Origin of the sequence: Rothia sp. HMSC069C01 (genome assembly GCF_001814655.1) — a bacterium.
Lineage (GTDB): Bacteria > Actinomycetota > Actinomycetes > Actinomycetales > Micrococcaceae > Rothia > Rothia dentocariosa.
Map to the genome: position 1 here is coordinate 133,553 of NZ_KV817381.1, position 57,671 is coordinate 191,223.

At 55.3% G+C, this 57,671-nt stretch carries 48 protein-coding genes, 1 tRNA gene and 1 pseudogene (2 of these 50 running past the window's edge); 34 read left to right on the forward strand and 16 right to left on the reverse strand.

What is annotated here, in order from left to right; translation table 11 throughout:
* On the forward strand, positions 1-470 hold the end of the coding sequence (gene glpX / locus HMPREF2981_RS02655; RefSeq protein WP_004006091.1) for a class II fructose-bisphosphatase. It extends 523 nt beyond the left edge of the window; 470 of the gene's 993 nt are visible here — the last part of the coding sequence; its start codon lies off the left edge, out of view; the stop codon is at positions 468-470.
* Positions 471-575: 105 nt separating this feature from the next.
* On the opposite strand, the gene HMPREF2981_RS02660 is transcribed toward glpX, so the two are convergent.
* The 3 genes from HMPREF2981_RS02660 to HMPREF2981_RS02670 all read right to left on the reverse strand — a co-directional run bounded on the left by HMPREF2981_RS02660 (position 576) and on the right by HMPREF2981_RS02670 (position 3,614).
* A complete protein-coding gene (locus tag HMPREF2981_RS02660; RefSeq protein ID WP_070536236.1) occupies positions 576-1,598 on the reverse strand; it encodes a lipid II:glycine glycyltransferase FemX in 1,023 nt (340 codons plus the stop codon).
* A 121-nt stretch (positions 1,599-1,719) separates the two neighbouring features.
* Entirely contained in the window at positions 1,720-2,364 is a 645-nt protein-coding gene (gene purE, locus HMPREF2981_RS02665; RefSeq protein ID WP_070660603.1) for a 5-(carboxyamino)imidazole ribonucleotide mutase, read from the reverse strand.
* A gap of 59 nt (positions 2,365-2,423) precedes the next feature.
* Positions 2,424-3,614: a 5-(carboxyamino)imidazole ribonucleotide synthase gene (locus HMPREF2981_RS02670; RefSeq protein ID WP_070660605.1), complete on the reverse strand. Its 1,191-nt coding sequence runs from the start codon at positions 3,612-3,614 to the stop codon at positions 2,424-2,426.
* A 198-nt stretch (positions 3,615-3,812) separates the two neighbouring features.
* Between HMPREF2981_RS02670 and HMPREF2981_RS02675 the strand changes: the two genes are divergently transcribed.
* Entirely contained in the window at positions 3,813-4,448 is a 636-nt protein-coding gene (locus tag HMPREF2981_RS02675; protein WP_048751380.1) for a GtrA family protein, read from the forward strand.
* Between the two features lie 87 nt (positions 4,449-4,535).
* Here HMPREF2981_RS02675 and HMPREF2981_RS02680 read toward each other — a convergent pair whose 3' ends face one another.
* Entirely contained in the window at positions 4,536-5,345 is an 810-nt protein-coding gene (locus HMPREF2981_RS02680) for a TIGR03089 family protein (protein ID WP_070660607.1), read from the reverse strand.
* 655 nt (positions 5,346-6,000) lie between these two features.
* On the opposite strand from HMPREF2981_RS02680, the gene HMPREF2981_RS11015 reads away from it, so the two are divergent.
* From HMPREF2981_RS11015 to HMPREF2981_RS02690, 3 genes are all read left to right on the forward strand, one after another.
* On the forward strand, positions 6,001-6,486 hold the full coding sequence (locus HMPREF2981_RS11015; RefSeq protein ID WP_013398598.1) for a WhiB family transcriptional regulator: 486 nt from the start codon (positions 6,001-6,003) through the stop codon (positions 6,484-6,486).
* 26 nt (positions 6,487-6,512) lie between these two features.
* Positions 6,513-6,731, forward strand: coding sequence for a DUF3499 family protein (locus tag HMPREF2981_RS10540; protein WP_080974329.1), 219 nt, complete (start codon positions 6,513-6,515; stop codon positions 6,729-6,731).
* Between the two features lie 118 nt (positions 6,732-6,849).
* Entirely contained in the window at positions 6,850-8,223 is a 1,374-nt protein-coding gene (locus tag HMPREF2981_RS02690) for a TIGR01906 family membrane protein (protein ID WP_070660609.1), read from the forward strand.
* Between the two features lie 137 nt (positions 8,224-8,360).
* On the opposite strand, the gene HMPREF2981_RS02695 is transcribed toward HMPREF2981_RS02690, so the two are convergent.
* On the reverse strand, positions 8,361-9,965 hold the full coding sequence (locus HMPREF2981_RS02695) for a dolichyl-phosphate-mannose--protein mannosyltransferase (protein WP_048754415.1): 1,605 nt from the start codon (positions 9,963-9,965) through the stop codon (positions 8,361-8,363).
* A gap of 179 nt (positions 9,966-10,144) precedes the next feature.
* Between HMPREF2981_RS02695 and rsmI the strand changes: the two genes are divergently transcribed.
* The 6 genes from rsmI (at position 10,145) to HMPREF2981_RS02725 (ending at position 16,196) form a co-directional block, all read left to right on the forward strand.
* Complete coding sequence (gene rsmI, locus HMPREF2981_RS02700; protein ID WP_083313841.1) at positions 10,145-11,077, forward strand: 16S rRNA (cytidine(1402)-2'-O)-methyltransferase; 933 nt, start codon at positions 10,145-10,147, stop codon at positions 11,075-11,077.
* Positions 11,078-11,109: 32 nt separating this feature from the next.
* The gene (locus tag HMPREF2981_RS02705; protein WP_070660614.1) at positions 11,110-12,216 is read left to right on the forward strand and encodes a TatD family hydrolase; all 1,107 of its coding nucleotides are present in this window, start codon (positions 11,110-11,112) and stop codon (positions 12,214-12,216) included.
* 238 nt (positions 12,217-12,454) lie between these two features.
* A complete protein-coding gene (locus HMPREF2981_RS02710) occupies positions 12,455-13,357 on the forward strand; it encodes a capsular polysaccharide synthesis protein (RefSeq protein WP_048751341.1) in 903 nt (300 codons plus the stop codon).
* Positions 13,358-13,388: 31 nt separating this feature from the next.
* On the forward strand, positions 13,389-14,213 hold the full coding sequence (locus HMPREF2981_RS02715) for a glycosyltransferase family 25 protein (protein ID WP_048751342.1): 825 nt from the start codon (positions 13,389-13,391) through the stop codon (positions 14,211-14,213).
* A gap of 63 nt (positions 14,214-14,276) precedes the next feature.
* On the forward strand, positions 14,277-15,164 hold the full coding sequence (gene rsmA, locus HMPREF2981_RS02720; protein ID WP_246824122.1) for a 16S rRNA (adenine(1518)-N(6)/adenine(1519)-N(6))-dimethyltransferase RsmA: 888 nt from the start codon (positions 14,277-14,279) through the stop codon (positions 15,162-15,164).
* Positions 15,165-15,191: 27 nt separating this feature from the next.
* Positions 15,192-16,196, forward strand: a complete 1,005-nt coding sequence (locus HMPREF2981_RS02725) for a GHMP family kinase ATP-binding protein (protein WP_070660615.1) — start codon at positions 15,192-15,194, stop codon at positions 16,194-16,196.
* 18 nt (positions 16,197-16,214) lie between these two features.
* On the opposite strand, the gene HMPREF2981_RS02730 is transcribed toward HMPREF2981_RS02725, so the two are convergent.
* Together HMPREF2981_RS02730 and HMPREF2981_RS02735 are read right to left on the reverse strand one after the other, a co-directional pair.
* The gene (locus HMPREF2981_RS02730; protein WP_070660618.1) at positions 16,215-17,174 is read right to left on the reverse strand and encodes a glycosyltransferase family 2 protein; all 960 of its coding nucleotides are present in this window, start codon (positions 17,172-17,174) and stop codon (positions 16,215-16,217) included.
* Positions 17,171-17,701, reverse strand: coding sequence for an acyltransferase (locus tag HMPREF2981_RS02735; protein WP_048754410.1), 531 nt, complete (start codon positions 17,699-17,701; stop codon positions 17,171-17,173). The genes HMPREF2981_RS02730 and HMPREF2981_RS02735 overlap by 4 nt, the downstream gene beginning before the upstream one ends.
* Positions 17,702-18,098: 397 nt before the next feature.
* Here HMPREF2981_RS02735 and HMPREF2981_RS02745 point away from each other — a divergent pair, with 397 nt between their 5' ends.
* Entirely contained in the window at positions 18,099-19,127 is a 1,029-nt protein-coding gene (locus HMPREF2981_RS02745; RefSeq protein WP_070536221.1) for a glycosyltransferase, read from the forward strand.
* Between the two features lie 77 nt (positions 19,128-19,204).
* Here HMPREF2981_RS02745 and HMPREF2981_RS02750 read toward each other — a convergent pair whose 3' ends face one another.
* Positions 19,205-21,073: an ABC-F family ATP-binding cassette domain-containing protein gene (locus HMPREF2981_RS02750; protein WP_070660623.1), complete on the reverse strand. Its 1,869-nt coding sequence runs from the start codon at positions 21,071-21,073 to the stop codon at positions 19,205-19,207.
* Between the two features lie 238 nt (positions 21,074-21,311).
* Between HMPREF2981_RS02750 and HMPREF2981_RS02755 the strand changes: the two genes are divergently transcribed.
* The 3 genes from HMPREF2981_RS02755 to HMPREF2981_RS02765 all read left to right on the forward strand — a co-directional run bounded on the left by HMPREF2981_RS02755 (position 21,312) and on the right by HMPREF2981_RS02765 (position 23,909).
* Positions 21,312-21,382 (forward strand) — tRNA-Gln (locus HMPREF2981_RS02755).
* 58 nt (positions 21,383-21,440) lie between these two features.
* Positions 21,441-22,883 carry a bifunctional UDP-N-acetylglucosamine diphosphorylase/glucosamine-1-phosphate N-acetyltransferase GlmU gene (gene glmU / locus HMPREF2981_RS02760; protein WP_048751349.1) on the forward strand — a complete coding sequence of 481 codons (1,443 nt, stop codon included), beginning with the start codon at positions 21,441-21,443 and terminating at the stop codon, positions 22,881-22,883.
* Positions 22,884-22,922: 39 nt separating this feature from the next.
* Complete coding sequence (locus tag HMPREF2981_RS02765; RefSeq protein ID WP_048778555.1) at positions 22,923-23,909, forward strand: ribose-phosphate diphosphokinase; 987 nt, start codon at positions 22,923-22,925, stop codon at positions 23,907-23,909.
* A 154-nt stretch (positions 23,910-24,063) separates the two neighbouring features.
* Here the strand turns inward: HMPREF2981_RS02765 and HMPREF2981_RS02770 are convergent, their stop codons facing one another.
* Positions 24,064-26,811 (reverse strand): arsenate reductase/protein-tyrosine-phosphatase family protein, encoded by a 2,748-nt coding sequence (locus HMPREF2981_RS02770; protein ID WP_070660626.1) that lies wholly within the window; start codon positions 26,809-26,811, stop codon positions 24,064-24,066.
* 343 nt (positions 26,812-27,154) lie between these two features.
* Here HMPREF2981_RS02770 and HMPREF2981_RS02775 point away from each other — a divergent pair, with 343 nt between their 5' ends.
* The 3 genes from HMPREF2981_RS02775 to HMPREF2981_RS02785 are packed head-to-tail and all read left to right on the forward strand — an operon-like array spanning position 27,155 to position 31,101.
* A complete protein-coding gene (locus HMPREF2981_RS02775) occupies positions 27,155-28,153 on the forward strand; it encodes a glycosyltransferase family 2 protein (protein WP_070660630.1) in 999 nt (332 codons plus the stop codon).
* A complete protein-coding gene (locus tag HMPREF2981_RS02780) occupies positions 28,150-29,277 on the forward strand; it encodes an acyltransferase family protein (protein WP_083313842.1) in 1,128 nt (375 codons plus the stop codon). The genes HMPREF2981_RS02775 and HMPREF2981_RS02780 overlap by 4 nt, the downstream gene beginning before the upstream one ends.
* Before the next feature lie 6 nt (positions 29,278-29,283).
* A complete protein-coding gene (locus tag HMPREF2981_RS02785) occupies positions 29,284-31,101 on the forward strand; it encodes an ABC transporter ATP-binding protein (RefSeq protein WP_070660635.1) in 1,818 nt (605 codons plus the stop codon).
* 85 nt (positions 31,102-31,186) lie between these two features.
* On the opposite strand, the gene HMPREF2981_RS02790 is transcribed toward HMPREF2981_RS02785, so the two are convergent.
* Positions 31,187-32,266, reverse strand: a complete 1,080-nt coding sequence (locus HMPREF2981_RS02790) for a glycosyltransferase family 2 protein (RefSeq protein ID WP_070660636.1) — start codon at positions 32,264-32,266, stop codon at positions 31,187-31,189.
* Between the two features lie 56 nt (positions 32,267-32,322).
* Positions 32,323-33,303: an alpha-1,2-fucosyltransferase gene (locus tag HMPREF2981_RS02795; protein WP_246825226.1), complete on the reverse strand. Its 981-nt coding sequence runs from the start codon at positions 33,301-33,303 to the stop codon at positions 32,323-32,325.
* Between the two features lie 236 nt (positions 33,304-33,539).
* Between HMPREF2981_RS02795 and HMPREF2981_RS02800 the strand changes: the two genes are divergently transcribed.
* The 11 genes from HMPREF2981_RS02800 (at position 33,540) to HMPREF2981_RS02850 (ending at position 46,596) form a co-directional block, all read left to right on the forward strand.
* Positions 33,540-34,463 carry a glycosyltransferase family 2 protein gene (locus HMPREF2981_RS02800; protein ID WP_070660638.1) on the forward strand — a complete coding sequence of 308 codons (924 nt, stop codon included), beginning with the start codon at positions 33,540-33,542 and terminating at the stop codon, positions 34,461-34,463.
* Between the two features lie 76 nt (positions 34,464-34,539).
* Complete coding sequence (locus tag HMPREF2981_RS02805; RefSeq protein WP_070660640.1) at positions 34,540-35,538, forward strand: CgeB family protein; 999 nt, start codon at positions 34,540-34,542, stop codon at positions 35,536-35,538.
* Positions 35,529-36,617 carry an RNA-binding protein gene (locus HMPREF2981_RS02810; RefSeq protein WP_070660643.1) on the forward strand — a complete coding sequence of 363 codons (1,089 nt, stop codon included), beginning with the start codon at positions 35,529-35,531 and terminating at the stop codon, positions 36,615-36,617. The genes HMPREF2981_RS02805 and HMPREF2981_RS02810 overlap by 10 nt, the downstream gene beginning before the upstream one ends.
* Entirely contained in the window at positions 36,617-37,357 is a 741-nt protein-coding gene (locus tag HMPREF2981_RS02815; RefSeq protein ID WP_070660646.1) for an acylneuraminate cytidylyltransferase family protein, read from the forward strand. The genes HMPREF2981_RS02810 and HMPREF2981_RS02815 overlap by 1 nt, the downstream gene beginning before the upstream one ends.
* Positions 37,358-37,428: 71 nt before the next feature.
* Complete coding sequence (locus HMPREF2981_RS02820) at positions 37,429-39,672, forward strand: N-acetylneuraminate synthase family protein (protein WP_070660649.1); 2,244 nt, start codon at positions 37,429-37,431, stop codon at positions 39,670-39,672.
* A gap of 9 nt (positions 39,673-39,681) precedes the next feature.
* Positions 39,682-40,773 carry an acyltransferase family protein gene (locus HMPREF2981_RS02825; protein WP_070660652.1) on the forward strand — a complete coding sequence of 364 codons (1,092 nt, stop codon included), beginning with the start codon at positions 39,682-39,684 and terminating at the stop codon, positions 40,771-40,773.
* Complete coding sequence (locus HMPREF2981_RS02830) at positions 40,770-41,903, forward strand: glycosyltransferase (protein WP_070660655.1); 1,134 nt, start codon at positions 40,770-40,772, stop codon at positions 41,901-41,903. Before HMPREF2981_RS02825 ends, HMPREF2981_RS02830 begins: the two co-directional genes overlap by 4 nt.
* Complete coding sequence (locus HMPREF2981_RS02835; protein WP_070660657.1) at positions 41,900-43,225, forward strand: O-antigen ligase family protein; 1,326 nt, start codon at positions 41,900-41,902, stop codon at positions 43,223-43,225. The genes HMPREF2981_RS02830 and HMPREF2981_RS02835 overlap by 4 nt, the downstream gene beginning before the upstream one ends.
* Before the next feature lie 78 nt (positions 43,226-43,303).
* The gene (locus tag HMPREF2981_RS02840; RefSeq protein WP_004006125.1) at positions 43,304-44,347 is read left to right on the forward strand and encodes a glycosyltransferase family 4 protein; all 1,044 of its coding nucleotides are present in this window, start codon (positions 43,304-43,306) and stop codon (positions 44,345-44,347) included.
* A 63-nt stretch (positions 44,348-44,410) separates the two neighbouring features.
* Positions 44,411-45,349 (forward strand): glycosyltransferase family 2 protein, encoded by a 939-nt coding sequence (locus HMPREF2981_RS02845; RefSeq protein ID WP_070660660.1) that lies wholly within the window; start codon positions 44,411-44,413, stop codon positions 45,347-45,349.
* Positions 45,349-46,596 carry a glycosyltransferase gene (locus HMPREF2981_RS02850; RefSeq protein WP_070660663.1) on the forward strand — a complete coding sequence of 416 codons (1,248 nt, stop codon included), beginning with the start codon at positions 45,349-45,351 and terminating at the stop codon, positions 46,594-46,596. The genes HMPREF2981_RS02845 and HMPREF2981_RS02850 overlap by 1 nt, the downstream gene beginning before the upstream one ends.
* Before the next feature lie 85 nt (positions 46,597-46,681).
* Here HMPREF2981_RS02850 and HMPREF2981_RS02855 read toward each other — a convergent pair whose 3' ends face one another.
* The 4 genes from HMPREF2981_RS02855 to rfbA form a co-directional block, all read right to left on the reverse strand.
* The gene (locus tag HMPREF2981_RS02855) at positions 46,682-46,984 is read right to left on the reverse strand and encodes a PqqD family protein (RefSeq protein ID WP_004006128.1); all 303 of its coding nucleotides are present in this window, start codon (positions 46,982-46,984) and stop codon (positions 46,682-46,684) included.
* Positions 46,981-47,826, reverse strand: a complete 846-nt coding sequence (locus HMPREF2981_RS02860) for a nucleotidyltransferase family protein (protein ID WP_246825227.1) — start codon at positions 47,824-47,826, stop codon at positions 46,981-46,983. The genes HMPREF2981_RS02855 and HMPREF2981_RS02860 overlap by 4 nt, the downstream gene beginning before the upstream one ends.
* 102 nt (positions 47,827-47,928) lie before the next feature.
* Positions 47,929-49,437 carry a tyrosine-protein kinase domain-containing protein gene (locus HMPREF2981_RS02865; protein WP_004006130.1) on the reverse strand — a complete coding sequence of 503 codons (1,509 nt, stop codon included), beginning with the start codon at positions 49,435-49,437 and terminating at the stop codon, positions 47,929-47,931.
* 68 nt (positions 49,438-49,505) lie between these two features.
* The gene (gene rfbA / locus HMPREF2981_RS02870; protein ID WP_004006131.1) at positions 49,506-50,366 is read right to left on the reverse strand and encodes a glucose-1-phosphate thymidylyltransferase RfbA; all 861 of its coding nucleotides are present in this window, start codon (positions 50,364-50,366) and stop codon (positions 49,506-49,508) included.
* A 73-nt stretch (positions 50,367-50,439) separates the two neighbouring features.
* Here rfbA and rfbB point away from each other — a divergent pair, with 73 nt between their 5' ends.
* The 4 genes and pseudogenes from rfbB to HMPREF2981_RS11235 all read left to right on the forward strand — a co-directional run.
* Positions 50,440-51,438, forward strand: coding sequence for a dTDP-glucose 4,6-dehydratase (rfbB, locus tag HMPREF2981_RS02875; RefSeq protein ID WP_070660666.1), 999 nt, complete (start codon positions 50,440-50,442; stop codon positions 51,436-51,438).
* On the forward strand, positions 51,439-52,875 hold the full coding sequence (gene rfbD, locus HMPREF2981_RS02880) for a dTDP-4-dehydrorhamnose reductase (RefSeq protein ID WP_070660669.1): 1,437 nt from the start codon (positions 51,439-51,441) through the stop codon (positions 52,873-52,875).
* Positions 52,865-55,021 (forward strand): Tat (twin-arginine translocation) pathway signal sequence, encoded by a 2,157-nt coding sequence (locus tag HMPREF2981_RS02885; RefSeq protein ID WP_070660672.1) that lies wholly within the window; start codon positions 52,865-52,867, stop codon positions 55,019-55,021. The genes rfbD and HMPREF2981_RS02885 overlap by 11 nt, the downstream gene beginning before the upstream one ends.
* Positions 55,022-55,040: 19 nt before the next feature.
* A pseudogene (locus HMPREF2981_RS11235) lies at positions 55,041-55,211 on the forward strand (DDE-type integrase/transposase/recombinase); the annotation flags it as partial.
* Between the two features lie 226 nt (positions 55,212-55,437).
* On the opposite strand, the gene HMPREF2981_RS02890 reads toward HMPREF2981_RS11235, so the two are convergent.
* On the reverse strand, positions 55,438-56,913 hold the full coding sequence (locus HMPREF2981_RS02890) for an aldehyde dehydrogenase family protein (protein ID WP_070660675.1): 1,476 nt from the start codon (positions 56,911-56,913) through the stop codon (positions 55,438-55,440).
* A gap of 483 nt (positions 56,914-57,396) precedes the next feature.
* On the opposite strand from HMPREF2981_RS02890, the gene HMPREF2981_RS02895 reads away from it, so the two are divergent.
* A protein-coding gene (locus tag HMPREF2981_RS02895) for a 50S ribosomal protein L25 (RefSeq protein WP_048778589.1) crosses the window boundary here: on the forward strand, positions 57,397-57,671 show its 5' portion. The gene runs 10 nt beyond the window's last position; the window shows 275 of its 285 coding nt (coding positions 1-275); it begins with the start codon at positions 57,397-57,399; the stop codon falls past the right edge of the window.

Consider the following 57,671-nt stretch of genomic DNA (forward strand, 5'->3'; position numbering starts at 1 on the left):
ACGCTAAGCTCATTGAAGAGATTCGTAATGCCGGTGCACGTACCCGCATTATCCTTGACGGCGATGTTGCCGGGGCTATCGCGGCCTGCCGTGAAGGAACCGGTGTTGACGTGATGCTCGGTACCGGCGGAACCCCCGAAGGCATCGTCGCCGCGTGCGCTATCAAGGCCACCGGAGGCGTAATTCAGGGCCGCTTAGCACCCACTGACGATGCCGAGCGTGAGAAGGCGCTCGCTGCGGGGCACGATCTTGACCGCATCCTCACAACTGACGATTTGGTCACCAGCGATAACTGCTTCTTCGCCGCAACCGGTATTACCGACGGCAAGCTGCTGCGCGGGGTGCGCTACGGCAAGAATATTGTGACCACCCAGTCGCTCGTCATGCGTTCCTCCTCGGGAACCGTGCGCATTGTGGAGGCTGAGCATCGCCTTTCTCGCCTGCGCGAGATTCTGTCGCATACAAAGTAACGTCTTGATATAAAGCCTGTGCCGCGCTCTTAATCATTGAGAGCGCGGCACAAGCTTTATTGTATGAGCGTGGTCTGCCTGGGAACCTAGGCTGCCGAAGTAGCGTTATTTTTTCAGGCGTGCGCGAACCTTAGCTACTGTAGATTTCGCGGTTTCCTGAGCGGTTCCCAGTGCTTTCTTGAGTGCGGGACGCGCGCGGTATGCGTAGCCGTAGGCGCGGTAGCCTAGCGCATTTACCGGAATGTCCCAGGTGCCGGGGTACTCAACCGAACGCCCGCCGAAAGACTTCTTAAATTTGGTGAACCCCGCCCATTCGTGATCAGGCTGATCTTCGGGTGCGATGCCGAAAAGATCCACATATTTCAGACCCTTTGCTTTAGCGTCCAAGATGAAATTGGTCACTACCGGAATGCCTGCTGAGAGCTTACGATGCGCAAAAGACGCCGCCGCGTGGGCGTAGGTGCGCGTATCGTCAGAATCGTAGACAAACGCCGCCGCGATAGGTTCCTTGGAACCATCCTCGCCGGTCAGCTGAGCAATATAGAGGGATGCGGCATCGGCAGGCATGAGGGTCTTTGCCACCTGCATCAGATAGTCGTCCTGCTGACGGTTGAACCCGTTGCGGTCGGCGGTCTCAGAGAGGAACGTGAAGAGCACCTTCATATCCTCGGGGTTCTGAGACACTTCAATGCTGACACCTTTTTTGTGGATATTACGGTGCAGATTGCGGTTATTGGACTTCATATCCTTCAAAATTGCAGCTTCGTCGCCGGAAAGATCAATAATCTGCGTGTGTGAAGGCTGAACCTGGCGCGGTGCCAACGCAGCGCCGCGTGCCTTCAGGAACTCTGCCGCATCCTGCGAACCCCAGATAGCGGAGTCAATTGGTTCGATGCGCACAAACAGGCACCCATGAGCCTTTGCTTCTTCTTTCAGCGAGTCGAGCGCGGCATCGAAAGCCTGCGCACTCTGTGCCACCGGGCCGTAGGGGCTGTAAAGATACTTGCCGGTGCGCCCGCCCTCAACGGTAGCGAGATAGGACCAGCCTTCGCCTTCGTGGCGAATGACGGTATGACCAAGAGATTGCTGAAAACGTGCCCAAATATCGGATTGAAGAATATTGCTCATTCAACTATTTTAGCCTCAACCGCAGGTTACGCTGAGCGACGGCGACCTTGGGAGTAGATAAAATACGAGCCGTTCCGTATCTTCACGGAACGGCTCGATAAGACCGAGAAACGACCATACATTAGGGCACGTAAGCCTGCGGTTCGTCCCCTTCATCACGTGTAGAGTCGGTGGTTGGAGCGGGTTTTGGAGCCGCCGGTGCCTGTACTTTTTCTTCTTCGGCAACTTGGGCGCGATGCTCGGCGAGCTTAGCACGCAGAGCCGTTCCCTTATCTACCGCGCTCTGGCGCAGATCCTTCGAGAAATCGAGAAGATCGGAGTGCACCTGCTGCGCGAAATCGTCGGTGGCGCATCCTAGGATGCGCAGCGCCAGAAGTCCCGCATTACGTGCGCCGTTGATAGACACGGTCGCCACCGGAACCCCCGCGGGCATCTGCACGATAGAAAGCAGGGAATCCATGCCTTCGAGATTCTTCAGCCGCACCGGGACACCAATAACGGGCAACGCGGTAACCGAGGCGAGCATGCCGGGAAGGTGCGCTGCCCCTCCGGCACCGGCGACGATTACGCGAATACCGCGCTGATGAGCCTGCTGGCCGTAGGCGATCATATCTTCAGGCATACGGTGTGCTGAGACGACATCCGCTTCATAGGGGATACCGAATTCTTCAAGAACCGTAGCGGCTTCTTCCATGATGGACCAGTCGGAATCTGACCCCATCACAACGCCAACAACGGGCTTATCTGAATCGTACGGGGAGCTCATGAACAATCCTTCCTGTGAGCTAATAAGACACTACGGACACGAAATATACCGGCAAACTCTTAGAGCGGGCGACCGTCGCGCAAAATAGATGCCACATTCGCGGCGGCATCGCGTAGCGCCCGAGTCTCAGCTGCCCGACCGGTAATATTCACATGACCAATTTTACGTCCTGGGCGGGTTTCTTTACCGTAAAAATGAATTTTGGCGCGTGGCTCGGCACTGAGCGCAAGCGGGTACACACCGAAAATATCTTCATTCTCGCCGCCCAGGTAATTCTTCATAATGGCAACTTCGTCGCGCATAGTAGTTGCGCCCAACGGCATATCGAGTACCGCACGCAGATGCTGCTCAAACTGACTGGTTACCGAACCTTCCTGGGTCCAGTGTCCGGTATTGTGCGGGCGCATCGCGAGTTCATTAATGTAGAAGCCTGCTGAAGAGCCCGGAACCTCGAAGAGCTCCGCCGCCATTACGCCGGTAACCCCAAGTTCGGTGGCTAGGGTAACGGCTGCATCGGATGCCGCCCGGGCGATCGCGGGGGAGAGGTTCGGTGCGGGTGCAATAACTTCATCACAGACCGAATTCACCTGAATTGTCTCTACGACAGGCCAGGGGAGAACCTGCCCACTCTCCCGGCGCGCCACGAGAGCGGAAAGCTCGCGGGTGAACGGAACCTTTTCCTCCGCCAAAAGCGCCGAAAAATCGGTGCGGTGAGGAAGCTCATCAAACCAGGCAGCGGCCTGCTCACGGGCGTGCTGAGGAGAATCCAGCACCATCACGCCCTTGCCGTCATAGCCGCCGCGCGGGGTCTTCAAAACCACGGGCCAGCCGATCTCATCGCCAAAGGCGAGAAGCTCATCCAAAGTTTCAACGCGTGCCCAGCGCGGGTTCGGTAGTCCAAGATCTTCTACAGCCTGGCGCATCATGAGCTTATCCTGGGCATATTGCAGCGCATCCGGATGCGGCTGCACATTTACCCCCTCAGCAATAAGCGTGTGCAAAAATTCGGTAGGAACATGCTCGTGATCGAATGTAATAACATCTTTGCCACGAGCGAACTCCCGCAAAGTCTCTAAATCCTTATAATCTCCCACGGGTGCGCTGCGCACCGCTGCCACGGCGCCCACTGTAGGGCTTTCAGCGAGAATATGAAGGTCAAATCCAAGGTTCGTTGCTGCGGGAGCCATCATGCGTGCCAGCTGGCCGCCTCCGATAACACCAAGTACAGGTCCAGTTACAGGGTAAGTCACATCACTCAAGTGTACTCTTATGCCCCCAAATACCGGTAGTATTCCGCGCCGCAGACTTGAAAATAACCTGGGAAGTGCATGATAAAACTCAATAAAATAAGGTAAAACGGGATCGGCTGTACTAGTATTTTAGGGATGCTATCAAAATTTAACTCACAGACGCCCAGGTCATCTTAACGGGCAGAAAAGATGGAGAATATGGCTTCAGACTCTCGCTCTACACTGGGTGATCGTCTTAAATCACTGTGGAATACCTACGGTCTAGAGGTACTTAAATTCGGTACCGTTGGCGGTGCCGCATTCTTGGTAAACGCTGCCGTGGTGTGGGCGCTGATGCTTGGTCCTTTCGAGAACGCACATACCAAGGCAAAAGTAATTGCCAGCGTTGTGGCTACCATCTTTGCATGGATTATGAACCGCCTGTGGACCTTCCGCGAAGACCGATCCGAGAACTGGAAACGTGAGGGCATCGAATTTGCCTTTGTGAATATTCTTGGCATTTTGGTTGAGGCCGGATGCGTGTTCTTCACTAACTACGTATTGGGGCTGCGTTCGCCGGAAGCATCGTTTATCTCCGGTACGATCATCGGCACCGCGCTGGGAACAATTCTGCGGTACTTCCTCTACCGTTTCTGGGTTTACGGCAAGCACCGTAAACAGGTGGATGAAGGGGACGCTACCGAGCACGAAGAATTGGGGTACATTCTGAACCAGGCGACGGGTGTGCTGACCGGCTCGGTTCCCGTGGTAGACCCTGCGGCACAGGCCCAGCGTTCGCAACAGAATGTTGAAATTACCGATGTTGATAAGCCCTCTACCGGTAAACGTTCATAAATAAATAGACTGTATACAGCGGCGGATTCTTTTTATGAGAATCCGCCGCAGTGTTTTTACCCTCTGAGCGAACTACGCTGCCGTTTTCTAGGAGTGGCTCAAGGTTAGATCTAGAGCTCGCTCAGAACGCAGGAGCGGGTCTAACTCGGTAGCGGTAAAATCAGCCAGCGGATCGGGTAGGAATACGGCATAACCCGCGATGAGGCAGGCAAGCGCCTCTGTCACGATCGTGAGGGCTGAGGGTGCCCAGTCGAACTCTGAGGGAAGGTGAAGACGAAGCGCTAATGCTCGTTCCCCTGAAGGAAGACGGTAATCGTGACCAGCATGTTCATGTGCCCGAGAGAGCACTCGTGCCGTTAGCTCTGCCGATGTTAAGTTATTGCCCACGGGCGCTGAGGTCGAAGCTGGCAAGCCGATGAACTGGTCAGCCTCGCTGCGCACGAGCGCGCAGAAGTCGAGAACTTCGGCATCAGTCATTGAGTCGACCTCGTGAAGGTCTCCAAGGTAGCGCATCGAGAGAGGCCCGCGATCAACAAGAAGAAGATAGTCGGGGTTATTGAGGTTCTGAGCATGATCGGTGGTATCTGAGGCGCCTACAAGCGGTTCTTCATCGTCGAAGTAGGTGCCAGCGTAGAGAGTCGCGCAGGCGAGAACCAGAAAACGCCAGTGCAGGGGACCCGTAATCTGCACCCCAGATTCCTCGGTAACTTCGCACTCATTCACCAGAAGATTTGCGCTCTTTGCTACCCAATTCATGAAGACGCGACCGGAGAGCTCGATGCGTTCACCCCCGCGAGCATGCCAGATAAGGGCGGGAGTCTGCACACGCGCGAGAGCATCGAAAATACGCGTGAATGAGCGGGCATTTGCCACGGTCGAGAGTAAATTTTCAGCCATAGAATAACTTTACCGTGTGTAAACTCCCAAAAATTTCGATGCATGATATTACTTTCGGCAGTACACGCGACCACATCATGAGATATTTTTCCTGACGTCATAACAGTTGAAGAAGAAAGTATTTGTAGTCATAAATTTGCGTATGATGCAAATATACTCTTAAGGACGTTGAAGTTATATTACGGGTGCATTACGGGTGTGAAGTTCATAAAATATCTTGCAGACGGGTTATTAAAATGTAATAAGTGACACGATTAGGTTTTGAATAGGATATAAAAAACCTGTTTTGACTAGGTGCTTAGGAGTTTGAAAGAGCTTCGTTCGAGGCGTAATCTCGGGGGTTTTGGAGGGGGTGTGGAGGAACATATATATACAGAAGATAACGCCCAAAACTTTCATGATGAAGTAATTATTTTGTGGTCTAACACCGTATAAACATTGAAATATTTGACGGTGATCTGCACATACACGGATAAAAGTTGTAAGTCCAGTTTGACGAATGGGCGTGTCGCCCTTCTAATAGTTATGTAGGTTTATTTGCAGAAACATCTTTCATGCCCAAAAACTATAAATCTACAGAGCCAAAAAGATTCGTTTGCACACCAACGAATCACCGCAGACTCATCTAGCCAATGAGAACACGGAAGGAAAAACTATGGGTTCATACACCTGTGCTGGGTATTCACGCCTGAGCACCGGTATTGCCGGTGAACGCACAGGCGGAACCCGTCAACATACTATGCAAACCGCGCAATCCCTAGAAGAACAAGCAAATATGTTCCTGAGCGTTGCCGACGCAACCACTGAGGAAGGCAGCTTTGCGGCTTCCACAGTTGAGGTAGGCAACATGTTTACCTGCGTCGAAGGCCTCGATATGTGGGCCGCCGCCGCAGGCATGTACGGAACTGAAGGTGATGACGGAGAGCTCGCCTGGCAAACTGATGCGCTGTGTGCCCAAACCGACCCAGAAGCCTTTTTTCCTGAAAAAGGAGGGTCTACTCGTGACGCTAAACGCGTCTGCGAATCGTGCCCCGTTCGTGAAGAGTGTCTAAAATATGCAATGGACAATGATGAGCGCTTCGGAATATGGGGCGGTCTCTCAGAACGCGAGCGTCGTCGGCTACGTAAGCAGGCAAGCTAAGGCGCTAGGAAGGCACAACAGTACCAATGCAGAAAGTTAGACACTGCTCCCGGCAGACCTGTCAACATGAAGCCACGGTGACCCTCAGCTACTCATACGCTGACTCTACGGCGACAATCGGACCGCTGTCCGAGTACCGCGAGCCACACGCTTACGATCTTTGCGATTATCATGCGGCACGATTAACCGCACCGCAAGGATGGCGAGTCGTCTACACGGTGGAGCTTAGAGCTGAACGAACCTGAGGTACTGCCAGCCTCTCACAACCTTCATAGGAACCTTCCGCCGCTCAGCGGAAGGTTCTTCTCCTATGAAAATAGGACAAACACCCTATCTATACCACTCTATTCAGAAAAGACACCTATGGCACAGGAAAGTCACAGCGGTACCGCATCCTCAGGGCAGAGAGCCTGGGACGCGCTGCGCTCCGCGATCGGCACCGAAACCGTTGAAGAAGCGGCGGCGCGTGCTTCCGCCCCCGCAACACAAAGAACACCCGAATCACTGCTGGGAGCATCGGCACAGATGTACACCGAAGCTCCGGATTTTGCAGACAACCCCGATATTCCCAGCGATCGAGCATCCGGCGCACATGACACGAGTCAGCAGGAAGGGGAAAGCGTAGGGCAGCGGGTACGTACCTATACCAGCGTCTCAACCGGGTTTGTTCCTCTTATCCGTGAGGCAAAGGGATCTCCGAAACACCCCACGCTCAGTACTTTAGTGCAGAAGTTTGACGAGAAAAAGAACGAAGAAGCGGCTCCGGCTGAAAAGGCAGCTGCGCCGGATACACCCGCCTCAGAACCCAGTCAAGATGCCGATAACAAACCCCAAAAATCCACCCTAGTGACCGTGGAGAAGGGAACAAAAATCTCAACCGGCTCGCTGAGTTCACGCCCTAAATACCGCACGCAAACAACTCGTACCGTTGAAACCTCAAATACGTGGGAAGAAGATGCAGCACAAGAAGCCGCCGCCGAACGCCCACGCCTGCTCAAGCTCCGTGCCGCCCTCATCACGGCAGCGGTACCGCTCCTCTCGTTTATGGTCGCTATTCGGGCTGTCGCATCCGCACCATTCCTCTGGCTGGAATACCGCAGGCCCGGATTTCCCGAAGACAGCTACGGATTCGACCTCGCCGAACGCATGCGGTTAGGCTCCTACGGGCTGGACTACGTGACCAACCTAGCCCCCGAAGACTACCTGGCGAAAGCCACCACCGGACCGGCAAACACCCCGGCATTCCTCCAGAGTGAAATTCAGCATATGCACGACGTCAAACGAGTCTTGCTCTTCGCAACCATCGCCGTGGCGGTATTCTGCGTGCTGGCCTTAATCGGCAGTATTTCGCTGAAGGAGCGCGCCCCCGGCACTATTCGCCGCAGCCTGTACACTGGCGCTTGGGCTACCGTTATTATGCTCGTGGTGCTAGGTATCATAGGCGCTACCAGCTGGGAATGGCTCTTTACCACCTTCCACACGACCTTCTTCCCGCAGGGCAACTGGCAGTTCCGCATGAGTGATACGCTCATTCGCCTATACCCGCCGCAATTCTGGATTGATGCTGCGCTCGCCATTGTGGTGATAACCTTGCTGATAATCGGTGTGCTGCTGGCGTTCACCTGGCCCACACGGTACCGCCTCGTGAAGGAAAATCGGTACTACAAAGAGCGCTACCAGATTCGCCAGAAAATCAAGGCGATGCGCGCCGAACGTGACGGCGACATCGAGGCTTAGCGGGTACCCGGCACACGTCCCTACGGCATAAAAAGGCTCTTGAGGTGAACAAATCGTTGTTTCTAACGCCTGTTCACCTCAAGAGCCTTTTTCGTACGGCATCCTGATTGGACCCGGGTTATTGGGGAATGCCGCCGCTAAATCCAGGTCGGAATCCACATATGCCCGTACCACTGCTCATACGGGATAACCTGCCCAGTCCACAGAGGCCAGAAGTATGCGCTCACCAGTAGAACCGCCGTCAGGTATACACCTACGCACAAAACGCCCACGCGCACGCGTCTGACGGAACTGGTACGATTCCCCAAAAGTACGCCCAAACAACCCGCCAAGAGGATGAGGAGGAAAGGCTCAAAGGAGAGAGCGTAGAAGAAGAACATGGTGCGGTTCGGGTAGAGGAACCACGGCAGATAGCCTGCGGCGAAAACCAGCAAAAGAGCCCCAAAACGCCAGTCGCGCTTCAGGATAAAAATGACTAGGGCGAGAATTATCGCCGGAATAAACACCCACCAGATCAGCGGGTTACCAATATTGAGGATCGCTTGCGAACAGTTGAGCGCCGTGCATCCTTTTTCCCCAAACTTTGGCGCCTCATAGTAGTACGACGTCGGGTGCCCCAGAATAAGCCACTGCCAAGCCTGCGAAGCGTAGCGATGTTCACTGCTGAGCCCCGAATGGAACTTAAACGCGGATGTATGATACTCCCAGAGTAGGCGCAAATCCTCGGGAAGCCACTTCACAGCACCCGAATCGGGGAACTGATTACTCCAGTGGCGGTAGAAAGCGTTTGACGACTTAAACCAACCAATCCAGGTGGTCAGATAGACGATAAGACCCACGCCAATCATCTGAATAAACGCAGGAATACCCTCTCGAATCAGAGCGACAAGACCCCAATTTTTCAACCCTAGAATGCGCCGCGCATTCATATCCCAAAACACCGTCAGCACACCCATCGCGGCAATAAAGAACAGAGAGTTCCACTTCACCGCTACGGCGGCACCGGCGCATATACCGGCGGCAAACCGCCACAGGTGCAGACCAGAGCCGGGGCCGAAAACAACCTTCTGCAAGCCCGACTCGCCGTGCGCATCCACAATCTTCATAACATTCGCCGCGAGCCTTCTACGCGCTGTTTGTCGGTCAAGAAGCAGACAGACAAAAGTCGCTAAAATCCAGAACATCTGGAAAATATCGAGAAGCGCCAGACGGGATTCCACAAACATCAAACCATCAACGGCGCCCAACAGCGCAGCGATAGAGGCCACAGTGACAGAACGGAACATGAGCCACCCGGCAACCGCCAGAAGCGCCACCGCGAGCGTACCAATAATCGCGGCACTCACACGCCAACCGAAGGCGTTCTCACCAAAAATCGCCATTCCCCAGGCAATCATCCACTTACCCAGGGGCGGGTGCACCACATACTCGGGGCTATCCGGCAAGATACCGCTAAAATCCCCCGAAGCGAATGCGTGATCCACGCCGCTCGACCACGAAACTTCATATCCGTAGTGCAGGTACGAATAGGCGTCCTTGGCATAGTAGGTTTCGTCAAAGACAATTGCATTTGGGTGTGCCAGGTTATAAAAACGCAGCACACCCGCTAAGAGTACAATCAGGGTCGGTGCAAGCCAGCCCCAACGGGGCAGCGAAACACGGGCGACGCCCAGAGCCTCGAAAAGATTCGACAGAGAGTACTGCACTCTGGACTTCGTAAAAGAAAGACTAGCGGTTAACATCACCTATCAATCCTATAGGGTGTAAGCCTCCACGTCTTCTTGACAATACCTGAAACCACAAAAACCTGGCTCACACCATATATAAAATCTATAAAACTACCCCGACATCATGCGGAACTAAGCGCTATGGCGGCATAGAGCACCTCCGAGATGAAAAGCACACACGATACACTGGGGGAGTGAGCGAAAACGAAATGTATGAGCGCGATACACAAAGTACCACCTCCGCCGATAGAACAACGCAGCCCCTAGCGTCTGATGAGCGTGAGGAAGGTATTCTCATCCTCGGCGGGACCCCCATCGGCAACCTCTCAGACGCCAGCGACCGGTTACGGCAGACGCTCACTACCGCCGACGTGATCGCCGTCGAAGACACTCGAAAGCTCCGCACCCTTGCCTCCGGGCTGGGGGTGCGCACCACGGGACGAATTATCGTAAATCACGACCATAACGAGGCGGAACGCAGTGCCCAGCTCGTGCAAGCGGTCAGCGACGGGAACACAGTTCTGCTGCTCTCGGATGCCGGTATGCCAACCATCTCAGACCCCGGCTATGTTGCTGCATCCGCCGTTGCCGCCGCCGACCTGTCGGTGACCGTGATCCCCGGTCCCTCGGCGGCACTGACCGCGCTCGCGCTCTCGGGACTGCCCACCGGACGGTTCACCTTTGAGGGGTTTCTGGCGCGTAAAGGCTCAGAACGTACAAGAAGGCTGAACTCCCTGGCGGCGGAAGAGCGCACCATGATTTTCTATGAATCGCCGCATCGTGTAGACGCCACACTCACAGATTTTGCCCGGGTTTTCGGGGGAGAACGGCGTGCCGTCGTATGCCGCGAACTCACCAAATTGCATGAAGAAACCCTGCGTGGCACCCTGAACGAACTCGCTGACTGGGCACACGCAACCCAGGTGCGCGGCGAAATCGTGATTGTGGTTGCTGGCGCCGAGCCTCCCGAAACTCCGCAGGCGCAAGACGTAGTAAGTCTCGTCCTCGAACGGGTGGATGCGGGGGAACGCCTCAAAAATGCGTGCGCCGCAGTCGCCGCCGAAACGGGTGCCTCCAAACGAGAACTCTATGAAGCCGCCCTCGCCGCTCGAAATGCAAACGTATAAACACACCTCAACACAGCCCACAGGAGAATACCGTGTGCCATAGCCACTCCGAGCAAACCGAACTCACCCAGGAATATTTAGACTCCCTTGCAACCTTGGCACACTATAAGATGCCGAGCGAAGAAGAACTGACGGCGAGCGTGCTTCCGCATGGCTGGCAGATCGAAGAAGGGCAAACTCCCGCGCCCTACCGAGCCGAGCTTTACCGGGACGAGACCGGGGGAGGCATAGCACAGGAACCTTCGGGTGAAGGCACCCGACGCCGCTCCACGAAGGGCGATGACGGACGGTCCCGCAACCTTGTGTTCCCGCCTGCACCCGAGCCTCTGCCGTACGCCATCGTCGATAACCACACTCATATGGACCTGCTTGATGGCGAAGTAGAAATTACTGCCCGGGATGCCCTCGATACCGGAGAAAAACTCGGCATAGGTGCCATTGTGCAGGTCGGCTGCGATATTCCCTCCTCGCTGTATGCGGTTGCCGCCGCCCGCGCCGACCGGCGGGTTTTGGCGGCGGTTGCCGTTCACCCCAACACCGCCCCCGAACTGGAATCCTCCGGTACCCTTGATGAGGCTCTGGAGACCTTGGATGTGCTCGCCGCCGAACCGCGTGTGCGAGCTATCGGAGAGACCGGGCTCGACTATTTTCGCACCGGGGAAGAGGGCACCGAGGCCCAGCAGCGCAGCTTTCGCGAGCATATTCGCCTGGCGAAGAAGCACGATCTGGCGCTTCAGATTCATGACCGGCAGGCGCACGATGATGTAGTGCGCATCCTCCTTGAGGAGGGCGCCCCCGAGCGTACTGTATTTCACTGCTACTCGGGCGGGGCTGAACTGGCTCGCATGTGCAATGAGCAGGGCTGGTACATGAGCTTCGCCGGAACCGTGACCTTCAAAAACTCGAAGGATATTCAGGAGTCGTTGCGTATGGCACGCCCTGAGCTGATTCTTGCCGAGACGGATGCGCCTTTTTTGACCCCGCACCCGTTTAGGGGCCGCCCGAATGCCTCGTACATGACGAACTATACGGTGCGGTTCATGGCGGCGCACCGCGAGCAGAACCTAGAAGACCTGTGCCGAATTATCCGCGCGAACTCGATGCGTGTCTACGGCAGCTGGGGACTTGAGGGGGTCTAGACGATGGTAACGATCAGTGCATAAGGTATAAGTATTTTTTGTGCCACCTTTATCGAAGCCTGCATGAACTATCACGCGTATATGCTATTATGGTAGATGCTATATCTCACCTTTTAAGGCTTTACCTCATAATTTCTGGAGTAAATTCTGTATTTGTGTGATATGGCATCCCGATAAATAGTTTTCTATCCCGTAACGTATCAATAGCATGTTAATGTGAGAGAACTAGGGTAAAGCCGTGTCAATCATTTCTTTTTCAAAAAGAATAAAACATTATATATGGATTAATTATGTCAAAGATGGCGCGGGGATAGATAAGATGCGCAGTTGGTATTCGCAGAAAAACCCATATTCTTATGACCTTGAGAAATACACTCATCGTATTGGTGATGTTGTTGTGCCAAACTCTAGTACCTTCTCTGTTAATCACTTATTCTACGATTCCCAACTTCCTAAAGATAATCTTCGAGATGCCCCTAACCAGATATTTGTAGTGTGGACAGGAGATAACGAAATAACGCCTGCCCGTCGGAAATCACTTAATCTTATTCGCTCCACTAACCCTGAGAGTAAAGTTATTCTGGTGACTCCAGATAATCTGGATGACTATATAGTTCCTGGGTATCCTTTACACCCTTCATACGTGAAGTTGAGCTACATTCAGCGTTCCGACTATATGCGTGCCTACCTGATGCACCATCACGGTGGTGTCTATATGGATATAAAACCTATGGATAAGCCCTGGTTACCTCTTCTTGAGGAGCTTAATGCTACCCCAGATATGTGGGTGATCGCGCCGCATGAAAAAAATTCCCGGAATTCGTCACCAGCAAGTGGGGTATTGGGGAAAGACCAGCGTAACTACTATAGGTCGATTGTGAATATGTCTGCTTATGCGTGCAAACCATACAGCAGGTTTACCGATGAGTGGATTTCTGAAATACATCGCCGTATGGATTACTTTTCAACCCTTTTAGAGGGGCGTTATAACTCTCAAGCATTTGAATATATGCCAGAGTATCCTGTCCCCTGGTCTGATTTATCAGGGAATATTGTGAGTCCATTAAGCTTGAAGTATAAAGATAATATAAAAACTATTGCAGGTATGCAATTTGAAATATATTCCGGTGGATACCGGTAAATCATTGTCACATCAAATATAAAGAGGGAAAATGAAAAAATATGTTGTTGCTCTTAAAGACGAAAATCGTCTTGAGTATTTCTTCAGTGCTCCAGGGGGCACTGGTTTTGATATATTTTGGGGAGTAGATGGGCGTGCTTTACCTATTCCTGGGGAAAGCCCTGAATTTGATAACATCTATTTTGAGAAGAGAGCAGGCCGTCTAGCCCGTCCCGGGGAAGTAGGATGCGCCTTGAGCCATACTTACGTGTGGCGTGATTTTCTAAAAAGCGGGGAAGAATGGGCACTTGTTGCTGAGGACGATGCATTGATACACGCCTCCATTGATGAAATTGTTTCTCGGGTTATTGAAAAATCTCTCAGTATTGGCGTGGTGAATTTTGCGGATGGCTGGTCCACCCAGATGGGTCGTATGAATGCCCGTACCCCTTACCCCCGGTTGTCATTGTTTTCTCCGTTTATTTGGGGTCGTCACCGTTTAGGGTACTGCGCTAACGACTGGACTGCCTGTACAGGACTGTATCTGATCTCTCGGTCGGCGGCGCAGAAAATTATTGAGCAGATTGATGCGCGCGGCTCACAATACTGGCTAGCAGATGATTGGCCCCTTTTCGCCGCTGATTTTGGGGTGGATATTAAGGTTGTGCAGCCAGGACTGTGCGGTTGGACAGGAAATAGTCTTATCGAGGAAGACGGGACGCATTTTGTGTACCATAAAGCAAACCAGACAAAAAAACAGCCGCTCCTCAATAAGCTGCGGATTTACGCCGCGCCCAAGGCCCGGCTGAAGAACGCCCAAAACATCGTCAAATCTACTCTCTGGCAGATACGGAAGAAACGCAGAGTTCTCAAGTAACTACCCGCACCAGTGAGCGGCGTCCTTCGACCTAGACCTGCAACCTTCCGTAGAATAGATAGGGTGAGAGAAAATCTGAGCGATAAACCCCTGCTGGGTCCTCAAGAAATCCGTGACCTTGCCGCGCAGCTGGGCATTCGCCCTACAAAGACCCTGGGGCAGAACTTCGTGATTGACCCGAATACTATTCGTCGCATCGTTGCCGCAGCGGATATTACCGACGACGAAACCGTGCTCGAAGTCGGCCCCGGACTTGGCTCTCTCACTCTGGGGCTAGCAGATGCCGCGCGCCAGGTTGTAGCGGTTGAAATCGATCCGCCATTGGCGCAGCAGCTACCGCATACTATCGCCAAATTCCGCCCCGACAAGGCACAAAACGTTAATGTGGTGCTTATGGACGCCCTCAAGGTGACTGAGCTTCCCCACACGCCGGATGCGCTGGTCGCTAACCTGCCCTATAACGTGGCGGTTCCGGTGCTTCTGCACCTCTTCGCGCAGTTCCCGAGTATCCGCCATGCCTTGGTGATGGTGCAGGATGAAGTTGCCGATCGTCTGGCGGCGAAACCCGGCTCTAAGATTTATGGGGTTCCTTCGGTGAAGGCAAGCTGGTATGCTGAGGTCTTTAAAGCGGGGGTTATTGGTAAAAACGTATTCTGGCCCGCCCCGAAAATTAACTCCGGGCTTGTGGGATTCAGGATGCGCCCGCAGCCGCTCGCCGATATTGACCGCGACGAAGTCTTTACCGTGATTGACGCGGCCTTCGCCCAACGGCGGAAGACCCTGCGGGCCGCGCTTGCTTCGTGGGCTGGTTCCGGTGCTCGTGCCGAAGCGATCCTGACCGAGGCGGGTATTACTCCTACTGAGCGTGGCGAAAAGTTAGATATTCATGGGTATATTCGGATTGCCCAGGCGGCGCATCGGGTGCCAGCTTTAGTGGCGGATGAAAGTTAAGACCGGGAAACCGGAGATGGATAAAGAATGCATGTTCTAGAAACTCGGGCAAAAGCGCCCGGCAAAGTAAATCTCTATCTTGCCGTGGGGAACCCCCGCGAGGACGGCTACCATCCGCTCGCCACGCTCTTTTCTTCGGTCAATATCTACGAAACCGTAACCGCACGCGATGGTCAGAAACCGGGAATTACCCTGAGCCTGGATATTGTGTCCGAATCCCTGGTCGATCAGCAGCACCGCTCCGGAGAATTTGATCTAGCCGAGGTGCCGTTGGACGAGTCGAACCTGGCGCATCGTGCAGCCGTCTCTATGGTGCAGGCGCACGGGCTTACCGTGAACGATCTGAACCTGCACCTGCATATCGATAAGGCCGTTCCCGTGGCCGGGGGCATGGCAGGTGGCTCGGCAGATGCCGCCGCCGCGCTTCTTGCCGTCGATCAGTATCTCTATGAGAAGCGGCTTACCGAACGTACCCTCGGACTCGAAGAGCTGCTTGCCCTGGCTGCGCCTTTGGGTGCCGACGTGCCTTTTGTGGTGCGTGCCGCGTTCCCGCTGGGCGGGTTAGCCGTGGGGGAGGGCACCGGAACCGAGCTGCACATCGTGGAGTTGCCCGAAGACATGATTCCACTCGATATTGTGTTGGTCGCCGCCTCAGAAGGACTCTCGACCCCGCAGGTATTTAGCGAGCTTGATGAGGGACGCGCCGCCGGGCGTTACCCCGAAGCTGGCGAGCTGCAGGTTCCTTCGGGGCTGCTGCACGCGCTAACCCAGACGGAGGCGCCGATTGCACGCATCCACGAAATTGGCAGGCAGCTTCGCAACGATTTGCAGGGACCAGCCGTGACCCTAGCTCCCGATCTTGAAACTATTTTGACCATGGATAATGAGAGCATGGTTGAGGCGTTTGTCTCTGGGTCAGGGCCTACCGTGGCTATTCTTGCGGAGGACGCGACCGCAGCTGATGAACTCGCCGCAGCACTTCGCCGCCGAGGCCGTCACGCGATAGCCACACAAACCCCCGCGATGCTCTAATTCCTTATGAATAGTCCCTTATTCCTCTGTAATAGGCGCAGTATCCAGCCGCAGCGGCTTCGGAATACGCTTGAGAATGCGGTACTGAAGAATACCCTCCAGCGCCCCAAGGTTACCGCCCGCCAGATACGCCGCCCGAAAACGGGTTGCAGGGTTTATAAGCTTAGGGGCCTGCCGCAGAACCTCCAGGATAGACGCCTTCGTGCTGGGACCGCGCATTCCATGCTGCCGATAGTGCACCCACAGCAGTACCTTGTATTTTTGGTAGGCGCGCTGCTGATGAAAAATGCGTTTAGGTTTATCCCGCAGAATATAGTGCAGAAGCGGCCCATGCGTAAGCGCCGCCGGAACGCCTGCAAGCTGCACACGCCAGGCAAAATCGGTCTCTTCGGAACTCTTATATGAAGAATCCATACCCCCAGCCTCAAGATATACGCGGCGAGGAATCGAAAAATTACCCCCGGCAACCGTCGGCAGAAAACCAGCATAGGGGGTGAGCTCATCGTCGTAGAAAATCCTGGTGCGTGTGCTCAGAGTCTTCTGATCATCGCCGGGTTCAAGACCGTAAGCCCGCAGAACTTCGGGAGTATTGACCCGATCATGAAGCAGAGACCCGCTTGCTATGACAGGGGAATATAGGTTTTGCACGTACAGATGCGAAACCACCCAGTCAGGTTCTACAAGATCATCGCCATCGCAGAAGATAAGGACATCACCTGCGGCTTGTACCGCCCCCATATTGCGGGCGTGGCTGGCTCCGCCACGCTGGGATGCATCTATTACCCGCAGGGGATAGGGGGCACTGTAGCTTTCGACCACGGTGCTGGTACTGTCGGTACTGCCGTTATCGCAAATGAGCACCTCAAAACTAGGGTTACCGGTTTGGGCTGCGAGTGCATCAAGCTGCTGCGTAATGTAGTTGGCGCCGTTATACACCGGAATGATGACGGATGCCGCTACGGGCTCGGGATGAGTCACGACCGGTCTCCTTTCACCTGCTCGGCTACCGGGTACGAGTTCCCTTCGGTATCAAGGTCACGGATGCGCCGCGCCGGAACGCCCGCATACACGCCATGAGGCGCACAATCGTGCACCACCACGGCACCGGCGGCAATCACGCATCCTTCGCCGATCGTAACCCCGGCGGTAATGACAGCGTTTTGCCCCACCCACGTGCCGTTTTTGATGTGTACGGGACGAGTAATATTTGCTCCCGCGCGCTGAGCGGCAGAACCAAATTCATGGGTGTCGGCAAAAATGGTGACGCGCGGCCCCAGAAAAACATTATTTCCCAGAGTCGTATGCGCGCCCACCAAAGTTTCTTTATTGACAAAACAATTCGTGCCCATTACGACCTTAGGCATAATAGTGGAACTAGGATCGCAATATGTTCCGGCACCAAAAACAATGCCATTTTTGGTGAGTTCACGTCGTTTTTGCGCATTTGTGCGTTCTCGCCGCATAAGATGCAGGCGGTATTTCAAATCTTTGAGTTTCTGAATCATGAGAATTCGTGTGAGTGAGTGTGACCTATGCGGCTCTACCACCGTGGCAAGCCCGTCTGAAGATATTGTAGCCTACCTGCAGGCGGCGGTCAGCGGAGTGTTTTTTGGTAGGGAGCAATGCGAGAGTGTTTTCTTTATACGGGATCAGTTTATGCACATCCACATGAAGAAAACGCTCCCGGAATTTATGGTGCACTGAGTATTGCCTCCGTGTCTCTCAATAATCTGTGATATAAAACCCACTCCGTCATGGTGATTACCAAGTATCCCGGACGATACCTAAAAACGTATATACTAAGTGGTATATCGCGCGGTGTGATGACGCACATTTTGCATAGTTCAGGTCAAAATTACGCGCGACCTATTCCCGCTCGAACTCGCACGAAATGAATACCCCATGCCCCACGACGTAGATATTATCGTAGGCGTTCCCGAAGGCGCCGGGTGGGCGCCCATCCATGAGATGGCGCGCCTGATGGCATCGTACTTGGACGCGCGCATCGTCACCCCTGACCCGAGCGCATCGCTTACACCCGCCACCAAAATTCTGGGGCGCCTGCCGCGTATTCCCGGCGGAAGACGTACCGCCCTTGTTATCGCCAGCGACCCCGGACAGCTTTACGCTATCGCGCAGCCACGCCTCGCCGCACGACGCTATGCTGGGGTTTACGGGTGGGTTATCGATAGTTTCTGGGATGACCGCATTCCCGCCATCGCCACCAACGGAACCTATAACACCGTTTTTGTCGCGGACCGCGACGACGTGCACGATTGGCGCAGCGCCGGGGTTAAAAACGTGCGGGTGCTTCCCTGGGGTGCAGACGTGTGGAGTAGATTCGATGAGCATCTGGAGCATCCGAAAACCACCGATGTACTTCGCGTGGGGCGCCAACCCTCCGCCTATGACGATGATGAACACACCGCAGAGCTTGCCCGGCAGGCTGGAATAACCTTCGCTGGGCGCCCGCCGTTCGGTACAACCGATCGTGAATCCGTCGAGTCTTTGCAGAGAGCGCTCGCGGACGCCAAGTTTGTACTGGCTTTTAGTACTTTGGTGAGCCCCGCATCGTACACGCACCCAAACAAGGAGTACATTACCGGGCGTTGGACGGACGCGCTCGCCCACGGGGTGACCGTGGTGGGGCAGGTGCCTAAAACCGAAAGTACGCGCGAGATATTGTGGGATGGAGCGACCGTCGATATTGACCCGCAGGATGCTCGCGCCGGGCTGAATGCGGTGGCGCAGCTTATGAGCGAATGGACACCTGAGCAGAGTCGAAACCAGGTGCGTATGGCGCTGCAAAGACTGGATTGGCGGCACCGTTTCACCGAGCTATTTCAGGCTGCGGGTTTGCGCAGCCCCCGGCTGGATGCGGACCTAAAGGCTATGGCTGCGGAACTTGCGGATGCTTCCCCGAGTTTATAAAAAGAGCCTTGATAGTGAATGCAACGTTGAGGAACCCGTTTGATTCGCTATCAAGACTCTTTTAGCAGGGGAGCGGGCTATCCGAGGAGTTCCGAGAGCTCCAGCCAGCGCATCTCTAGCTCGTCGATCTCATCCTGAAGCGCCTGCTGTTTTTGCCCTAGGTCGGCAAGCCCGGCGTAATCGGCGGGGTCATGCATGCTCATCTGTTCGGAGAGCTTACTCTGTTCCTCGCCCAATTTCCCGAGGCGACGCTCAATCGCGGCGGATTCCTTCTGCGCCGCGCGTGCCTGCGCCCCCGATACTTTCGGCGTGCTCTTGGGGCCAGAGTCCGTTGGTTCAGCCTGGCCGCCAGAAACCGAAGAATCGTTCTTTTTTATTGGGACGGATGCAGCGCCTGTAACACCGGCGGCAGAACCGCCTCGACCTGCTGCAGAAAGTGCCAAATACTCGTCCACCCCACCGGGCAGATGCCGGAACGCCCCGTCAATCACCGCATACTGCTGATCGGTCACACGCTCCATGAGGTAACGGTCGTGAGAAACCACCAGCAGGGTGCCGGGCCAGGTATCGAGCAGATCCTCCATTGCCGCCAGCATATCGGTATCCAGGTCGTTTGAAGGCTCGTCCAGAATCAGCACATTGGGCTCGTCCAAGAGAATGAGCATGAGCTGCAGTCGTCGCTTCTGCCCACCCGACAGATCTTTCACCGGAGTAGAAAGCTGCGCGCTCGTAAAACCTAGCCGTTCCAACATCTGCGAGGGCGACATCTCTTTGCCGTCGGCAATATAGCTGCGCTTCTTGCGGCCGATCACATCAGATACGCGGTCGTTCTCAACCTCTTTCAGCTCATCCAGCTGCTGGGTGAGGGTGGCAACCTTGACGGTCTTACCGCGTTTCACACGCCCCTCGGTCGGTTCCAGAGAGCCGGTGACCAAGGCAAGCAGGGTTGATTTTCCGGCACCGTTCACGCCCAAAATACCGGTGCGCTCACCCGGCGCAATCCGCCAAGTTACGCGACGCAGCACCTCACGTTTACCGTCGGGCAGCGAAGAATCCTCAAAGGTGACCGAGACGTTCTCAAGATCCACCACATCCTTACCCAAACGGGAAACCGCCATCTGCTTGAGTTCCACGGTATTACGCACCGGCGGCACATCGGCAATCAGCGCATTCGCCGCATCAATGCGAAACTTCGGCTTTGAGGTGCGCGCCGGGGCGCCGCGACGCAGCCATGCCAACTCTTTGCGCATCAGGTTCTGGCGCTTTGCCTCCGCGGCGGCCGCCTGCCGATCGCGCTCCACGCGCTGCAGAACGTAAGCCGCATACCCGCCCTCAAATGGTTCCACGATATTATCGTGGACTTCCCAGGTGTCGGTACTGACTTCATCGAGAAACCAGCGGTCGTGAGTGACCACGAGTAAGCCGCCCGCGTTCTTGCTCCAGCGGTTTTTCAGATGATGCGCAAGCCATGTAATTGCTTGCACATCCAGGTGGTTAGTGGGCTCATCCAGCATGAGCACATCCCATTCCTGTATCAGCAGAGCAGCCAGCGCCACGCGGCGACGCTGCCCACCCGAGAGTGAAGAAACCGGCGCATCCCAGGGCAGATCAGACACCAAACCCGCAATAACATCACGAATACGCGGCTGCGAGGCCCACTCATACTCTGGAGTATCACCCACCAGAGCATAACCGACCGTGTGAGAATCGTTGAGAACATCGGACTGATCCAGATACCCGATGCGCGTGCCACCGCGCGCCGTCACGCGCCCGGAGTCCGGTTCAAGACGCCCCGCCAGAATCTTCATGAGCGTGGATTTACCGTCGCCGTTGCGACCCACAATGCCGATGCGGTCGCCCTCATTAATGCCAACGGTCACCCCCTCAAAAATAGTGCGGGTAGGGAACTGAAGGTGCAGCGCTTCGCCGCCAAGTAAATGTGCCACATATCCAGGGTAACGCCTGACTCCCACACGCCTGGAAGTCTTCGTATAAATCCGGCGAAAACCACGCCGGTGAGAGATAAATCCCAGGGCATCTGAGGCACCACAGGCACCGTGTTAATGCAAAAATTAGGGCTTCCCGATGGCACAGAGTGGCGTGTGTGAGAACGCTGCTATTTTTGCTACACTATGGAGTATCCGTTTCTTTGTCCGTCAATCCGACGGGTGTTCATGCGGATAATCCGCCATGGTGTAATGGCAGCACAGCGGCCTTTGAAGCCGTTTGTCTAGGTTCGAATCCTGGTGGCGGAGCGAATAGTTCGGGGGTAGACTTCCGGCTATATCCCACACCTAACAAGGAGACATCTAGGTGAACGCAGAAAATCGGAAGGCACCTTCGGCTGTTATTGTTTTGGCTGCGGGAGCTGGCACTCGTATGAAATCTGCTACCCCCAAAGTTATGCACGCGATAGGCGGTCGTTCCATGGTGGAACACGCCGTAGCTGCTGCCCGAGACCTAGACCCTCAGCGCCTAGCCGTTGTGGTGCGGCACCAGCGTGATAAGGTAGCCCAGCATATTCTTGACTTTGATGCCCAGGTCACCATCGTTGATCAGGACGACATTCCCGGCACCGGTCGAGCCGTTGAAGTCGGTCTCAACGCCCTCGATAATTCCGATCTCGTTGATGGTACCGTGTTGGTCACCTACGGCGACGTACCCCTGCTTCGCGCCGAAACTCTGCGCGAACTGATGGACTTCCATGAAGAGGGACGCAACGCCGTTACCGTGCTCACTACTAATATCGAAGAGCCCGGTGCCTACGGGCGCATCGTGCGCGATCAAGCAGGCGAAGTTACCGCCATTGTGGAGGCCAAAGATGCAACCCCCCAAGAGCTGGCGATTACCGAAATCAACTCGGGTATCTACGCTTTTGATGCTAAGGTTCTGCGCGAAGCCCTGCTAGAGGTCACGACCGACAACGCACAGGGTGAGAAATACATTACCGATGTGCTGGCTATAGCCCGCGATAAGGGGCATCGCACCGCCGCCCTCGCTATTGAGGATCGCTGGGAGGTTGAAGGTGCGAACGACCGCGTGCAGCTTGCGCAGCTTGGGCGTAAACTCAACGAACGTATCCTGGAAAAACATATGCGTAACGGTGTAACTATCGTGGATCCGCACAACACCTGGATCGATGTAACCGTTACCCTTGAAAACGATACAACTCTGCTGCCCGGCGTGCAGCTGCACGGGACAACATCGGTCGCCACCGGTGCAACTATTGGTCCGGACACAACCCTGACCGATATGACGATCGAAACCGGCGCAACCGTTATCCGCAGCCACGGTTTCGGTGCAACCATCGCCGAAAACGCCACCGTAGGCCCCTTCTCATACCTGCGCCCCGGTACCGTTTTGGGCGCGAATTCAAAACTCGGGGCCTTCTGCGAAGCCAAGAACTCACAGATCGGACAGGACGCCAAGGTACCCCACCTCACCTACGTAGGGGATGCCGAAATCGGCGAAGGCGCCAATATTGGTGCGGGATCCATTTTTGCCAATTATAACGGGGTTACTAAGAACCGAACCGTTATCGGCGCGCATACCCGCATGGGCTCGGGCGGCATCTACGTGGCACCTGTCACCGTTGGAGACGGCGCATATTCCGGTGCGGGAGCCCTGATCCGCAAGGATGTTCCGGCGGGCGCGCTCGCTATTTCTGAGACTTCCCAGCGCAATATTGACGACTGGGTTCTAAAAAATCGTGAAGGAACCGAGTCTGCACAGGCTGCTGAGGCCGCGCAGGAGTAGTTTTCACACACCGAGTTCACAAGGAAAGCGAACACAATCATGTCTAGCGAGATTACCAATCCTGGGATGCGTAAAATGGCAGTGGTGTCCGGGCGGGCGCATCCGGAACTAGCCGAAGAAATCGCTGCTGAACTGGGGCATGACCTGCTGCCGACCTCTGCGTATACCTTCGCCAACGGTGAGACCTATGTGCGCTTCGAGGAATCTGTGCGCGGCGCCGATGCTTTCGTAATTCAGTCGCACCCGGCGCCCATCAACGAATGGCTGATGGAACAGATCATCATGATCGATGCGCTCAAGCGTGCCTCCGCCCGCTCGATTACCGTAGTTTCGCCTTTCTACCCTTATGCCCGTCAGGATAAGAAGCATAAGGGACGTGAACCTATTTCGGCTCGTCTGATTGCCGATCTGTACAAGACTGCTGGCGCGGACCGCCTGATGTGCGTCGATCTGCATACTTCGCAGATTCAGGGTTTCTTTGACGGTCCGCTCGACCACCTCTTCGCTATTCCAGTTCTAGCGAATTATATTCGCGGGCGCGTTGAGAACCCCGAGAACGTGACCGTCGTTTCCCCGGATACCGGTCGTGTGCGCGTGGCTGAGCATTGGGCTGCCCTGCTCGGCGGTGCCCCTTTGGCCTTCGTGCATAAGACACGCGATATTAACGTGCCGAATCACGCCGTCTCGAAGACTGTCGTGGGCGACGTTGAAGGGCGTTCCTGCGTACTGATCGACGATATGATCGATACCGGTGGAACCATTGCTGGCGCGGTCAAGGTTCTGAAGGATAAGGGCGCGAAAGAAGTCATTATCGCGGCAACCCACCCCGTATTTTCTGGTGCAGCCGTCGATATTCTTTCCGGATGCGGTGCCTCCGAAGTGGTTGTCACTAACACTCTGCCCGTGCCTGCCGAGAAGTCTTTCGATAATCTGACGGTTCTGTCGATTGCTCCGCTGATTGCACGTGCTATCCGTGAGGTTTTCGACGAAGGGTCTGTGACCAACATCTTCAACGATCACGCCTAAATCGTATATATCGCATTCACCCCGTGGCCGAGCTTCGACAGTTCGGCGCGGGGTGATGTTATTGGACCGAGAAAAATACCCCCGTCTGAGAACGCTAGCGCTCAGACGGGGATATTAACTACTTAGAGGCTATAACCCCTCATAATCTGCTGTTTTAGCTCTGCACCTGTGCCTGCGAGAGCCACGGCAGAATCTCGAAGAGCGAGTTTTCAATCTCATCGACCGCGATGCGTGCCGCCTCTTTACCCTGACGGTACGGATCACCAATGTTATCGCTTGAGCGCGGTGCTTGATTATGGCTGTACAGGTATGAGATCGGTTCTGCCTCGGAACCGATTTCTTGCTTCAGATTAGCTACCTGCTTGATGAGATGAACCTTGTGGTGGTACTGTGGCCATTCGCGGATAATCCAATCGGCGTGTTCCGCCTCCGCCACCAGGATCAGGGTAGCGCGTTCCACCATGTCTTCGGTGAGCTGCTTGGCGCGGTACCCGGAAATATCGTAGCCGCGCTCGTCAAGCTGTTTACCCACATGACGGTATACGCGCGAGCCCGAAAGTGCCGAAGTTCCGGCGCTGGTGAAAATCCAGTCGTCGGTCAGACCGTATTCTTCGGAGAGCTGGCTTGCGATAATCTCTGCCGCCGCACTGCGTGCTACGTTCCCTGTGCACACGAAGACTGCTTCCATAGGCCCCTGGAGCCTGGGAGCGAGCCTGCGCCTGCGCACCACGCCCGAGCGAACTTCGCCCGGCGCGAGCTTAAACGGAGAAGCATGGGATGCTGCGCGTTTTACGGGACGCACGGAAGCTGTCGGATGCACAGATGCCTGAGCAGGAGCCGAACGGAAACCCGTCGACTGAGCTGCTGGCTGGGTACCACCCTGCGTATCCGTATCCTGCGCATCCTGGGCGGAAGTAGAGAGCGTGTTGTTTACGCCATCACGCACCTTCAAGGTCTGGTGAGCGGGCCGCGAGGGCTCTGTGCGGGTGTTCTCGTTAGACGTGGGACGAGCATTATCACGCTGAGCAAGTTTTCGCACCAGCTGAGCCTGATTCTGCTCGCGCTGCTCTCGTTCAGACTGAGTCTGCTCGTTCTGCTGCCCGGCATTGGATTCTTCAGCGCGCGTGCGCTGAGCCTGTTCTTCTCGGCGACGGCGAGCCTCTAGACGTTGACGGTGAACTTCCGCGCGTTCACGTTCGCGCCGGGCCGCTTCATCTTCCTGGCGCTGCGTGTCCTCTGTCTGAGAGCGCTGATTTTCTCCACTGTTAAGATTCAGTTCTTCCTGTGCGCGGCGAATAGCGATTGCCTCTTTACGGGTCTGCGGCTTATACCCGGGCTGCAGAAGCTTCTCCATATCGAAGCCCGCGAACTCGGGCTTGTTCGCAAGTTTCTCGCTGATAGAGGGTTCGCTCTGCTTTTGCCTCGTTGGAATATCCTCCGGGGTCTGCTTGGATGTTGCCGGAATGCTATTCCACGGATTAGCGGCAGCAGACTTTTTCTGGGGTGTGGGAATGCTGTTCCACGGGTTATGGGTTGCTGCTGTAGATGCCGTTGCCGTGCTCCGTTGTTGAGTCTGTTGCTGGGGAGTTTCAGGCTTTTTATGAGTCTGAGCATCTTGACGTGCGCGAGCCTGCGCTGCGGCAACAATTTTGGCGGGGGAGTAGCCAGGGTCGGACTGCGCAAGATGCGACTGAACCGGCTTAGACTGCACCGAGGAACGCGAAGCTACTTCAGCGGGCCTTGGCTGTTGGTGGGTCCTTCGCTGCGGTTGATGTGCCTGGGCGCGCTGCTGGGTGTGCTGGCTCTGGTTCTGCTGCGCCGATGAAGGACTCTGCTGGCGCTGCGCCATTTGCTCATTTGCTTGACGCGCAAGGTTGGTGCGCACCGTATTCTTCAAGGCAGCATTCCGAGCCGCAGGGTTCTTGGCAATCGAATTCTTGGGGCGTACCTTTTTTGCGCCGGTTGTTTTTGCGGATGCGGTGCGCGCCTGAGCTGACCTCTGCGGCGCTGTGCCAGACTTGGGGCGCTTGTTCTGCGCCGCAGCTGCACCGGGTGCTTGTGAACGAGACGCGGTGGAACGCTGGGTTATGGGTATCCGCGCGGTCTTCGGGCGCGGAGAATTCGTGCGCGCAGCAGTATTTTCCACGCGAGGAGTCTGCTGCTGAGATTTATGCTGTTTGGCGTAACGCTGTGCCGCAGCCTGCACATCGTTGGTATCCATGAGAACCGTTTGATCCAGCTCTGCGCTGTTCGTCGTCGGCTTGGTAATCTGCTGATCTGGCTTCTTTTTACGCTTTGAAATCTTGCCGTGGAATTCGCCGATGTTAATCGACCTGGTTTTCCGAACCATCGGGCTTGACTGCGTCTGTGGTGCCGCCTGAGAATTTTTACGGTTGCCGCCCACGGAACGCTGTGCCCCCGTGGCGGAAGAAAGTATGCTTGCGGCACGGCGGCGAGCATCAGCTGCCTGCTGCGCCCGCCTCTCTGCGGCCTGTTTTTCAGCTGCAGCACGTTCTGCAGCACGCCGTTCTTCTGCTTCGGCGACCGCAATATCGCGTGCCGCGCGTATGTTAATGCTGGATGTTACCGGCCCAGTGTGATGCAAGCCCTGGGAACGGGATTCGTCCTCTCGCGCTTTCCTCTTTTGGGCTGCGAGTGAGCGTACCTCCTGTGGAAGGTCCTGTGACCTACGGGAGGTGCTGCGTGCGGAACGTTGGGGCAGGTCGTGTCGCGCGCTCAAACGTGCGACCCCGTCCTGAAGGGAAGACCTTGAGGATCCCCCTGCTCGGCGGCGTCCGGAAGCGGTATCGGCGGAGGGGGACTCACGGTTATCCTGCCCGGCAGGTACACCAGAGTCAGACAGATATTTGTCCCTGAGGGACTGAATATTAAAAATTCCCATGGATACCTTTCAGAGTCTCGGACGCTCCAGAAGCGCATTGCATTGCCTCCAGGGCAGGGCTACTCACCTATTATTTTACCTGTAGAACACAATTTGTCAGTCTTTGGAGGGTTCCTAGCGTGTATCTCGATGTTGTGTTAGGCACGAGCAGAGTACACGACGGTGGTGTTTATGCGGATAAATTTTCGCGAAAAAACTATGTATCATAATACGTCTTATACGCCGCAAAGATTAAGTAGAAATATGCATAGTCTGAAAATAATCCTGATCTGCATGCTAAAATCTACATACGTATTTTACGTGTATTTTTATCGGCGCCTGCCGTTTCACGAAAGCACAATTCATGAAATTCCTCACCGCACTGCGGACTGAACTGGGGCAGCTAAGCTATTCACTCAAAGCTCGTAAAACCCCTCAACAATGGCGAGATCAATACGCCGCAATTCGTGGTATCCGCATTTTTAACACGCCATCTATACACTATCGAGGCCCCCGTACAGAAGTATGGGGTATTGCGATGGTTAAAGATGAAATAGATATTTTGCCTTCTGTTATTGACCATATGTTTCAACAGGGAGTACATCGGCTGCTTATTGCGGATAATCTTTCGCATGATGGTACCCGGGAATATATTCGTGAAAGATCAACTCACGACTCTAGAATTATCTATGCTGAAGATAATTACATTCCGTATGTACAATCCGAGAAAATGACGTGGTTAGCGCATCTGGCCTGGCGATACGGTGCACGATGGGTTATTCCTTTCGATGCAGACGAATTTTGGTATGCGCCTTCAGATACGCTCGCAAAATTTTTACAGACCTGCCAAAGCTCGGTAATTTATGCCGGATTCCATCATTCGGTACCTGTCACGGAGAACCCGAGTGATGTTATCAACACGGAACTTGTGATGGATACGGCAGATTCCTTCCCCGGGAAGGTGGCCTTTCGTGCCCATCCTTTTGCTGTTGTGGTACGTGGTAACCACGAAGTATGCCGTTTAGGCGCTCATGAACGTTCCTTTGAGATCGTGCATGTGCAGTATCGGGGGGCTGCTCAGATTACGCGAAAAGTTCGGCAAGGGGCCGCTAGTGCTGTGAGCACAGGCCGAGACGCCACAGTGGTTACTCCGCATTGGCTTGCTGGCAGTAAGCTCAGCGATAGCGAGATTCAAGAGGTATGGACCAATATCTCTCACGGTCTGCCGGATGATCGCATCCAGTTCAAAGCTGAAGGTCCTATGGCGCGCGGAAAATTTTTGCGGTGGAAAAGCTGGAACGAAGACGGTTCCTTGAACAAATTCTCTTCTGATGCCTCAGGTAATGCTGGGGGCTCATCATGAGTAAAGAATCTGCACCCGTTATGGCAGGAGTACCCAGTACTAGGTACGTTATGCTGGATAGCCTGACAATTTTGCGGGGTCCGGCTGCGCTATTCGTCTTTTTCTACCATACGAGGTGGGCGCATGTGGTTCCTAGCGCATCCGTGGGATATGTAGGAGTCGCATTGTTCTTCGTGCTTTCGGGCTTTGTGCTGACCTGGTCGTATAAGCCCGCCGACGGAGCCAAGAAATTCTACCTGCGCCGATTTGCGCGTGTATACCCGCTGCACCTTTTCTTTTTTGCACTTGCCTTGGCAATTCTCGTCCTGACTCAGGAAGCCCCATCTGCAGGTGCTACATTAAGCAACCTGGTTCTGCTCCACACCTGGGTGCCGAATTGGGACTATATTTTTTCGGTCAATGGGGTGAGCTGGTCTTTAGGCTGCGAGGCTTTTTTCTATGCCTGTACTCCGCTCGTGTTGGGGTGGCTCAGCCACCGCTCCCCGAAGGCGGGATATACCGTTTTGGCGGGTTGGTTCCTGCTGACGGCGGCGGTGGCGAGCGCTATAGCACTTACCTCTAATTACGCCGATGTTGTGGTGTACGCTAACCCGTTGCTTCGTTCGGGTGAGTTCGCCTTAGGCATGCTCTTAGGGCTGCTGGCGCTTAAAGTTCGTGACGGCGATTTAGCGATGCCACGGATACGTACCTGGCAACTGTGTGCGGTAACAGCACTTGCTTTAGCCGGGATTTCTGGTGTTTCTAAAGTTAGTTTGCCGCAGACTATCAACGGGTTTGTGCTTGACCCGGTATGGTTCTTGCTGATTGGGATGTTTGCGCTTCACGATATACAGCGCGCGCAATCGCATCATCAGGTTGGTGAGCCGGTGCCGGGGAATTGGATACGCCGCTCTCTCGTGTATTTCGGTGAGGTGAGTTTTGCCTTCTATCTGGTCCATGAAATTGTTATTTTCCGATTCATCAAGACCTCTTTAGGTCGCGATATGATTCGCGTGGATGCACGGGGAATTTTGATGATGCTCATAATCTTGGTGATTTCTATACTTGCAGCGATTATTGCGCATCATGCGATCGAACGTCCCGCACGTATTATGATTCTCAAGGCTTCCACCCGTACCCTGTGAGGTTTGATGAAAAATATTTATCGTAAACTCAGAATCTTCTTCCCCGGCCGAAAATTTTATATTTTAATCCTCAATATTCTGGGGCTTTTCGTGGTGTCTCTTTTCGAGATGCTGGGTGTGGCGGCTATTCTTCCTATCGTTAACCTGGCGATGGGCGCCCCTATTACCGGGTATTTGCAGTCCGTCGCTGATCTTTTTGGTAATCCCAATCGCACACAGCTTATCGTGATTTTTGGTGTTGCGCTGGTTCTTGCCTTTGTCTTTAAGGGCGTACTTTCGCTGGTTATTAAACGCTGGAGCCTAGGTTTTATCGCTACTCAGCAGAGCGCGACTTCGGTGAATCTGCTTAACCGCTATATGCGTGAGCCTTATCTGGTTCACCGTAAGCGCGGTACAGCGGCGGTGCTGAACTCGGTTACTGATATTGTTGGGCAGGCATACAGCGCTTTCGTGAATGGCGTCATGAGCTTTATTGGGGATTTGCTCTCTATCGTGGTGCTCATGGTGATGCTGCTGGTTCTTATGCCGCTTCCTGCGCTTTTCGCATTCGCCTATTTTGGTGTGACTGCCTTTGTGCTTCAATACGTTTTGCGGAGGAAAAATACGGAGCAGGGCGAGATTATCCTGGAAGCTACGCGCGGCTCTATGAACGCGGCGCTTGATGCTGTGATTGGGTTCCGCGAGATTCGTATGCACGGTGTGACCGAACGGTACCTACACCGATACCAGAGCAAGCGCATGGACTCGGTAAATGCGAATATGCGGAACGTTTTCCTTCAAGAACTTCCAAAGTATACCCTTGAAATTATTTTTATTCTCGGAATCGCTGCACTTCTAGCGATCATGAGCATGACTCAGGGCGCCGACAGTGCACCCTATCTGCTCCTATTCGCTGGTGCCTGCATCCGTATTCTGCCGAACTACACGCGCATTGTGGCCTCCCTGGGCAATATTCGTGCCGGTGAGAAACCCAGTGATGAGCTTGTCCGCGAAATTGGGATGCTTGATGAACAGGGGATGAAGCTCGATCTTCCGCATGCTCCCGCCGCTGATGCTCAGGCAGAGTATGTAAACCGTGAGATTGAGCCCATCACTATTACGGTGGAGAACCTTTCCTTTACCTACCCCGACGGCGATCAGCCGGTGCTTAAGAACATTAACCTGCAGATTCCTATGGGTACGTCGATCGCCTTCGTGGGCGGCTCGGGTTCGGGAAAGACCACCTTGGTTGATTTGATTTTGGGGCTTTTCAGTACCGAACAGGGGCGTGTGTTGTGCAATGGAGTGCCGATCGAGCAGGATCTACCCGCATGGTTTCAGCGTATTGGGTATGTGCCTCAAGATGTCTTCATCGCCGATTCTACGGTGCTGGAGGCGGTTGCCTTCGGGCTTGAACCTCATGAGATTGATGAGGCGCGGGTGCGTGAATGCTTGGCTGTCGCTGAGCTTACCGAGGTTGTGGATTCCCTGGAGAACGGGCTGATGACGATGATCGGGCACAATGCGGTTCGGCTCTCGGGCGGTCAGCGCCAGCGTCTAGGCATTGCCCGCGCGCTCTACCGCAACCCCAGCGTGCTCATAATGGACGAGGCCACCAGCGCCCTGGATAACGAGACCGAGCATAAGATTACCCAGGCGATCGAGCGTATCTCGCGGAATATTACCGTGATTATCGTGGCGCATCGTCTCTCGACGGTGCGCAATGTGGATCAGCTGATTTACCTTTCGCAGGGTGAAATCGCTGCGCGGGGTACTTTCACACAGGTTCAGCAGCAGAACGAAGAGTTCGCCAATCTGGTGCGTTTAGGGCAGCTTCCCGAATAGTCGGGCGAATCGAGCTGAAAAACATTAAGATTGTGCCCGCCTCCCAATCTTGGGGAGGCGGGCACAATCTATGCGGATGCTGGTTCTAGACGGTCTCTGACCGGGCTTCAAGGAACGGTTTAATGCTGTGCGCATTCTGCGGTATATCACTGCCTAGGGGGTAGAGGCTTCCGCGCGGCTGCCACGCAAGATTTACGGGAATGGGTCTGCCTGCGATAAGATCCAACCAAATATCGGCAAGCTGTTTCTCGCTCAGCTCGCCATTTTTGCGCCAGTGATACCCCAAATCTTCCGGCAAATCGGTGAGCTCAAGCGCCTTTGCCCCCTGCATGAGCTTGCGCTGCAGCTGCTGCCGCGAACGCCAAGGCAAATGTAAGATAATCACCCTGTTAGTGCCCTGTGCCCCAGGTCGAAGCACCCGATGATTGCCCATAGTGACGACCGATGACCGCCAGGATTTAAAGCACACCTTCGGGTCAAAATGCGCGGTTGTATCGAGCACCAAGTCTCCCGAAGCCGTAGGAAACAGGTTGTAGAGCTGCGAGATTTCCACGGTATTTTTGCTGGTGGTCAGAACTTCGGCAAGCATACCCTCAACGCCGAACCAAAACTCGTCCGCATCGAAAGGTACCACCCAGGTGGCACCGGCTCGCTGGGCCCGATGGGCCAGATAGGTCATTTTCTCGGACTGATAGTAGGCGGGCTCCCGATCGCGCCCAACACTTAGCGGAAGCTCGCGGCTAAGCCGTTGAAGAAGCTCAAAAGTACCGTCATCTGAACCGTTATCGACCACCAGGATGCGCGCCACTCCCTGGGTATGCAGGTGCCGCAGGGAACGTTCGAGCACATCCGCCTCATTCTTGACCATCGCGACCGCCCACACGCCCTTGGTCGTGGGCAGGGGAGGGAGCTCGAAGGTCTTCTCTAACGCCCGATAACGGTTTTTGAAATCTCCTGTGTTCAGCAGGGCACGCGCCTCACGCCGGGTACGAAGATCGCGCTGCGCCAGAAAAAGCCGATGTTTTCCAGTGCGAAGCCCGCGAACCGTCGGGTCTATAAAACTGGGCTTAAAGCGCGAGTTTTCAAGGCGTCCAGAGAAAAAACTACGGGAGTTAGATACGATTCGCTGCGAAAATTTAAACGGCGCGAGAAATTTGATGTTCATGGGTTATCTTCCGTGCTTGAGTATGAGTGAGTTGTGAAAGAGTGAAGTACAGGGTTTTACGCGATATCGCCTTCTTCAGGCAGAAGCCAGGTTCCCCCATGCGGCGGCTTAACCGCATGCCAGCGGGAGAAATGCGGATGAGGACGCACAGTTCCGGGCACCACGATAGGCTGGCGGGTTTTCGCATCGTACTCGTGGGCATTCGGTACGTACACTTCAGCAGGGTGATCAGCCTGCGCCATATAAGCACCCCAGTACCCGAACGTGGTGTTCGTAAGAATAAGCCAGCGCGCCTTCGCAAGAACCGCTAAATCCGCGAACATACCCTCGCCGGTCTTATCGTAGAGCACCGGGGCAATATCTTCGAGAAAACTCAGGTTTTCGCGGCACCACTGCGGATCATCACTCGTGACCACGAAATTACTGGGGCTCATGCGCTTAAGAACCTGATCCAGGGCTTCACGTACATAGGCTACGGTATCAATACCGTAACGCTGCCGAATTGCGGGAACAGAATAATAATCACCGCGCCGAATACTGAGCACCACCGTATTGTTTCCTACAATATTGCCTACTGTAAGAATGCGCTGCTTAAAATGCTCAGAAGAAAGTAATCGTTCACGGGCAAAAATTTCAAGAGACCCGGGAGCAAAACTATCTTCTACATTGGTATCAAGACCAGAATAACGCCGGTGTAAAAACTTAAAATCTTTTGGATCCATCATGAGTTCCTGCAAAGCGGGAAATTCTGTAAGCCAAGGTTCTAAACCGGCAGTATCGAGCATATATGAAAAATCCCCGGCATCGGCGCGACGGTCAGCATCAACGGCCGCCAACAGATAAAGCCAATTACCGCCGCGAGAAAAAGGAGGCGCAATATACACTTTCTCGCGAGAGTGGCGAACCGTATCCAAAACCCGTGCAATACCGGGGCGTAGAAACCCCATCACGCGAAAATAAGCTTCAACATGCGGCGGGCGCATACCCTCAAGTTCTGTTAACCGGGTTTTATCTTCAGACTCAGAACGACGATTCACACATAACTCCCTGGGATTTACACACGCAATACCTTTATTATGAGGCAAAATACGCTGTGTAGTCACCTGATATGTCGATACTATATTAGAATTATAAAGTAATACTCACTCACGAGGATATGACGGCAACAACTATGTACAGTATGCCGAGAGTTTCCTCACGAATAAACACATACGTTTACAGACAATGTTTGATGACCGGAACATAGATGTAAACCGCAACAGAAAGCATTTTTGTGACTTCGTCAGCAGAAACTATCTCCGCCATTATTCCCTTTTATGGCGAACCTGCTCCCGTGCTGGATTTAATTGCCAGCCTGCGCGCGCAGCGGGGAATAACCCCCGAAAATCTTGAGATTATCGTTTCTGATGACCGCTCACCCATACCCTTTCCTGACACCGAAGGCGTGAGCATCGTGCGCCGCGAGCGCAACGGTGGATTTGGCAGCGCCGTAAACTCCGGGGCTGCACGCGCACGTGGAGACTGGCTGATAATCCTCAACAGCGACCTTGAACTCGGCGAAAACTTCATCAGCTCAATGCTCACGGCGCTCGCCGCCTATCCGCAGGCACTCGCCAGCCCCCAAGTAGTCGGTCACGACGGAAAACACCAGTGGGTAGCCCGCAAATTCCCCACCGTGGGGCATATCGCGTGGGAATGGTTCACACCCCTGGCACGCTTCAAGCCTACACGCCTGTGGCATCGCGGGGCAGGGCACGATATAAGTGCCTGCACCGCCTTGAGGCCCCACGAAACAGACTGGGTTATGGGTGCCTGCATGATGGTGCCCCGCACGGTATACGAACGGGTACAAGGCATGGACGAACGCTTCTACATGAACAGCGAAGAAGTAGACTTTCAGCGTCGTCTTGCCGAGATTGGGGTGCCGCGCATCCTAGTGCCCGAGGTAACGGTCACCCACGAAGGAGGCGCATCCAGTCCCTCAGCCCGGCGCCGCCAATGGCTTACCACCGCACGATTTATCTACGCCGAAAAATGGGGTTTCGAGAAGAACCTGCGCCGCGCCCTAACCCTCACCAGCTACGCCAACTACGGTTTCAACCTGATGCGGTCCCTGCGAAACCACCGAGTGAACCCGCGCGAGATTCTGAACCACGAACTAGAGCTGATCCGGCGGGGAACGCGGCACGAAAACTAGTTGGGTAACCGCGCCGAACCTGACTTTCCCGCTTGAAGGACCACAGGACAGAGAAGAACCACAAAGGATACACGAGATGAGAGCCCCCACGATTCTGCTGGTTTCGCCAGCGTTCCACGGGTATTGGAAGGCTATTGAGGCTTCGCTAAACGTTGCCGGATACGAGGTTCGCACCCATATTTACGATGCTCCCGGCACAGTTGCCGACCGTATCCGCAATAAACTCGCGCACGAACTGCCCGAAAAATATCGGCCCGCATCCGCTGAAGCCCAGGCGACCGCCCGTGCTATCGCCGCGTTTGAGGAGTATCACCCCGATATTGTGCTCGTCATCAAAGGCGACCTGCTGGGGGATACCTGGTGGCAAAAACTTGAAGAATCCGGGGTTCGCTACGGAACCTGGCTCTACGACGAGCTGCGTCGCATGTCATACACCCTGGAAGATTTACCGCGCCTCGGAGCGCTCGCAAGCTATAGCCCGCAGGATGCCGAATACCTGCGTTCCCTAGGGTACGCCGTCTTGGATATGCCCAACGCCTACGATTCGCACTGCGCGATCGCGCCGGTTACCGAAGACGCCATCAGTTTCGTCGGGGCGAATTACCCCAATCGTGAGCATACGCTGCGGGCCCTGCACGAGGCGGGAATACCCGTGCGCGCCTACGGGCGAGACTGGTCGCGCCACCCCTGGGATATAGCTAGAACCCGCAGATTCAAGGGCACTGGAATTCCTGCGCACCGCGATATCGACCGATCCGCCGCCTACGGGGTCATGGCATCATCACCGGCGACCCTGAATATCCACCATAACCAAGACGGCTTCACGATGCGCACCTTCGAAGCCCCCGGAGTGGGCGCACTTCACCTGATCGACCGGGCCGATGTGGCGCGCTACTACGAACCCGGACGCGAAGTACTGGTCTACGAGAGTACCGAAGAACTTATTGACCTGTGCGCCCGTATCTTCCGTGAACCCCGCTGGGCGCATACAATCCGTGAGGCCGGGCAGCGACGCACCCTCGCCGAGCACACCTTCGATGATCGCGTCAAAATTTTGGAGAAACTATGGGCCTAAACTACCCCGTCGATCTCGAAGCCTGGCATGCCTGGCAGCAGCGCCAAAACACCCTGCGCTGGGTGAAAGGACGCGCCCAGAACATGGTGCGCGCCCGCAGAGGTGACCAACAGGACATGGTCTCCGGCATGCTCTATACGCGCGGGGCAATACCGCGGGTACTGATTGTGCTCGACTCGTTCTCACCCACAAGCCGCAACGCCCTGCTGGAACCGCTCAAACACCTCGAAGGGGTGGGGGTCGCGCTCTGGTGCCCAAGCGAGGCTTCAGAATATCTCAACGGACAATACGCCAGCACACGCTATAGCCGCAAAGACTGGGCCGCAACCCCGATATGCGCCGATGAGCTCGCCGAAAAACTACCCGGCGTGCGCCTCGTGCTGTCCTTAGGGCACTACCTGCCGCGCGGCCACGCGGCCTACCGATTCGCCCGCGAACGCGGCATAGCCTACTGGGTAGTACAGCACGGGCTGCTGGTTCCGCACGCCCCGCCGCTGCCCATCGGTTCAACTCTGCTCGCCTTCAGCGACGAGGACGCCCAATTTTGGGCTTCCGGACGCCGCGACGTGCAGACGCATACCGTCGGCTCACAGCTGCTCTACCGCGCTATCCAAAATACGCACGGCGAAACCACCAAATCCCTGGGCAAAATCCTGTTTCTGGGGCAGATGCACGGCGCGGAGTTACCGCGCGCATCCTTCGCCCGCGCCGCGCACAGCTTTTTGAAACGTCACGACGGCATCTACCGGCCGCACCCGAGCGAAACCGATAAACTCTCCCGCGCCACCCACGCGCTCTGGGAGATAGAAGGCATAGCCATAGATCGCTCTTCCACGCCCCTGAACGAGGTGCCGAACCCGGTGGTCTCAGTCTTTTCAACCGGCGTGCTTGAGGCCGCAATCCGCGGTATTCCGGCGTGGGTGTACCACCCGAACCCGCCCGCTTGGCTCGAAGAATTCTGGGCACGCTACGGCATGAACCGCTGGGGTGAAGACCCCACGCTGGCGCCCGAACAACCCGCAGTCGAGCCCGCCCACACTATCGCTCAGCTCATCATCGACTACCTGGAGGCATACTAATGCGCGTTCTCTGCGTTATTCCCGTGCGCGGCGGATCCAAAGGCATACCGCGTAAAAACCTGCGCGAGATCGCAGGAAAACCCCTGGTGGCGTGGACTATTTTGCAGGCGCTCGCCGCCCGCGACGAACTGGCGGGGGAGCACGAGGTGCGGGTTGCGGTCTCAACAGAAGACCAAGAACTCGCCGCTATCGCCCGCCACTACGGAGCCGAGGTTCCGTTCATGCGCCCCGCACATCTTGCCGAAGATACCACAGCCACCGAACCGGTGATCGAGCACGCCATCGACTTCTACACGGGTGAGGGCTGGGCGCCGGATGCGGTCATGCTGCTGCAGGCCACCAGCCCGGTACGTCTGCCCGGCACCTTGGCCCGTGCGGTACGTCAATTTGCCGAGAACGGCAAGGATTCATTGGTTGGGGTTATCCCGATTGGCCCGTTTATTTGGCGGTGGCACCCGGATGCCGAGCCCACCGCAGAGTTCGAGATTATGGCGCGCCCGCGCCGCCAGGAACTCACACAGGAGACCTTCCGGTACCGGGAGAACGGTTCGCTCTATATCACCAAAACTCACGTGTATACCGAGCACCACAACCGTTTGGCGGGGTATCCTGGAGGAACTATTGATCTTTTCACGCTTCATGAGGTCGAGGGTGTCGATATTGATGCCCCTATTGATTTTGCGGTCGCCGAGCATCAGCTCAAGCAGATTCTTGAGGGCCAACCCGGCGTAAGAAGCTAAGCCTCAGCGTCAAAAGATCCAACACTCACTCTCACTAAACACAAGTTTTCTTGAAGAAAGCATCATAAACCGTGATCATTGAACGTAATATCGCGCCCTATGTGGTCTTCGCCGAAGACCCGATTCTGACTGCGCTTCACAAAATTTCTGCCAACGGTCAGCGCATTATCTTTTTAGTCAACGAATCCGGCATCTTGCGCGGTTCACTTTCGGACGGGGACTTCAGACGCTGGCTGATCGCCAACCCCACCGCATCCCTAGAGACCAGCGCACTGGCGGCGGCGAATACGAACCCGCAGACCGCCCCCGCCGATAGCGACCCCGAATCTTTGCGCGGCTACTTTGCGCGCGGTATCGAGCACATTCCGCTCATTGACGAACGCGGCCATCTGGTGGCGTTGGCAATGGACGAGCAGAACGTGCTGCGCATCGGAAAGCACACCATCAGCGAGGATGCGCCCGCCTTCATCATCGCCGAGATCGGTAATAACCACCAGGGGAGTGTGGACTTCGCGAAAGAGCTGGTGGACCTCGCGGTGGAATCCGGTGCGGACGCCGTGAAATTCCAGCTGCGCGATCTGGATGCGCTCTACCGCCAGCGCGGCGGTGCAACTGCGGGCGAAGACTTGGGCGTGCAGTACACCCTGGATTTGCTCTCACGGTTCTCGCTTAGTGTTGAGCAGATGTACGAGGTATTCGATCACGTTAAGGAGCATGGTCTGGATATTTTGTGCACCCCCTGGGATGCGCCTTCCGTGCAGGCGCTCGTCGATTACGGTATTGCGGGCATGAAGATTGCCTCCGCAGACCTGACGAACCACGAACTGCTGCGCGATGTTGCATCGCGCGGGCTGCCCATGCTGGTATCCACCGGTATGAGCCGCGAAGAAGAAATCCTGGACTCGGTGAACCTGCTGCGTAAAGCGGGCGCATCCTATGTCCTGCTGCAATGCCAATCCACCTATCCGGCGCCCTTCAAAGACGTGAACCTGGCGTATATGGACCGCCTCGCCGAGATCGGCCAGTGCCTGGTCGGCTATTCCGGGCATGAACGCGGCTACCATGTGCCCGTGGCCGCTGTTGCGCGCGGTGCGAAGATTATCGAGAAGCATTTCACGACCGATAAAACCCTGGAAGGCAACGATCACACTGTATCGCTGCTGCCCGAAGAGTTCGCGGCTATGGTGCAGCAGATTCGTGACATTGAGGAATCCATCGGCACGGCCGCGCCCCGCGAAGTCTCCACCGGTGAACTGATGAACCGCGTGAACCTGGCCAAATCGCTGGTTGCGACCCGCAGCATAGCCAAAGGTGAGGTAATCACCGAGGCGGATGTGACCGTCAAGTCACCCGGCCGCGGCTTGCAGCCGAACTACCTGCCGCAGCTGCTCGGGCGTACCATCCAACGCGACGTTGAAGAAGGGTCGTTCTTTTTTGAGGGCGATCTGAAGGACGACCTCGTAACCCGCCGCGACTTCACCTTCGAACGCCCCTGGGGCCTGCCGGTACGCTACCACGACTACAGACCCCTGATTGAAGAGGCAACACCGGATTTCCTCGAATTCCACTTCTCCTACAAAGACCTTGATATCAATATTGACGAGGTCTTTGAGAAGAAACTGCCCATGAGCTTCACGACCCACCTGCCCGACCTCTTCGCCGGGGACTTTCTGGTCGATCTGGCCTCCCGCGACCCCGAAGTCTGGGAACGTTCCATCGCTGAGGTGCAGCGCACCATCGACATTACCCGCGATTTGACCCGCTACTTTACGGTGGACGAAGACCCCGTCATGGTCGTCACGATGGGAGGCTTCACCAAAGACAAACACATCCCGGCGAGCGCCCGTACCGCAAAGTACGAGCGCATCGGCGAAGCCCTGGGACGGCTAGATACCATCGGAGTTCGCCTAGCGGCACAGACTCTGCCGCCCTACCCCTGGCTGATGGGCGGTCAGCAATACCATAACCTCTTCCTTGACCCGCAGGACACCGCCGAATTCGCGCGCGCCTACGACAGCGCTCTCTGCCTGGACATTTCACACACCATGCTCGCATGCAACTTCCTCAAAATTCCTCTGTCGGAGGCGGTAGCACAGCTGGCGCCGCACTCCATCCACCTGCACCTCGTCGACGGTATCGGCGTAGACGGCGAAGGCGTGCAGGTAGGCGAAGGCGATGTCGATTGGGCTGCACTGGGCAAGCAGCTGCGTGAGCTGGCGCCGAAAGCATCGTTTATCCCCGAAATCTGGCAGGGGCATATCAACAACGGCGAAGGCTTCTTCACCGCCCTAGACCGCCTCGAAAAGTGGCTGTAGGTCGGTTTCGTGACACCACCAAGAACCGTTCAACACACCCGAAAACCCGGCGAAGTACTCGATAACAGCTTTATCACCCCCGGACGATTTAGCGAACTCGACGGGCTGCGCGGAATAGCGGCACTGGCCGTTGTGGCCTACCATTTCGGATACCCCGCCGTGCAGAACTACCCGCGCATCGCCCCCGAACCGTACTCTATTCCGCTCGGAGAACTAGGGGTGCAGCTTTTCTTCATCATCTCGGGGTACGTGATTTTGCTGAGCGCTATCAAAAGCGGTTCCGCCCTAAAATTTGGTATTTCGCGTTTCGCCCGCCTGTACCCAACCTACTGGTTGGCGCTTGCGGTTGCCGCGGCTGTGTATTTTCTCTACGGTAATCCCGGCCGGGATATTACGGTGGCGCAAACCCTGGTTAATGCGACGATGATGCAGCGTTTTATGCTGGTCGATAATGTCGATCAGGTGTATTGGACGCTCGCCATCGAGTTACAGTTCTATCTGCTCATGGGGCTCTATCTGGCTTTACGGCGTGGAAAAATATATCGCCGTGATATCACGATCGGTATTTTTTGTTGGACAACCTTAGGGCTGCTCATCTGCTGCATATCTCACCCGGAGGCGTCCCTGACGGGTGCCCCTAAAATGCTGGTGTGGGGCGTGGTTGCCGAGCATTCGGCTCTGTTTAGTCTGGGCATGGTGTTCTTTATGTACAGCCACGACCGCAGGTTTACCTGGCTGATGCCGTATTGCGCTGCGGCGGCCTCTATCAATGCCTTCCTGATGCACGATAGCGCCCACGGGGTGGGAGTCGCCATCATATGTGCGGTGTTTTTCGCCGTTATCTATGTGCGCCACGTGCCGTTTTTGGCGCGCGGACCCTTGCACGCGCTCGGCACAATATCGTACCCCCTGTATCTGGGGCACGCGATGCTTGGCTATATGCTGATCGATATGTTCTACCCCTGGGCGGGGGCGTGGGGCGCGCGCATATTGGCTCTCGCGCTGGTTCTACTCTGGGCGTGGTGCGTGCATAGTACGGTTGAGACACGAGTTTCTGCCGCCCTGCGTAACGTTCTGACACGAAAGCTGGTGAGGGCATGAGTACAGCCACAACTTTGACCGTGCTCTGGGTTGTTCCGGTTCCCGACTTCGGGGGAGTGGCGCGACATGTTCTTGACGTCGCCCGAACCGGTATTCCCGGGTATCGCCTGGTTGTCTGCGCGCCCGAGGGAAAACTCACCGAGCGCCTTCGCGAGCTTAATATTCCCGTTCACACCGTACCCTTCGGACCGAGCCGCGGTTTTAGAACCTCGTTCGCCTCGCTCGCACACGTGATTGAACGAGAGAAGCCCACTATCGTGCACAGTCACCTTGCCTATGCGGATGTTATCGCCGCCGCCGTCATCAACTCCCTCAAGATGCGGCGGCTTGCCAACCGTTCACTGACCGTTCCCACGCTCATCACTACCGAGCACGGAATCGCGGGGGATGATGCCGTCTACCACGGCACCTCCTGGCGTTCTAAACTCATGGAACAGGTGCACCGGGTGCGTCTGTGGGGCACCAATGCGGCTATTGCCGTCTCGCGCTCTACCGCCGAGCAGATGCGCCGTAAATGGGGCGCTCGCAGGGTGAGCATCATCTATAACGGGGTGGATGCGCCCCGGCTGCGCGCCGCCGTACACAAGCATCGCGTGCCGACCGAATCGGATGCGCCGCGCATCCTCTCGCTCTCACGGCTCTCGCCCGAAAAAGGTATTGACGTGCTGATAGAAGCATTCGCCCAGCTGCGCACCGTGTACCCCAAGGCGCACCTTGAAATCGCGGGGGAAGGTGACCTTGCCGATACCCTAGCGCAGCAGGTGCGGGAGCTGCATATCAGCGATGCCGTAACCTTCAGCGGGTTCGTCGATCCCCTAGAGGCGATGGGCCGCAGCGATATGGTGGTTCAGCTATCCATCTGGGAGAACTGTTCTTATACGCTCTTGGACGCTAAAGCCGCCGGATTAAAAACCGTGGCAACCAACGTGGGCGGAAACCCCGAAATTCTTGCCCCCAACGAGCTTGTTAACCGCCGCCAGAACGCATTCTGTGATAGCGTTTTAGAAGCTCTTATGCGGAACTGTGAAGCCTCGGCCCCTTCAGCATGGACGTGGGTAACCAACGCCGAGATGACGGCGCAGATCGCAGAACTCTACACTCAAACACAAAAGCATCAAGGACTAGCATGAGCACTCACCTAGGAACATCGCTATCGCCTAGCTCGCAGCACCGGAACGATAGCGCAAACCTCTCCGCGCGCGTTAGTCACGGGCTCAAAAAGAGCGGTGACTACGTGCGGGACAACAGCAATCAGCTGCGCATACCCGAATTCGTAATTTTCGGTGCCATGGTGTTCGCTACCGTGCTGCCGGTCATTAACCAGCCCCTCAGCCAGATTGCCGTGGTTATCGGCGCACTCTACGGGCTTACCAAGCCTGTACAGTACGAACTTGGCAGGTTTAAATCTCTGAAAACTATTATGTGGCTGGGCTTGGTCTACATGATGTTCGTATCGCTTTTGCATACCGCCAGTGCTGATGCTTTCGACTGGCGACAACGCTTAGTTCGCATGATCTTCACCACCATTCTGATGTGGAATCTTGCTGAGGGGCGGCTGCATTTTAGGTCCGCCATCGCCGGATATCTCACGGCGCTTCTGATCAACGTTCCTGCCTTCTATCTGGGAATCACCGAGCGTTCGGACGGCAACGTCCTGGTGGGTCTCCTCCACGATAAAAACTATGCGGGCCTGGCGTACGCTATCTTCGGTGTACTCGCTTTCGCCATTATGCGCACTATGCCCGAGCGTATTTTCGCCTTCGTGCTGGGAACTTCGGTGGTGTGGCTGACGAACTCGCGTACCTCCATCACGGCGTACCTGGTAGGCGTGCTGTGGGTACTGCTTGCTTCCCGATTCAACTTTATGGTGAGGATGTTCCTGTTGGGCGGGGTCTGGGCGCTTGTGCAGACGCTCGCCACAGACTATGCCCAGGTAGGGCAGTTTGCCTCGCGCGTGGGCTCCGATATGCTCCGTGAACGTATTGATGCGGTGGCACAGGAGAAAGCCGAAACTGCGGGGTTCTTTGGAAGCGGACTCGGAGAAGCCTACGCGCCCCTGCAGGATAGGAACTGGGTGTATCACAACTCCTACCTAGTGCTTCGTACCGAGGGCGGCTGGGTCTGGACAGTCTTCGTTATCGCTATCACGATTATCGTGGGGATGCGCATCTTCGTCTCAAAAACCTCCTGGACCGTCGAAGAAAGAGTGGGACAGGGCGCAGCGATAGCCCTGCTCGTCTGTGGTTTGAGTCTGGGCGAGGTCTTCTACACCTTTACCTGGGCAATTGTCATTGCTTATGCGGTTCGCGCGGGCGCTATAGCCCGGAACAGAGAACTTGGCATGCCGGGGTATGAGGCGGAAAACTTCGTGGGGGTAGACCGGCGTATCGAAATGCCAAAATCACCCGAAAAAATCACCGCCTATATTGCGAACCGGATCAAAAAATCCTAGAACCATCGCCAAATGTTTGACTATTCACTTATGATAATTGGCATATCGGTACCGAAAACCTAGAAAGATACACCCGAGATGAGTAAAGAACTCTACCTAGCCACCAATAACGGCGATATAGGCGGGGGCGAAGTCATGCTCCTGAATATCGCGCGGGCGGCGCGAGGGCTCGGTTACCAGGTTGTCATCATCGGTCCGGCAAACCCGCCGGATCTCATTGAAGCGGCCGCCGACGAAGGGTTCACTCGCATCGTACTGCCCGCCAAAACGCGCATACAGTATATGGTTCAGCTGCGGCTCTGGCACCGGGCGCACCGGGATGCGCTCCTGTGGTGTAACGGGCTGGTACCTGCCGCCGCTACCGGGGGACGGGCAGGGCGCATCGTGCACCTACATCAGCTGCCGACGGGTACCAACGCTAAATTAGTACCTTTTGCCCGCAAAAAGGCCCTTCAAACCCTCGTTCCCAGCGAGTATGTTGCGGCATCCGTACCCGGTGCGACCGTCTTCCCCAATTGGGTGCAGGAAGTCCCCCTCTCACTGGCGAAATCCACCGTCCCCGGGGTGGTGCGCATCGGTTATCTTGGCAGATTAACACCTTCCAAAGGGATTGGCGTCCTCTGCCAGGCGATTGAGTTCCTTAACAGTACTGTTACCCTCCCCGAATACCGCCTCGTGGTTGCCGGAGCGCCCGTCTTCACCTCCGCGGAGGAAGAACGCGAAGTGTCCCATGCCCTTGAGAACATTGAACGCTACACCGACCGTCTCGGTTGGAGCACCCCGCAAAAGCTCTTCGACACGGTCGATATGCTGGTAGTGCCTTCGCAAGCCCCGGAATCCTTTGGGCTGGTCGCTGCGGAAGCGATGAGTGCCCGCGTGCCGGTAATCGTCAGCGATGCGGGTGCCCTTCCCGAAGTCGTGGGGGAGGACTACCCGTATATTTACCCTGCCCAGGATCACTCGGCCCTCGTTGAAAAGATTCGACATTTAACTCAGGCTTTCTATCAAGAATCTGATAACCTTAATGACATTATTTCTGCGGCATTTTGGCGTTGGCAGGAATTATATTCACCCGATTCAGGCAGAGAACGAGTTCGCCACCTTTTAGAGAAATATCTCTAGAGGATTCATCATGCTCACGCTTGTTCCCGCCAATTACTCACTCTCACAACTACAGGACAGTTTATGGCTCACTATCAAGCAGCCGTCATCATCCCATCGCGGGGTGGAGCAGGGGTTTTACACTATCCCTTAGACGCGCTTTCTGCTCAGACGGAACGAGACTTTCAAGTTATCGTTGTCCTCGATGGTGACATCGACCAGAGCGAAAAAGTTGTTGACGACTATATCGCCCGCGGAACCTTGAACCTCACTAAGATTGTGTTCCCCGAAAATCTTGGGCGTGTGGCGGCTCTTAACGCCGGGCATAATACGGCGGATGCGGATATTTTGATTCGCTGCGACGACGACTTGGAACCCGATCCCGACTATGTGGCGAACCATCTTCGCTTACACCGCGACTATGACGGGGTGATCGGCACCCTGAACAATATTTTCCCCAAGACCGCTTACTCTCAGGTGTACGGAACCTACCGCGATGCAAAGTTTAAGGAAGCGGCGCTGGGCACCCCCGAATCCGAGCGTTGGCACTATTGGAATGGAAACTCGTCCGTCTCTGCAGAGCTGTACCGAACTATCGGTGGCTTCGATCCCGCCTATCGTCTTTACGGCTGGGAAGACGTCGATCTGGGTAAGATGATCGCTGATGCTGGCGGGAAAATTATAATTTCCGATGCGGTTGAAACGAAGCATTATGCCGAGGCGACCACGACCGCCGTGCGAGCCCTTCGTGCCCTGCACGCGGGCAGTGCGCGCACCATTTTCGTGCGTAAACACGGCGAAGATGCGCATGCGGCTCCCAACCCTGCCGGGCTCTGGGGTGCCGCGGTGAAGGCCCTCGCGGCGGTCAGTACCGAGGCAAATATCCGGCGAATAGGCAATACTCTCGATGCGGTACTCCTGAAACTTCCCGCGAAGATCGCTGAGAAGCTGGTGGCGCTGCAGGTGGAGGCGGCATCCTACGCAGGCGTGAAGTACCCGCAGCGCGCACGGAAGGTGTTCTAATGCTGAATCGAGTAGCACAATCCTGGCGCGGCGCATCCGCTCACATTCGTTCTTTGGCCTCGAAAAAAATCCCGACATCGGCGGAATCTCGGTCTGCAGGTTCGGTAGATACGGGTTCTGTCACCGCCCCTCGGCTCGCTATCGCTCACGACTATTTGACGCAGCGCGGTGGGGCGGAACGGGTTGTTCTGGCCCTACACCGGGCGTTCCCTGAGGCCCCTATCTACACGACCCTCTACAATCCTGAAGGTACTTTCCCCGAGTTTGAGGATGCGACTATCATCACCAGTCCGCTCAATCGGGTGGGCTTGCTGCGGCGCTACCACCGGTTGGCGCTGCCGTTGCTGCCGCTGACCGCATCCTGCCTGAAAGTTCCGGCGCACGTTGCGGTGGTTTCGACCACGGGATGGGCGCACGGATTCAAATTCACCGGCGAGAAACTGGTGTACTGCCATTCCCCAGCGCGTTGGCTGTACCTGCGCGACCAATACCTGGGCGACGAGAAAAAGAACAGTGTGATTGGGGTGGGGTTACGGGTGATAAACCCGCTGCTGCGGTTCTGGGATCAGCGCGCGGCGGCACGGTCGGAACATTACGTGGCGAACTCGACCGCCATTCAGGAACGTATTTCGCGGGTGTACGGCAAAGACGTACCCATTATTTTCCCGCCTTACTCCGGGGGTGCAACCCGCGTGGAAGAACCGATCGCAGGTCTGCAGGAATTCACGGCTGCGGGAGACTACTTTCTGCTGGTGTCGCGCCTGATGTCCTATAAGAACGTGGATGAGGCGATTAAGGCGTGCAATCGAGCGGGTAAGAAGCTGCTGATTATCGGGCATGGACCCGAAAAAGATAAGCTCCTCAAACTCTCGGGGCCCAATGTGCGCATTATTTCCGGGATTTCCGATGAGCAGCTGTGTTCTGCCTACCGGCATTGTCTGGCACTTCTTGCGGTATCTCATGAGGACTTCGGGATTACTCCGCTGGAGGCTGGTGCCAGTGGAAAACCGGTGATCGCATACCGCGCGGGCGGGTACCTCGATACCATCCGCGAAGGCCTCAACGGCGTGTTTATTGAACAGCCGACCTCGGAACAGATTGAGGCGGCGATACAGAAGTTCAACCCCGAAGAGTGGGATAAGCAGGCGATTAAGAACTACATCGCGCGTTTTAGCGAGGAACGTTTTATCGACGAAATCCGCCAGGCGGTTGATGAACTTACCGCATCCTCGTCCTCGGGCGCGTAGCCTCGGTTCGCCGGGGCTATATGAAGAGCCTTGAGAGTAAATATCTTTACTCTCAAGGCTCTTCATATAGTGGGGCAGGGCGGGTTTAGACAGCTTCCAGCAGCTCGTCTTCGACGAGTTGATACACAAACCCCTCAACCTCCCCGCGAATATCCTCGGGGTTCTGCTCGGTAAGCTCGGCGATCAGCTCAAGGGCCTCGGGCAGGGAAAACGGCTCCTCAAAAATACCCCAAATAATGGATGCTGACCCCTCCAACACCGAAACCTGCGCGGCCCGTGTGTCGGCAAGATACGTCGTGACGGAAGCATATTCGGAGATCTCCTCAGCGTGTACGAAGGCAACATACTCTGGGATGCGGTACCTCACCGGCGCGGTAGTAGTACTCATCGGGAACCGCCTCCCAACCCAAAACGCTCAAAGAACCTAGTGCGAATCTCGGCACGCGTGGGTTTATGCCCCAGTTCCATCGCCAAATGATCCTGATTGACCATAAAAATATTCTTGAGCGTGCGCATTTTCTCAGCGAATCCGCGTGCCGACCGCAGCCTGCCCACCCATTGAATATAGCTCGGCACCCGCGTGGAAACCGACTTCCATAGCAGGTAGTCGCGTTCGTGACGGTACGCCTCTAAGCCACCCATTGCGGCGGCGTAGGCGAGAGAAGAATCCAACTCGGCGGCGCGTTCGCGCAGTTTAGCCCAGTCGTAGGAGTCGAGAATATCGCGCAGATACTCAAGATCCGGGTCATAAGTGGAACTAGCCCTAGCGCGGTGCAGCACTACAATCAGCCGGGAATCGAGCACCGAGGGTACGGCACAGGAACGGTGCGCTATCTCACGCTGCATATGTGCCGCCCAGAGCTGCTGAAAAACACGTTCGGGATCTTTTCCGAGCCCCGGAAAGAAACGGTGAATATCGGTGAGACCCCAAGATTCGTGATAAAGCGTCATTGCATGTTCAAAAACGGATCCGGTGTCAAAATGCGCCTGAATACTCCAGCCGTCAGCTAAAAGTATGTGAACAAAAGTATTTACGTGAGAAGGCCGTACTAAAAGATCTGCATCGGTGCTATGTCTATCGGGTTTAAAAATTTCGGAATTAAACGCATATCCTTTGATATGTAAAATATCTATTCCGTGAAGATTCGCGAGCCTTTGAAAGTAGGCGTGCGCCAGCATAATACGCGCCTTGAGCGGCGTACCAGGTTTGTGCTGTGGTGTAGTGTGCACGATATCCTTTCACACAACGAATATCTTTGAATATAAGGGCGGGAAAAATAGTCCACCTATTTTCCCGCCCTTTATACTCAAGAATCTGATTCAGAAATTTTCTTAAGCTCCGTGCGCACCGGAAGAAACTTTCTTTTTACCATCCTTGGAATAACCGTAGTAGCTGGCATAACCTACATAACTATTGGCGTAACCAAATCCATAGTAGGAATTGCCCAGGCCCTTACGCGGAGCCTTATTGAGTACCACACCGAAGAGGTGTGAATTCACACGCTCCAGCACGGCAACCGCCTCGGTCATCTGCTCGCGGTGGCTCTTGCCCACGGTACCGACCATAATCACACCGTCCACGGCGTGGGAGAGAAGCGATGCGTCGGTCACCGGCAGCAGCGGGGGAGCGTCCACGATCACCAGGAATTCCTTGGAGAGCTCTTCAATAAGCTGGCGCATCTTGTCGGAACCCAACAATTCGGAAGGGTTCGGGGGAATACGCCCAGCGGGAAGCACAAAGAGCTTGGAATCCTCTACCTGGTGCACGGCCTCAGCAATATCGACCTGACCGGCAAGAACCTGCGTCAAACCAATTTTGGCGTTAATGTGTAGTTTCTTCGCGACGGTGGGACGGCGCAGGTCGGCGTCGATCAGGATGACCGGCTGCCCCGAGCTTGCCATAGAGCGCGCCACCGCCAGCGAGACCGTAGACTTGCCCTCGCCAGGAACTGCGGAGGTCACAATGAAGGAGCTCGGCGGGTTATCAATATTCACAAAGCGCAGGTTCGTGCGCAGCTGACGGATAGATTCGTGGGCAATATGGTCATCGTTGCTGGCATGCACGATGTTTTCTTCCGCCAGATCGTCGCTAACGGGCAGCACACCCAGAATATTGCTGTTTGTCGCTTTAATAGCGTCGTCACGGGTGCGGATGCGCTGGTCCACGGAACGGCGCAGGAAGATCGCCAGGTACACGAGCACTAGCCCGGCACCGGCACCGATGAGGCCGTTCTGCATGTAGTTGGGCGATACGAGAGGCGGGTTCACGCTGGCGTTATCCAGCGGGATCACACGGATCAGGGTATTGGTGGTATCGGACGGGTTGGTTGAAGAAACCTTGTTCTGAGCGCTTTCTTGGTTTTCCTCCCCAGCAGGCGTGGGGGTAGCGGTACTGTTGTTCCCCGAACCGTTCTTCTCAATATTTTCGATGTACTGAGCGGTGGCGTGAAGCGCCGAATTCGCCAAAACCCGCGCCTGTTCTGGGCTGGAAGCGGTCGCCCGCACCTTAATGAGTGAGCTGTTTTCTTCGGTAGTTGCGCTCAGGCTGCCGCGAATCGTCCCGATGCTCAGGTCAGAGTTCTGCTCCTGAATGATCTTGGCGACGGCTTCTGATGAGACGATTGCCGAGTATGAGCGGGCACGTTCTTTTGCGGCGTTTGAGCCGGATAGTACGTCAATAGTGCCACTCTGACCGACGGTCACGTACCCGGAGGCGCTGGCGGCATAAACTTTAGGCTGCAGCAGGGAATAGCCGAGCCCTGCGATGGCACCGATCACGATACCAGCAATGAGCAACAAGAGATTGGCTCTTGTGGTGCGCACAAAATCTAAAATTGTCATTTCTGAAATTGCTCCAGAGTGTTGAGTTTGAGTGGTGAACCCCGTGCGGGGCAGTAATTTTTTTGTGACTATTTGAGCAGGTGCATCAGATAGTCCCCATAACCGCTTTTGGCGAATTTGGTGGCGATACTGTGAAGATCATCATTGCTTAACCAACCTGCGCGCCATGCAATTTCTTCAGGGCATCCGATAGAAAGTCCCTGACGTTTTTGGACGGTGCGAATAAAGTTGCTGGCATCTGCGAGTGAATCGAAGGTGCCGGTATCAAGCCATGCTGTACCTCGTGGCAGTACCTCAACCTTTAGTTTACCCTGTTTTAGATATACACGATTGAGGTCGGTAATTTCTAGTTCACCACGCTGAGAAGGTTTAATGTTTTGCGCATATTCCACAACATGTTTGTCATAGAAATATAGTCCCGGAATAGCATAATCGCTTTTAGGTACCTGCGGTTTTTCTTCAATGGAGACGGCGTGAAAATTCTCGTCGAACTCCACCACCCCGTAGGCGCGCGGGTCTGCAACTTGGTAAGCAAAAACGGTTGCACCGTCTTTTTGCTCATATTTTCCAAGCTGGGTTCCTAAACCGGGACCATAGAAAATATTATCACCTAGAACGAGTGCAACGGGATTATCGCCTATGAAATCTGCACCTAAAATAAATGCTTGAGCTAAACCATCAGGTGAAGGTTGCACTTTATAGTCGAAATGTACACCAAAACGAGTTCCATCCCCTAAAAGACGTCTAAATTGTTCTTGATCTTCGGGGGTCGTGATAATAAGAATGTCACGAATTCCCGCCAGCATAAGAGTGGAAAGCGGGTAATAAATCATTGGTTTATCGTAAACCGGAGTGAGTTGTTTACTAATACCCTGAGTGATGGGGTGTAAACGACTGCCGGTACCACCGGCAAGAATAATTCCCTTCATAATATCTATTGTGTCATGTTTATCTCGTAACCTGTGTATAAATTACTCGGTTTTGACCGCTAAAATCTAAAGTATGTCTCACTTACTCGTTACCGGCGGTGCCGGATTCATTGGCTCTAACTTTGTTCATTATCTATTGGATAATACTGAACACACTGTTACAGTGCTCGATAAAATGACCTATGCCGCCAATAAAGCCTCGCTTGATGGTCTTGATGTCACCAGATTTAATCTTATGGTTGGCGATATTGCAGACCGTGAACTCACAGACGAGCTCGTAGCGCAGGCGGATGCAGTCATCCATTACGCCGCAGAATCCCATAACGATAACTCCCTGGCGAACCCAGAACCTTTTATTCACACCAACCTAGTCGGCACGTTTACTTTGCTGGAGGCGGTACGCAGGCACGGAACTCGCTATCACCACATCTCGACCGATGAAGTCTTCGGCGATTTGGCACTGGATGACCCCGCAAAGTTCACCGAAACTACGCCCTATAACCCGTCATCCCCGTACTCTTCCACCAAGGCGGGGTCGGATCTGCTGGTGCGCGCCTGGGTGCGTTCTTTCGGGATTGAGGCGACCATCTCGAACTGCTCGAATAACTACGGGCCGTATCAGCACATCGAAAAATTTATTCCCCGGCAGATTACGAATATCCTCTCGGGGCTGACCCCTAAGCTCTACGGCGAGGGCCTGAACGTGCGCGACTGGATTCACGCATCCGATCATTCTTCGGCGGTGCTGCGCATCCTTGAATCCGGCAAAATTGGCGAGACCTACCTTATCGGTGCAGACGGTGAGGAGAATAATATTACCGTGCTGCGCACTATTCTTCGCCTCATGGGTAAAGACGAGAACGACTTTGAACATGTGATAGACCGGCCCGGGCACGATATGCGGTATGCCATTGACGGCACCCGTCTGCGCGAAGAACTCGGGTGGGAACCGCAGTTCACCGACTTTGAGGCGGGTCTTGCCGATACCATCGCGTGGTATACCGATAACCGTTCTTGGTGGGAACCGCTCAAGGCAGAAGTTGAGGCTAAATACGCGAAGGCGGGGCAGTAAATGACGAAAGAACTGAACGTAAGGGCAACCGATATACCGGGGCTGCTCGTCATCGATCTGCCCGTGCACGGCGATAATCGCGGCTGGTTTAAGGAAAACTGGCAGCGTGAGAAAATGCGTGCCGCAGGTCTGCCCGATTTTGACCCGGTGCAGAATAATATTTCTTTTAACACCTCGGTAGGAACCACACGCGGTATTCACGCCGAACCCTGGGACAAATACGTTTCGGTGGCGAGCGGTCGAATTTTCGGCGCCTGGGTAGACTTGCGTGCGGGGGAGAGCTTCGGACGGGTCGTGACCGTCGAACTCGGCCCCGACACCGCTATCTTCGTTCCGCGCGGGGTTGGCAACGCCTTCCAAACCCTGCAGGAAAACACCGCCTACACCTACCTGGTGAACGACCACTGGTCGGCGGATGCTCTCACCGCCTACAGCTTCCTAAACCTCGCGGACGAAAGCGTCGCCATCGACTGGCCTATCGACCTGGCGCAGGCTGAGCTTTCCGAGAAGGACCGCAAACACCCGCGCTTACATGAGATCACCCCGCTTACCCCCGACCCTCTTCTGATTGTGGGTGCAAGCGGGCAGCTCGGGCGTGAACTCGTGCGCCAGCTGACCGCGCAGAATATCCCCTTTGAGGCGGTGGATCGTGATCAGCTCGATCTCGGTACCCCCGAAAAATGGCGAAACGCCTTCCGCTGGCGGTCATACCGCGCGGTCATCAATGCTGCCGCCTACACCGCAGTGGATAACGCCGAAACCCCCGAGGGGCGCCGCGAAGCCTGGGCCGCCAACGCTCACGGAGTCGCCGCCCTAGCGAGCGTCTGCGAAGAAGCGAATCTTCCTCTCGTGCACGTTTCCACTGACTACGTCTTCGACGGAACTCTGCCAGTAGGGCAGGAATACTCGGTGGAGCATCCCATCTCCCCGCTGAGCGTATATGGCGCCTCTAAGGCAGCGGGGGAGAGCGCCGCAACCGCGTGGCGCAAACACTACCTGCTGCGCACCAGCTGGGTGGTTGGCGAGGGCAAAAATTTTGTGGCAACTATGGCATCGCTGGCCGAACGCGGCGTGAATCCTGCCGTTGTGGCGGATCAGTGGGGGCGCCCCACCTTCACCCAAGACTTGGCGGGGGCGGCACTGCATCTGCTGTTTACCGGCGCACCCTACGGCACCTACCATGTGTCAAATAGTGGCGAGGTTATCACCTGGGCAGACCTGGCCCGCGCCGTATACACCGGCACCGGTCACGATGCCGCCCGAGTAAGCAACACCACCACTGCGGAATACTTCGCCAACGCCCAGGTCTTCGCCCCGCGCCCCGCCAACTCTGCCCTGGATCTTTCAAAACTTATTGCTGCCGGATTCACCCCTCGCGATCACCGCGATGCGCTCGCCGAGTATCTGCACCAGCTAGGCGGGAAACGTGAAGACTAAAATCCGTGACCTTCTCGCGCGCCAAGGTATACAGGTTGCACTCCTTGTAATCGCACTTGAGGTCATTACCTACTGGTCATACTTCATGCGTCTGACGGTGGTTAACGGCGATGCGAATGCCCACTACCTCTCAGATTCTTACTATTGGTGGAATAACGGCGGGATTTTCAACCCGCCCGAATGGGTTGCCTACACCTGGATGGGCCGCCCCGCCGGGAGCAATATTCAGGGCGGATCGTATGTGCTGCCGCAGGGCATCGCAAACGGTATTTCTCCGTGGAGTCCTACGGTATCGTCTATCACGTCGGCGGTGCTCGCGGGTCTTGGCGCGGTGGGCATGTACCTGTTGGTCCGTCAGCTGACCGGGCACCACCTTGTTTCGCTGATCGCCCTCGTAGGGCAATTCTTCGCCCCGGCAATCTTTGCAAACGCCCAATTCCTGGATTTTCACCGTGCCGCCGCCTACTGGCCCTGGGTCCTGCTCGTCATCTCCCCGTTATGGGCGTGGCATAAACGCTACGGAATTCCGCTTGCGGTCTTAATCCTGTGGCAGAGTTTCGTCGGCATATACCCGGGGCAGCTTATCGCCGCCGCAGTGTGCATTGGCGGGTGGGGTTTCGGGTGGATGATCGTCTCTCGAAACCGCGCCTGGATATGGCGTGTCATCGTCAGCATCCTCATTGCGGTACCGTTGAGCGTCGTCAAATATGTTCCGGCGCTATTATCAGGAACCGGGCAGCGCGACTGGAGTCCGCAGCGCATTCACTTGACTTTCCCAAACCTGGCCTCACTCATTTACCCGTACGATAACCCGGCCATGAGCTCGGATATTGCGATGCGCCCCTTCTTTATCGTGATTCCGCTTCTGCTCGCCCTCACCTTCGTGCAGTGGCGTTCACGGCGTAATCTGCCGCTCTATCTGCTGGGTGGGCTGTCAATTCTGCTGTTGGGGCTGGCGACCTTCGCCCCTAAGCTTCTATGGAATATTCCGGGTATGAGCCTGAGCCGTTTCTGGATTAACGATTTCAAAAACTTCGTTCCGCTCACCATGATTATTCTGGGCAGCCTGGGGCTTAAACGGCTTTTTGAGGGTAACGTGTCGCGCCGTCGCATCCTGGTGGGATGCTCGATCGTTGCTGCCGCCATCGTGATTTTCGGTCTGTCGCTATCGTGGAATCTAAGCCTTCCTCGCCTCGTGCTGATGCTCGTGCCGGTGGTACTTTTTGCTCTAACGGCGGTTGCTGTAACGAACTATACACACGGTTTATGGCGCTTTGCACGGCAGAGTTCAGCCCGAACCTTGGGCATCCTGCTGCTTTGCCTGTCGGTAGCCTCCGGGCTGAATTTCGCCTACTCGGTCACAAGCACGTGGGCTTCGGCACGTGAACGGCTTGAGGTCGGGCACTACGGGGCTGAGATTTCGCAGCTTATGCACCAAAAACAGGCGTGCGAACAGAACTACACGCGTCGCCCTGAACGTCGCGTTTCCGATCAGCCCGTCAAAGATTGGGACCACGATAATATTGCCCTGGGAGGTGCCTTCACCTGCACCGATTCCCTGAGCGGATACGCCAATGTTCAAGGAAGCTCGGCACTGCGCGAACAGCATAAGGCGTTCAAAGGCGAAAAGGGCAATGACTTTATTCGGTTCTATGCCGCTGCCGGTGCCGTGGTGCCGCTTTCGGGCGGGTCCTTCGCGGATCTTTCCGATGCATGTCTCAAGGAAGGCCGCTGCGCAGGGTTAGAGTACACCCCACTCTCGTACAGCAGGTTCGGCAAGATGTCGTACCGGGTTGAGGTTGAGCATCAAACCGAAGTTGCTCTGAATGAATCGTATTACACTGGCTGGACGGGCAAACTCTGCGACGCTGAAAACACCCAGAAATGCCACGCGATGGCGCTGTCTGCCGGTCCAGGGCGATACATCAAGACGGTTCTGCCCGCAGGAACATATGAGGTGAATTTGACCTATGATGCACCCTATAAGAATCAGCTGCAGGTCATCTTCTGGGTTTGTGTGCTTTTGATGCTCGCCTCGGCGGCGCTGCCGGTAAAGCGGCGCGCGGCAAGCGCAGAGGAGCAAAAAAGAAATCCTTGGGATTCCTTGCGCACCCGCCTCAAATCTGGAAAATCTGTAAGAATGTAGTGTTGGCCAAAGCGACGGCAAACTGTATCTCTCACCGGTAGTGGACCTGTTCAACCGCGAAATCGTCGCCTACGTCGTGAGCCGCAGGGCCAACAGTGACATGGTGGAGACAATGCTGCACAAAGCCTGCCAACAAAGGAACGATGCTGCACTCCGACCAAGGCGTACTATATCGTACGCCAGGGTATAGGAACTTACTTTCCGACCATTTCATGGTTCAAAGCATGTAGCGCAGGGGGACTGCGGGAGCGCTGCAGTTTGAAATTGAAAAAGCTGGGTTCTGTTGCATACAGAACCCAGCTTATGCGGAGCGCCTGAAGAGGTTTTTATGAGTGTCCAAGATGGGGGCAGTTCAACCCGAATCCGGATTTTCAGACGACCTCTTCTCTCTATATCAATCAGCGTTCAGCAGGCAATTAATATAACCCTTCGCGCTCTTCGCGGGTGGAAATGTAGATGTTTTTCACCTGCGTGTAGGCGGCGAGCATCATTTTGTGGGTTTCGCGGCCGATGCCTGAAGTTTTGTAGCCGCCGAACGGTGCGCCTGCGGGCAGACGGTTGTAGCAGTTCACCCAGACACGACCGGTTTCCAGTGCGTTGGAGACGCGCAGGCAGCGGTTGATGTCTTTGCTCCAAACTGCGCCGCCCAAGCCGTATTCGCTGTCGTTGGCCATTTTGACGACTTCTTCTTCGGTTTTGAATTTAATCACGGTGGCAACCGGACCGAAGATTTCTTCTTGGGCAACGCGGGCGTTGTTGTTGTCAGCCTCGATCAAGGTCGGCTCGACAAATTCGCCTTTGCCCAATTCGCCTTCGAGTTTTTTGCCGCCGGTGATGATGCGGCAGCCTTCCTGCTCACCGATTTTGACATATTTCAAAATGGTTTCAAGCTGGCCGGCGTTGACTTGCGAACCCATTTGGGTATCGTCTTCCCAAGGCAGTCCGACTTTGATTTTCTTGAACTCTTCCGCCAAGGCGTTGACGAATTTGTCGTAAATGCCTTCTTGTACGAAGATGCGCGAGCCGGCGCTGCACACTTGGCCTTGGTTGAACAAAATGCCTTTTTGCGCGCCTTCGAGGGCTTTGTCGAACGGCATGTCGTCAAAGAAGATGTTGGCGGATTTGCCGCCCAGCTCCAAGGTGGAGGGAATGAGCATTTCGGCGGCAGCGATGCCGATGCGGCGGCCGATTTCGGTCGAGCCGGTGAAGGCGAGTTTGTTGAAGCCTTTGTGGTGCAGCATGTATTCGCCGGATTTCGAACCGCGTCCGGTAATGATGTTCAGCACGCCTTTAGGCAGCAGGTGGTTAATTTTTTGAGCGAGCGACAACAGGCTCAGCGAAGTGCTGGAAGACGGGTGGATGACGATGGTACAGCCTGCGGCGAGCGCGGGTGCGATTTTCCAAGCCGCCATCAGGAAGGGGAAGTTCCACGGAATAATCTGACCGACTACGCCGATAGGTTCGCGCAATACGATGGACAGGTCTTCGGAGTCAAGCTGGGTTGCGGTGCCTTCTTCGCCGCGGATGACGCTGGCGAAATAACGGAAATGGTCGGAAGCCAGTGGGATGTCGGCGGCGCGGGTTTCGCGGATGGGTTTGCCGTTGTCCAGCGTTTCCTGCAAGGCGAACAATTCCAAGTTTTCGTCAATCACATCGGCGATTTTGTTGAGTATGGCGGCGCGTTCGGTTGTGGTGGTCTTGCGCCATGTTTTGAACGCTTCCTGTGCGGCGGCGACGGCGGCATCGACATCGGCGTCGGACGCGTCGGTAAATTTTGCCAGTGTTTCGCCGTTGGCGGGATTGTAGGAATCCAAAAGCGTGCCGGGGCTCGTCCACGCGCCGTTAATCAAAAGACCGTACTCTTTATCGAAAATATTCAAATCTTTTGCCATGATGCTGTCTCCTTAAAGTTGTCTTTATTGGGTTTTAGTTGTTTTTATTGGGTTTTAGTCGTTTATTCAACGTCATTTGAAAACAGGGTAGTATTTTTTCTCTTTCAGTTCAAGCTCTAAAAATGAGAGTGTTCTCGAAATTCCAAATATGTAATTTTGTGAAACGGAAAAAGCAGTCAAGTCACATCTTGATGATGTGTGGGGGTGAGGGCGGTTTGTTAATACATTTTAATTTTTCAGACGACCTTGCGATCACCGCGATACGCTCGCCAAGTATCTGGAACCTTCTGAAGCGCTTGATGGGGTGCGAGCCTGGAACTAGGAAAAACTATCCTTGCTCGTATCTGGAAAATCTGTAAAAATATAGTGTTAGCCAAGGCGAGGGCAGGTTCTGCCGTTATCGACGAGGTGGCGCATGGAATCCCATGATTTGCGCCATTATTCTCTTGGCGCATCACCCATCATCAAAGAATGGAGATTACCATGTCTGAAATTAAAATTGCTGCCGAGCCCCGCACCGATTTCGGTAAGGGCTATGCACGCCGCATCCGCGCTGTTGGCGATATCCCCGCCGTTATCTACGGCAATGGCAAAGAGCCTAAGCACGTGATCCTCCCCGGCCACGCGACCACCATGGCTGTTCGCAACAAGGACGTCGTTCTGGTGATCGAGGTTGATGGTGAGCAGTTCAAGACTCGCGTGCAGGATATTCAGCGTCACCCGATCCGCCCCGAACTGCAGCACATCGACCTGCTGTT

What these genes read in the sequence shown, in the direction of transcription:
- HMPREF2981_RS02675 (WP_048751380.1), top strand. Translation starts at nt 3,813, where the DNA reads ATGGCTTCAGACTCTCGCTCTACACTGGGTGATCGTCTTAAATCACTG.
- HMPREF2981_RS02660 (WP_070536236.1), bottom strand. Translation starts at nt 1,598, where the DNA reads ATGAGCAATATTCTTCAATCCGATATTTGGGCACGTTTTCAGCAATCT.
- HMPREF2981_RS02845 (WP_070660660.1), top strand. Translation starts at nt 44,411, where the DNA reads ATGGCTCACTATCAAGCAGCCGTCATCATCCCATCGCGGGGTGGAGCA.
- HMPREF2981_RS02775 (WP_070660630.1), top strand. Translation starts at nt 27,155, where the DNA reads ATGAAATTCCTCACCGCACTGCGGACTGAACTGGGGCAGCTAAGCTAT.
- rfbD (WP_070660669.1), top strand. Translation starts at nt 51,439, where the DNA reads ATGACGAAAGAACTGAACGTAAGGGCAACCGATATACCGGGGCTGCTC.
- HMPREF2981_RS10540 (WP_080974329.1), top strand. Translation starts at nt 6,513, where the DNA reads ATGCAGAAAGTTAGACACTGCTCCCGGCAGACCTGTCAACATGAAGCC.
- HMPREF2981_RS02815 (WP_070660646.1), top strand. Translation starts at nt 36,617, where the DNA reads ATGCGCGTTCTCTGCGTTATTCCCGTGCGCGGCGGATCCAAAGGCATA.
- purE (WP_070660603.1), bottom strand. Translation starts at nt 2,364, where the DNA reads ATGAGCTCCCCGTACGATTCAGATAAGCCCGTTGTTGGCGTTGTGATG.
- HMPREF2981_RS02785 (WP_070660635.1), top strand. Translation starts at nt 29,284, where the DNA reads ATGAAAAATATTTATCGTAAACTCAGAATCTTCTTCCCCGGCCGAAAA.
- HMPREF2981_RS02745 (WP_070536221.1), top strand. Translation starts at nt 18,099, where the DNA reads ATGCCCCACGACGTAGATATTATCGTAGGCGTTCCCGAAGGCGCCGGG.
- HMPREF2981_RS02805 (WP_070660640.1), top strand. Translation starts at nt 34,540, where the DNA reads ATGAGAGCCCCCACGATTCTGCTGGTTTCGCCAGCGTTCCACGGGTAT.
- HMPREF2981_RS02890 (WP_070660675.1), bottom strand. Translation starts at nt 56,913, where the DNA reads ATGGCAAAAGATTTGAATATTTTCGATAAAGAGTACGGTCTTTTGATT.
- HMPREF2981_RS02690 (WP_070660609.1), top strand. Translation starts at nt 6,850, where the DNA reads ATGGCACAGGAAAGTCACAGCGGTACCGCATCCTCAGGGCAGAGAGCC.
- HMPREF2981_RS02840 (WP_004006125.1), top strand. Translation starts at nt 43,304, where the DNA reads ATGAGTAAAGAACTCTACCTAGCCACCAATAACGGCGATATAGGCGGG.
- HMPREF2981_RS02715 (WP_048751342.1), top strand. Translation starts at nt 13,389, where the DNA reads ATGAAAAAATATGTTGTTGCTCTTAAAGACGAAAATCGTCTTGAGTAT.
- HMPREF2981_RS02780 (WP_083313842.1), top strand. Translation starts at nt 28,150, where the DNA reads ATGAGTAAAGAATCTGCACCCGTTATGGCAGGAGTACCCAGTACTAGG.
- rfbA (WP_004006131.1), bottom strand. Translation starts at nt 50,366, where the DNA reads ATGAAGGGAATTATTCTTGCCGGTGGTACCGGCAGTCGTTTACACCCC.
- HMPREF2981_RS02790 (WP_070660636.1), bottom strand. Translation starts at nt 32,266, where the DNA reads ATGAACATCAAATTTCTCGCGCCGTTTAAATTTTCGCAGCGAATCGTA.
- HMPREF2981_RS02680 (WP_070660607.1), bottom strand. Translation starts at nt 5,345, where the DNA reads ATGGCTGAAAATTTACTCTCGACCGTGGCAAATGCCCGCTCATTCACG.
- HMPREF2981_RS02865 (WP_004006130.1), bottom strand. Translation starts at nt 49,437, where the DNA reads ATGACAATTTTAGATTTTGTGCGCACCACAAGAGCCAATCTCTTGTTG.
- rfbB (WP_070660666.1), top strand. Translation starts at nt 50,440, where the DNA reads ATGTCTCACTTACTCGTTACCGGCGGTGCCGGATTCATTGGCTCTAAC.
- HMPREF2981_RS02850 (WP_070660663.1), top strand. Translation starts at nt 45,349, where the DNA reads ATGCTGAATCGAGTAGCACAATCCTGGCGCGGCGCATCCGCTCACATT.
- HMPREF2981_RS02810 (WP_070660643.1), top strand. Translation starts at nt 35,529, where the DNA reads ATGGGCCTAAACTACCCCGTCGATCTCGAAGCCTGGCATGCCTGGCAG.
- HMPREF2981_RS11015 (WP_013398598.1), top strand. Translation starts at nt 6,001, where the DNA reads ATGGGTTCATACACCTGTGCTGGGTATTCACGCCTGAGCACCGGTATT.
- HMPREF2981_RS02735 (WP_048754410.1), bottom strand. Translation starts at nt 17,701, where the DNA reads ATGATTCAGAAACTCAAAGATTTGAAATACCGCCTGCATCTTATGCGG.
- HMPREF2981_RS02835 (WP_070660657.1), top strand. Translation starts at nt 41,900, where the DNA reads ATGAGCACTCACCTAGGAACATCGCTATCGCCTAGCTCGCAGCACCGG.
- HMPREF2981_RS02695 (WP_048754415.1), bottom strand. Translation starts at nt 9,965, where the DNA reads ATGTTAACCGCTAGTCTTTCTTTTACGAAGTCCAGAGTGCAGTACTCT.
- HMPREF2981_RS02765 (WP_048778555.1), top strand. Translation starts at nt 22,923, where the DNA reads ATGTCTAGCGAGATTACCAATCCTGGGATGCGTAAAATGGCAGTGGTG.
- HMPREF2981_RS02725 (WP_070660615.1), top strand. Translation starts at nt 15,192, where the DNA reads ATGCATGTTCTAGAAACTCGGGCAAAAGCGCCCGGCAAAGTAAATCTC.
- HMPREF2981_RS02855 (WP_004006128.1), bottom strand. Translation starts at nt 46,984, where the DNA reads ATGAGTACTACTACCGCGCCGGTGAGGTACCGCATCCCAGAGTATGTT.
- HMPREF2981_RS02770 (WP_070660626.1), bottom strand. Translation starts at nt 26,811, where the DNA reads ATGGGAATTTTTAATATTCAGTCCCTCAGGGACAAATATCTGTCTGAC.
- HMPREF2981_RS02830 (WP_070660655.1), top strand. Translation starts at nt 40,770, where the DNA reads ATGAGTACAGCCACAACTTTGACCGTGCTCTGGGTTGTTCCGGTTCCC.